The organism is Streptomyces sp. NPDC059668, assembly GCF_042734135.1.
Lineage (GTDB): Bacteria > Actinomycetota > Actinomycetes > Streptomycetales > Streptomycetaceae > Streptomyces.
The window spans coordinates 45,784-90,322 of the sequence record NZ_JBHWEL010000023.1 but is presented as its reverse complement, the minus strand read 5'-3'; the positions used below and the strand labels follow the sequence as shown (position 1 = coordinate 90,322).

Sequence of the window (44,539 nt, the reverse complement as noted above, 5' to 3'; positions counted from 1 at the left end):
TGGCGCGGCTTTCGGGGGAGCGGTGTGTCCGGGGCCGCGGGGGGCGGGGGCCCCTTCCATATTGGGGGGGGGGGGGGGCGGGGGGCGGGGGGGGGGGGGCGCGCCGGGCGGGCCGGGGGGGGGCCCCCCGCGTTCCGGGGGATCTAGCTGCGGCTCGCCTCTCGTACCTTCAGTGCCCTTGCCAGGTCGTCGAGTTGGTCGACGAGCTTGCGGCGCAGCGCGGGGATGGGGTCGGCGTCGCGCAGGCAGGCCTCGCCGAGGGTGAGGGTCTCCTGGGTGACCGCGTGGGCGGGGAAGGCGTAGCGGCCGGCGGCGTCGGCGATGGCGGGGCCGCGGCGGGCGGCGAGTGCCACGGCGTCGGGCCAGTAGCGCTCGACGTACTCCCGTACGAGGTCGGCCTGTTCGGGTTGCCAGAAGCCCTGGGCGGTCGCGGTGAACAGGTAGTTGGAGAGGTGGTCGGAGGCGAACATCTCGTCCCAGGCGCGTCGTTTGGCCTCGGGGTCGGGCAGCGCGGCGCGGCAGCGGGCGGCGCCTTCCTGGCCGGTGGCGCTGGGGTCCTGGACGAGTTCGGCCTCGATGACGGCGTCGTCGATGGCGCCGAGGACGGCGAGGCGGCCGAGGACGCGCCAGCGCAGTTCGGGGTCGAGTTCGGGGCCGCCGGGGACGGTGCCCTCGGAGAACCAGGCGCTGATGGTGTCGGGGTGCGCGGCGACGTCGATGTAGTGGCGTACGGCGGTGAGGCGCAGTCCCGGGTTGTCGCCGTCCTCGGTGCGGCGCAGGAGGTCGCGGCAGAGGTCGGTGAGGGTGGCGAGGGCGGCCGGACGGTCCTCGGCGGGCAGGAGGCGGCCGGCGACCTGGGTGGCGGCGAAGGTCAGGACGCCTTGGACGAGGGCGAGGTCGGTCTCGTGCGGGAGGTGGGTGCGGGCGGCGTCCACGTAGTCCATGGCGGGCAGTTCGCCGTCGCGGACGGCGTCGCGCAGGGCGTTCCAGACGACGGCGCGGGTGAGGGGTTCGGGCAGGCCGGAGAGGGCGTCGCGGACGGTCCGGAAGGAGTCGGTGTCGAAGCGGATCTTGGCGTAGGTGAGGTCGCCGTCGTTGAGGAGGAGCAGGGCGGGGCGGCGGCCGGGGCCGAGTTCGGCGGGGGCGTTCTGCGGTACGTCGGTCTCGAAGCGGTCGCGGGGTACGAGTCGCCTGTCCTCGCCGGGGACGGTGTCGTAGGCGCCGACGGCGATGCGGTGGGGGCGGCTGCCGTGGTGTTCGACGGTGAGGTGCCAGGTGCCCTGGGTCTCGGTGAGCGCGGGGCGGAGGAGGTCGACGCCGGTGGTGCGCAGCCAGGCGGCGGCCCAGGCGTGGACGTCGCGTTCGGTGGCGGCGGCGAGGGAGTCGATGAAGTCGGCGAGGGTGGCGTTGGCGAACTTGTGGCGGGCGAAGTGGGTGTTGATGCCGGCCAGGAAGTCCTTCTCGCCGAGCCAGGTGACGAGTTGGCGCAGGGCGGAGGCGCCCTTGGCGTAGGAGATGCCGTCGAAGTTGAGCATGGCGGACGCGGTGTCGGGGACGGCGTCCGGGTCGGGGGCGACGGGGTGGGTGGAGGGGCGCTGGTCGGCGTCGTAGCCCCAGGGTTTGCGGGTGACGCCGAATTCGGTCCAGGTGTCGGTGAAGCGGGTGGCTTCGGTGAGGGTCTGGTAGCCCATGTACTCGGCGAAGGACTCGTTGAGCCAGATGTCGTCCCACCAGCGCAGGGTGACGAGGTCGCCGAACCACATGTGGGCCATTTCGTGGGCGATGACCATGGCGCGGGTCTGGCGTTCGGTGTCGGTGACGGCGGAGCGGTAGACGAACTCGTCGCGGAAGGTGACGAGGCCGGGGTTCTCCATGGCGCCGGCGTTGAATTCGGGGACGAACGCCTGGTCGTAGGAGTCGAAGGGGTAGGGCTCGTCGAACTTCTCGTGGTAGCGGTCGAAGCAGGCGCGGGTGACGTCGAGGATCTCGTCGGCGTCGGTGTCCAGGTGGGGGGCGAGCGAGCGGCGGCAGTGGATGGCGAAGGGGAGGCCGCGGTGTTCGGTGCGGACGGAGTGCCAGGGGCCCGCGGCGACGGCGACGAGGTAGGTGGAGATCGGTGGGGTGGTGGCGGCTTTCCAGCGGCCCTCTCCGAGGTGTTCGGTGATGCCGTTGGCGAGGACGGTCCAGCCTTCGGGTGCGGTGACGGAGAGGTCGAAGACGGCCTTCAGGTCGGGTTGGTCGAAGGCGGCGAAGACGCGCTGGACGTCGTCCATGAACAGCTGGGTGTAGAGGTAGGTCTCGCCGTCGGTGGGGTCGGTGAAGCGGTGCATGCCCTCGCCGGTGCGGGAGTAGTGCATGACGGTGTCGAGGCGCAGTTCGTGTTCGCCCTCGGTCAGGCCTTTGAGGGGCAGCCTGTTCTCGTCGAGGGTCTCGGGGTCGAGGGGCTGTCCGTCGAGGGTGGCGGAGCGCAGCTCGGCGGGCTTCAGCTCGACGAAGGTGTCCGCGTCGGCGCGGGCGGTGAACCGGATGACGGTCCGGGAGTCGAAGGTCTCGTTCCCGCCGGTCAGGTCGAGTTCGATCCCGTAGTGGTGGACGTCGAGGAGCTTGGCACGGGTCTGCGCTTCGTCGCGCGTCAGTACGGACATGGGGACATGCTGCCTGATGGCTCCGGCAGGGCACAGGGGCAGCCCGGCATGCGGCTTATGTCCGGCCTGGTCAGGGGGTGCGGTCCTGTTCCAGGGTGTGGTGGGGGTTGCGTTCCCGGGGGTGGTGGGCGGCGTCGACCTCGGCGCGCAGTGTGCGCAGTTCCTGTTCGAGGGCCTGGCGGCGGCGGTGGCTGTCGTAGAGGTAGCGGACCTTGGTGCGCAGGGTCCAGGGGTCGACGGGTTTCATGACGAGGTCGGCGACGCCGAGCGCGTAGGCGGTGGCGGACAGTTCGGTGTCCGGGCCGAAGCCGGTGATCAGGATGACGGGGATGTGCTGGGTCTGCTCCAGGCGCCGCATGTAGCGGACGACGTCGAGGCCGCTGACGCCGGGCATGCGTACGTCGAGGAGGAGCAGTCCGATGTGGCCGCGCAGGACTTCCTTGAGGGCGCCGTCGCCGCTGGTCGCGCGGGTCACGCGGTGGCCGAGTGGGGCCAGGGCGCTTTCCAGCGCGTACAGCGTGTCCTCGTGGTCGTCGACGATGAGGATCTTGGCATCCGACGGCATGGCCCGACACGTCCCCTCGCTCGGGCGTCCGCCGGTCCGGGCGCGCATGGACGGGCGGCATGTGCCCTTGGCCTGACACCTGACAGGAGTGCTTCGCGCAGGATGCCCGCTGGGGGCACCCGGTGTCACTCCCCCGTGGTCCCGGTGGCCTGTCCCGTGCCGTCCGCGATGCTCTCGTGGTGGCGGATGACCTCGGCAATGATGAAATTCAGCAACTTTTCCGCGAAGGCCGGATCCAGCTTGGCGTTCTCGGCGAGCCGGCGCAGCCGGGCGATCTGCTGGGCCTCGCGGGAGGGGTCGGCGGGCGGCAGTTGGTGGGCTGCTTTGAGGTGGCCGACCTGCTGGGTGCATTTGAAGCGTTCGGCGAGCATGTGGACGACGGCGGCGTCGATGTTGTCGATGCTGTCGCGCAGCCGGGCGAGTTCGGCGCGTACCGCCGCGTCGGCGTCCGCACCGGCTCGGCCGGTCGTGTGGCGGGTCCCGTCGCCGGTCGCGTGGCCGGTTCCGTTGCCGGTCGCGTGGCGGCTCCCGTCGCCGGTCGCGTGGCGGCTCCCGTCGCCGGTCGCGTGGCCGGTTCCGTCGCCGGTCGCGTGGCGGGGGGTGGTGGTCGCGTCGCCGCTGTCGTCGGCCGCGTCGCCGGTGGGGCCGGTCGCGTCGCCGGTGTTGCTGGTGGTCATGGTCGACCAGCCTACGTGGCGTGCGGCCGGCCGGCCGGGGGCGGATCGTGGGGGCCGGGGGCGCGGTCGGTGCGGGCGCCGGGCGGGGTGCGGCCCTGTTGTGCGCGGAAGCGGGCCGGAGCCGTGCCGACGCGGCGGGTGAACAGGCGGGAGAAGTAGGCGGGGTCCTCGTAGCCGACGCGTCGGGCCACGGCGGCGACGGGGAGTTCGGTGGCGGCGAGGAGTTCCTTGGCGCGGTCGAGGCGGACGGCGAGGAGGTAGTCCTTGGGGCTGCGGCCGGCGGCGCGGCGGACGGCGCCGCGCAGTTCGGCGGGGGTCATGCCGTGCCGGGCCGCGTGTTCGGCGACGGACAGCGGCTGGAAGGCGTCCCGGGCCAGGGCGTGCAGGACCGGGTCGCCGTCGGGGGCGAGATCGGCGCGGGCGCGGCGCAGCGCGACGAGGAGTTCGTGGACGGCGGCGCCGGTCTCGACCTCCAGGAGGGGGTTGTCGCGGCGGGCGGCGCGGGCGATGCGGGCGACGGTGGCGCGGGCCCCGGCCGTGTCCGAGAGGGGGACGACGGGGCGGTCCGGTTCGATGTAGCCGAGTTCGGTGTAGGCGGTGGTCGCGGGTCCCGTGAAGTCGACGAAGCACTCGTCCCAGCTGGGGTCGGGGCCGTAGTGGTGGGGTACGCCGGGGGTGAGCCAGAGCAGGGCGGGCGCGGTGACGGTGTGGCGGTGTCCGTCGGGGTCCTGGAGCCAGCCGCCGCCCGCGCTGACGACGACGGCGACGTGGTGGTCGAGGGTGCGCGGCCCGACGGGGGGCAGTTCGCCGTGCTGGAGGCCGACTCCGAGGCAGCTGAGGCCGAGCCGGTGGTGGACGGGGGCGGGGGTGAGGTACCGCATCCAGGTGTGGTGCATCCGCTGGCCTCCCGCCGGTGCGGCCGGTGTCGTCCTTCGGTCCAACCAGAGGTGATCTTTGTCCATGGACGTGGTCGCCGCCAGGGGGTGAGGGTGGGCCCATGAGCGAGTTCACGGTGGGGGACACGGATTTTCTGCTGGACGGGCGGCCGGTGCGGCTGCTGTCCGGGGCGCTGCACTACTTCCGGGTGCGTGAGGAGCAGTGGGGTCACCGGCTCGGGATGCTGCGGGCGATGGGGCTCAACTGTGTGGAGACGTACGTCCCGTGGAACCTGCACGAGCCGCGGCCGGGAGTCTTCCGTGACGTGGGGGCGCTGGGGCGGTTCCTGGACGCGGCGCGGGAGGCGGGCCTGTGGGCGATCGTGCGGCCCGGCCCCTACATCTGTGCGGAGTGGGAGAACGGCGGGCTGCCGCACTGGCTGACGGGCCGTCCGCGGACCAGGGACGAGGAGTACGTGCGGGCGGTGGAGCGCTGGTTTTGCCGGCTGCTGCCCGAGATCGTGTCCCGGCAGATCGACCGGGGTGGTCCCGTGCTGATGGTGCAGGTCGAGAACGAGTACGGCAGTTACGGATCCGACCAGGTGTATCTGCGGCGTCTGGCCGACGTGCTGCGTGATCAGGGGGTGGGCGTCCCGCTGTTCACCTCGGACGGTCCCGAGGACCACATGCTCACCGGTGGCTCGGTCCCCGGTGTCCTCGCGACGGTCAATTTCGGCTCCCGCGCGCGTGAGGCGTTCGCGATCCTGCGCCGGCACCGGCCCGGGGGGCCGCTGATGTGCATGGAGTTCTGGTGCGGCTGGTTCGACCACTGGGGCGGTGAGCACGTCGTACGGGATCCGGGGGACGCGGCGGACGCGCTGCGCGAGATCCTGGAGTGCGGGGCGTCGGTCAATCTGTACATGGCGCACGGGGGAACGAACTTCGCGGGCTGGGCGGGTGCGAACCGGGGCGGTGGAGCGCTCCATGAGGGCCCGTTGGAGCCGGATGTCACGTCGTACGACTACGACGCGCCCCTCGACGAACTGGGGCGGCCCACGGAGAAGTTCTGGCGCTTCCGGGAGGTTCTGGCCGATTACGCGGAGGGGCCGCTGCCGGACGTGCCGCCGGCCCCGGCGCCGCTGGGGGCGTCCGCGGTCGTGGATCTGCGGGAGTGGGCGTCGCCGGACGCCGTGCTGGAGGCGTTGGGCGGTCCGGAGGACGAGTACGCGGTGCCTCCGACCTTCGAGGAGCTGGACGTGGACCGGGGGCTGGTCAGGTACGAGCTGACCGTGCCGGGGCCGCGGAGGCCGTATCCGCTGCTGTTGCGCGGGCTGCGGGACCTGGCGGTGGTGTACGTCGACGGAGCGGCGGCCGGGGTGCTGACCGAGGACGACTCCCGGCTCGAGGAGCCCGTCGCGGGGAACGCGCGGGTGGAGATGTGGGTGGAGTCGCTGGGCAGGGTCAACTACGGGCCGCGTTCGGGCGAGCCCAAGGGCATCACCGGGGGTGTGCTGCACGAGCGGCAGTATCTGCACGGGGTGCGGGCCCGCGGGCTGCGTCTCGACGCGTTCGACGACGGTGTCGGCGGGGTGCCGTTCGCCGGGCTGCCCGGGGAGGGCGCCCGGGGTCTGTACCGCGGCACGGTGGAGGTGCGCGGCGCCGGGGACGCCATTCTCGATCTTCCCGGCTGGACGCGGGGGTTCGTGTGGATCAACGGGTTCAATCTCGGCCGCTACTGGTCGGCGGGTCCGCAGCGGTCGCTGTACGTGCCCGGGCCGGTACTGCGCGAGGGGGCCAACGAGGTGTGGGTCCTGGAGTTCCAGGGGGCGGGCGGGGGGTCCGCCGGGCCGGTGCCGCCGGTTCTGCGCGGCCCGGCTCCGACCGGGGCGCACGATGTCTCTCCCGACCGCCAGGGCGTCTGACCAGGGAAGATGGTGAACCGGGGCGGGAGTATCTAGGGTCGGCACGTGGCTTTCATCATGGTGTGCGAGGACGACGCGGCGGTCCGTGGCGTCCTCAAGCGCGCCCTGGAGCACGACGGCCACGACGTCTCCGTCGCCGCCACGGCCGACAGCCTGCTGCGGCAGCTCGCACCGGCGCCGCATCTGGTCGTCCTGGACCTCGGGCTCCCGGACGCCGACGGCCGCGACGTCTGCCTGGCGCTCCGGGCACGCGGCTTCGACGCACCGGTGTTGATGCTCACCGCCCTGGACGGCCTGCATCACAAGGTGGGCGGCTTCGAGGCCGGCGCCGACGACTACATGACCAAGCCCTTCGACATCCCGGAACTGCTGGTCCGTGTCCGGGCGCTGCTGCGCCGGGCCACCGTGACACCCACACCGCGCGAGGTCGTCCTCGACCCGGCGAAGCACGTGGTGACCCACGCCTCGGTGAGCATGAGCCTGACCCCGACCGAGTTCCGGCTGCTGGGCCGCCTGATCGCCTCGCCGGGTGACGCGGTGCGCCGCCACGCCCTCATCGCCGCCGGCTGGCCGCACGGAGCGCAGGTCAGCGACAACACCCTCGACTCCTTCGTGCGCCGGCTGCGGACCAAGCTCGGTCCGCTGGGTGTGGCCGAGCGTCTGGCGACCGTCCGCGGTGTGGGTTACCGATGGCAGTGACGGGATTCCGCAGAAGGGTCGTCGCGCTCACGGTGCTGATCGCCACCGCCGTGGTCGCGATCCTGGTCGTGGTCTCGCACGTGCTGCTGAGCGGGGTGACGGACGCCGACGCGCGCGATCTGGCGCGTGCCCGCGCCGAGGCGGTCGCGGCGAACGTCAGCGTCGTGGGCGGCCGGGTCGTGCTGACGGAGAACGGCAGCGAGGCGCTGGACGACGTCGCCTGGGTGTACGCCGACGGCCGTCTGGTCGACGGGAACGTACCGGCGGGCGTGGTGGGGCGCGTCGAGGCGCTGGCGGGCTCACGGCGGTCGCAGACCGCCGCCGTCGACCACTACCTCCTGTACGCGCGGCAGGTCTCGGCCGACGGCCACCACGTCGTGGTGATCGTCCGGGTGGACCTCACGCCCTACGAGACGTCGGAGCAGCACAGCCTGACCCTGTCGCTGATCCTGGGCGGCCTCGCCGTCCTGCTCGCCGGCGGTGTCGCGCACCTCGTGGTGCGCCGCGCGCTGCGGGTGGTTCACGAGATGGCCGCCCTCGCCGACGACTGGGGCCATCACGAACCCGGGCGCCGTTTCGACCTCGGTGTCCCCCGCGACGAGTTCGGTGAACTGGGGCAGACCCTGGACCGTCTCCTGGAGCGCGTGGACAACGCGCTGGCGGACGAGCGCCGGCTCACCGACGAGATCGCCCACGAGCTGCGGACACCGCTCACGGTCCTGCGGGGCGAGGCGCAGCTGGCGCAGATGTCCGGTGAGCCGGTGCCGCCGGAGGCGGTGCTGAGCGAGGTCGACCGCCTCGACGCGGCGATCACCACGATTCTGGGCGCCGCGCGCGCCCGGACGGACGAGGGGACCCGGTGCGATCTGCGCTCCGCGGCGCGGCAGGCGATCGCCGGCCGCGCGGTGGAGGTCGCCTTTCCCGCGAAGGCCGAGGTCGCCGTGGGAGCCGAGGTCGCCGTGGCGCTGCTGTCGCCCCTGCTGGAGAACGGCCTGCGGCATGCGCGGTCGCGTGTGTGGATCACCGCGCGCGTCCAGGGTGCGGCGATCGTGATCGATGTCCTGGACGACGGCCCCGGGTTCGATCCCGCGGAGGTCGACCGGGTCTTCGAAGCGGGTGTGACCGGCGGCAGCGGATACGGACTGGGGCTGCCGGTGGTGCGGCGCATCGCCGCCTCGGCCGGTGCGGAGGTCCGCGCGATCGCGGACGGCCGCGGTCACGTCGAGGTGACGCTCCCGGCCGCGCGTGCGGTCACGTAGTCAGGTTGCGTGCAGGTTCCCCGCGTAAACCTCCCTGCATGACAACGACAACGGAAGCACGCACGCGCAGCGGGCGGCTCATGCTCAACAAGGTTCCCGAGGTCACCGTCTGGTTCTGGGTGATCAAGGTCCTGTGCACGACGGTCGGTGAGAGCTTCGCCGACTGGATCAACACCCAGCTGGGCGTCGGCCTGGTGAACACGGCTTGGATCTTCACCGCGGTCCTGGTGGTGGTCCTGGTCGTCCAGCTGCGGCTGAAGCGGTACGTCCCGTTCCCGTACTGGCTGACCGTGGTCGTTGTCAGCGTCACGGGCACCTTGTACACCGACATCCTGACCGACCAGCTGAACGTGCCGCTGTGGATCAGTTCCGCGGTCTTCTCGGTGCTGCTCGCCGTGGTCTTCGGCGTGTGGTGGCTGCGTGAGCGCACGCTGTCGATCCACTCGGTCACCACGCCCTCGCGGGAGTCGTTCTACTGGCTGACCGTCCTCGTCACCTTCGCGCTCGGTACCGCGACCGGCGACTGGACCCTGGAACTGACCGGATGGAGCCCGGGCGCGTCCGTGTTGCTGCCGCTCGGCCTCATCGCGGCGATCACGGCGCTGTGGAGGTCCGGCGCGAACCCGGTGCTGTCCTTCTGGCTCGCCTACATCCTGACCCGCCCGCTGGGCGCGAACATCGGCGACTGGCTCGCCTCCCCGAAGGTCGCCCAGGGTCCGGGCGAGCCGACCGGTCTCGCGCTGGGCACGTTCACCACCAGCCTGATCTTCCTCGGTCTGATCCTGGCGACGGTGGTCTACCTGACGGTGACGCGCTCGGACGTGACCGAGACCCACGAGGCGACCCACGCCGCGCAGGTCACCGGCAACCCGCGCAGGGAGCGCGTCGCGCTGGCCGGCTTCGGAGTGCTGGCCGTCGCCACCGCCGCCCTGCTGGTCTGGGCCCACGGTCAGCCGCACGTCGGCCCGGCGCCGGAGACCGACGCCACTTCCGCCGTCCAGCTGCCTCCCGGCCAGGCGGTGAAGCACTTCCCGCCCGCCAAGGTCGACGTGCTGCGGAGCCTCGCGTCCACCTCGCTCAAGGACGCACGCTCGGGGGACGCGGCCGGGGCCCACAAGGCCGCCCAGTCGCTGCGCGACCTGTGGGATGCCGACCAGGCCTCGCTCCAGCCGCTGGACGACACCGGCTGGACCTCCATCGACGCGAAGATGGACCAGGTGCTCAAGACCTTCGGTATCGATCACTCCAACCCGCCGATGTCGCCGGCACAGCAGGAGAGCGGACTGAACGCCCTCCTGTCGGACCTGGGCTGACGGACCACCCGGCGCCGGGCCGGCCCGCCCGGCCGACGGACCCGGCGGGGCGGGCCACGCCGGGAAGCGCACCGTCCGGGCACGCTCAGGCGCGGCGCGGCGCGGGCGGCGGGGGTCGTCTGTGACAGCCAGCCCGCCCGGCCGATGGGCCCGGCAGGTCGGGCCGCGCCGTTACAGGCACGCGCGGGCGGGACGCAGGCGGCGCAGGCGGCGAGGGTCGTCTGTGACAGCCCGCCGGCCCCCCGGCCGACGGGCCCGGCGGACCGGGCCGCGCCGTACAGGCACGCACAGGCGGGACGCAGGCAGTGCAGGCGACCGGGGCCGCCTGTGGTGGCCCGGGCGGGTCCGCAGGCTCCCGTGGGGCGGTCGTAGCCGGTGTCCATGACTTCGGCCGTCCCGCCGTTGCCCCGGGCCGGTCGGTCGCGGTGGCGGCGGACGCGCCGGAGCCGGCTCCGGTGATTCCTCGGTCCCGGGCCCCGCGCGCCAGCCTGCGCCGTCGCAGTGCCAAGGCCCGCCACCCCGGCGTCCTCGCAGCCCGACGGCGCGGACGCGAACGCGAACGTGTCCGCATCCGCGGCGAGAACGGCGTCCGCCGGAGCGGACGCGCTCTCGCCGCGGCAGTCCGACCGGACCGGTCGACCCGTGCGGTCAAGCGCTAGAGGGTGGACGCCGCCCTGGCGATGGCAGCCGCGAAGGTCGAGACCTCGCTGTAGACGCCGGGGTATCCCGGCTCGGCGCAGCCCTGGCCCCAGCTGACGATCCCGACCTGGACGAACGCGCCGGAGTCGTCCTTGCGGAACATGGGTCCGCCGGAGTCGCCCTGGCAGGTGTCGACGCCGCCCTGCTGGACGAACCCGGCGCAGATCTCGTCACCGGGCACGAGGTCGCTGCCGTAGGCCTGTTGACAGGCGGCGTCGCTGACGAAGGGGACCGTGGCCTTGAGGAGGTAGCGCTGCTGGGCGCCGCCCTCGCGGGTGGCACCCCAGCCGGCGACGGTGAAGTTCCCGTTGTTGTAGGCGGTGGTGGTGGCGATCTTCAGGGTGGGCTGCTGGATGGGCGTGGCGAGCTTGATGAGGGCCCAGTCCTTGCCCTTGCCGTTGTAGCCGGGCGCCTGGAGCACCTTCGTCGACTTGACCTTGACGGCGCTGGTGCTCTGCAGGTCGACGACGCCGGCGGTGGCGGTGATGGAGGTGTTGGTGCCGGAGCCGTTCACGCAGTGCGCGGCGGTCAGCACGATCTGCTGGGTGTAGAGGGCGCCGCCGCAGCCCATGGAGAGCCGGACCATGAAGGGGAACTCGCCCTGGGCGGCGCGGGTTCCGCCGACGACGGGCGCGGGCGCGGCCTGTGCGGAGACGGGCTGGAGGGAGACGGCGGCAAGGGCGACGGCGCCGAGGGCGAGGAGTCTTCTGAGGCCCGTGAACTTCTTCGGAGACTTCAACGTGCTTCCTCTCGTGGGGGGTCGAGGCGTGGCGGCGGCACGAACCGCGCACCCCGCGGTGTGTCGAGGCAGCGGGGGCCGTGCGGTGAACGGCACGGCGCGCAGCACGACGAGCCACGGAAATGGCATGTACCCGCCAAGCCTTTGCGAATTATTGAGACGCCGGGGGCGCATCGGCAAGAACCCGTTTTCGGCCAGCCGCTCCCCCGGCGCACGCCGTCGCACCCCCCGCGACCGCGCGCACTCGTCCGGCCGCGCGGTGGAACCCGCCTTAGAGTGGAGTGCGGACGGCGGCGTCTTCAGGGGGTGCGGACGTGGCGAACGGCGGACCGGTCGAACACGGCTACCCGCACCTGGACACGGTGCGGGCCTCGATCACCGCGCTCTACAGACGGCTCTCGTACGACACCGTCCAGACCTTCGCGACCAGCGTGGCCCCCGTCGACGTGGCCTTCGGCGACGGCGACGACCTGCACCTGGGAGCGCAGCGGGTGGCCCGCGAGATGGTGCGCCACTACCGTCTGCCGGACGCCCGGATGATCATCGGCTTCCGCGAGATGACGCACGCCGCGAACGTCGAACTCACCGCGGGCCCCGAGTACTTCATCGAGCTCAACGACCGCTTCCGCACCCATCGCAGGGACATCGGCGCCGCGCTCGCCCACGAGGTGATGCATGTCTGTCTGCACCGCCTCGACCTCTCCTTCCCCGGCACCCGTGACAACGAGATCCTCACGGACACCGCCGCGACGTACCTCGGCGCGGGCTGGCTGCTGCTCGACGCCTACCGCGAGGACGCGGCCTCCTCGCAGAAGCTCGGCTATCTCACCCCCGAGGAGTTCGGCTACGTCCTCGCCAAACGCGCCCTGGTCTTCGGCGAGGACCCCTCCGTCTGGTTCACCAGCCCGCAGGCCTACACCGCGTACACGAAGGGCATGGCGAAGGCCCGCGGCGACGAGCAGCAGCCCCCGCTGACCGCGGCCGGCTGGGCGGGCCGCCGCCGTTACGCGAAGGACCGGCGCCACGCCCAGGACCACCCCGCCTCCGGCACGCACCCCGGCGTCGCCTACGCGTTCACCCCGGACGGCCGCGGCCCGCTGCGCGTCTCCTTCCCCTGTCCGACCTGCCACCAGCGGATCCGGGTGCCGGTACGGGGCCGGGTGCGGGCCCGCTGCACGCTGTGCGGGACGGTGCTGGAGTGCGACACGTAGGGGGATGCCGCGGCGCAAGGGGCGCGCGGGATCGGCGAGGTGAGTCAGAACACCCCAAAAGGCTTTGCCTCGTGCCTCCTTCAGGAGCGAGGGTCGAAGGATGAGCACGAACGACCCCGCGGCGCGTCTCCTCAACGCTGTGTACGAGGGTGACAAGGACGCGGTGGTACGGCTGCTGCGCTCCGGCGCGAGCCCGGAGGCGGCGGACTCGGAGGGCGGGACGGCACTGTATCTGGCCGCGGTCAGCGACCGGCCGGACGTCGTCCGGCTGCTGCTGGCCGCGGGCGCCGACCCGGACCGGCTCAGCCAGGGCACGGACGCACCGCTGTGCGGGGCGGCCTGCGGCGGCCACACGGAGGTCGTACGGGCCCTGTTGGCGGCCGGCGCGAGCCCCGACCGCGTGGAGGGGTTCGGGTTCACGGCGCTGACCTGGGCGGTGCAGCGGGGCCGGGCCGCGGTGGCGACGGAACTGCTCGCGGCCGGTGCGGACCCGGACCGCCCGGGGCCGACGGGTGAGCCCCCGATCGTGGCGGCGGCCCGCCGCGGCTCTCCGGGCTGTGTACGCGCCCTCCTCCAGCGGGGAGCGCGGGAGCGGTCCGCCGCACTCGCCGAGGCGCACCGCTGGCTGGCCGTCGACGTGGAGGCCGCGCTCCGCGCGGGCCTGGAGCAGACCTACGGCCCCGGCCGCCCGTCGGCCGTGCACCGTTACCCGGAGGACGGCGGGATCACCGTCGAGGTCCAACTCCTCGACCCCGCCGGGCACCCCGTGTCCGGCAACGATCAGCAGACCGGTCACGCCGCCATCGCCACCCTCCTGGAGACGTCCCTCGGCATCGCCGCCCCCGCCGCCGAACTGGCCGCCCGCGCCCTGCGCCGCGCCGACCCCGCCGACGACGACTGGACCGAGGCGGCGACGGCTCTGGGCCTGCGCGGCGACGAGGACACGTTCCGTGCGGCGATGCTGTGGTGCCGCGGCGCCGATCCGCTCCGGCAGGCCTTCGGGGCGGACGTACTGGGCCGGTCCCGCGCGCCTCGAAGCCGGCAGGTGCTGCGCGAACTCGCCCGCGAGACCGGGCATCCCGTGGTCGCGCGTGCCGCCGTCGTCGCCCTGGGCCGCCGCGAGGACCCGGCCGCGCTCCCCGAGGTCCTGCGCCACGCGGAACACCAGGAGGCCGCGGTGCGCGCGGCGGTCGCCGACGCACTGGCCGGACTGCTGCCCGCCGGCCACACCGAGGGCATCGAACGGCTGCGCGCCCTGGCCGAGGACCACGACGCCGAGGTCCGCGCACGGGCGGCACGAGCGCTGACGACGCTGCGCGGGGAGAACTGACCGGCGGGGAGAACCGACCGCTGGGGAGAGTCGGCCGGCGGGGAGAGTCGGCCCGGCGGGCGGAACAGACCCCAGGACGGCACCCGCGGGCGGGAAGCTCCGGCCAGGGATTCGGCGCGCCTTCAGGCGGAGGCGGCCGTGCCGTGGCCGGCCGGTCCTCCCTCCCGCGCGGACGGTCCTCGCACACGGCTGCGCGGGACGGCTGCGCGAGACGGCAGCGCGGGACGGCGGGCTCAAGCCCCGGCCGGTATCGCTCCGGTGGCGGTGACCCGGCGCGCCCTGACCCGCACCACGGCAAGCCGGCACACGACCTGGGCCAGGGCCATCAGCAGGAGTGCGGCGGTCCAGGCGTCGGCCCCGGTGATCAGGTTGTCGCGGCTGAACCGCGTGAGGCTGTCCGCACCGCCGTGGGTGGCCCAGAACTCGAATCCGGCGCGGGCGGCCATGCCGGCGATCCATATGAGCGCGGCGACCGCCCCGGCCCTGGCGACCGCGACACCGTCGGCCGCCCGGCCGAGCCGGGTGGCCGCGCCGCAGGCGACGCCCCGGGGCCGCGCCCGCGGCGACGGTGACGGCGTCCAGGCGGATGTCGTGCCCCTGGGTCGGGAACGACTTGAGGTAGTACGCGGCCGCGGCGGCGACGGCGGCCAGCGGCAACAGCGTGTGCAGCAGGGTCTGGCGGGTGCCGCGGATCTGCGGGACCACGAGCAGGATGAGAGCCGCGGAGATGATGTAGTCGGTCGTCGTCATGTCCTCGAGCCTGCCGTTCGCGGCGCCGCGCGTCCTCAACCAACGGGTTGAGCACGGGTTGGTTTCCGGACTCCACCCAGGGGTTGAGACCCGCGAACGCGCGGGCGTCGGACACGGCCCCCGCGAGCCGGCGGCACGGGCCCGTCAGCGGCCCGCCGCCGCATCCCCCGCCGTACCATCCGCTCCGTCGCCCGCTCCGTACACCGCGCCGGGAGCCTCCGCGCGCGCCAGCAGTTCCAGGGCCGTGTCACCGGCCTCGGAGGGGCTCCGGCGGGCTCCGCTGTCCGCGCCCGGTCCCGGCCGCCAGCCCTCCATGACGGTGATGCGGCCCCCCTCGGTCTCGAAGACACGCCCGGTGACGCCGGCGCTCGCGTCCGCCCCCAGCCACACCACCAACGGTGACACGTTCTCGGGCGCCATCGCGTCGAAGGAGCCGGCGTCCGGTGCCGCCATCACCTGGGCGAAAGCACGTTCCGTCATCCGGGTACGGGCCGCGGGCGCGATCGCGTTGACCTGGACGCCGTAACGCCCCAACTCGGCGGCGGCGACCAGGGTCAGCCCGATGATCCCGGCCTTGGCGGCGCTGTAGTTGCCCTGCCCCACGGAGCCCAGCAGCCCGGCCCCGCTGCTCGTGTGGACGACCCGGGCCCTCGGCCTCCGCCCCGCCTTCGCCTCCGCCCGCCAGTGCGCCGCCGCGTGCTTCAGGGGCAGGAAGTGCCCTTTGAGGTGGACGCGCAGGACGGCGTCCCAGTCCTCCTCGTCGAGGTTGACGAGCATCCGGTCGCGCAGGAAACCCGCGTTGTTGACGAGGGTGTCGAGGCGTCCGTACGTCTCCAGGGCGGTCCGCACCAGGGACGCGGCCCCCTCGGCGGTGGCGACGTCGCCTCCGTGGGCCACCGCCTCCCCGCCCGCCGCGCGGATCTCCGCCACGACCCGCGCGGCCGGTCCGTCCGCGCCCGGCGAGCCGTCCAGCCCGACCCCGACGTCGTTCACGACGATCCGCGCGCCCTCGGCGGCGTACGCGAGCGCGTGGGCGCGGCCGAGTCCGCGCCCCGCACCGGTGACGATCACGACCCGTTCCCGGCACAGCAGTGGTCCGCTCATCTCAGTCCTCCTGGTAGGTCGGATCGGCCCTGTTGACGGTCGCGGCGTCGAGGAAGGCGGGCCGCTCCCCTCCCCCGTGGACGAGGAGCGAGGCCCCGCTGATGTAGGCGGCGGCGCCCGAGGCGAGGAACACGGCGGCCTCGCCGACGTCGGACGGTTCGGCGAGACGGCCGAGCGGGACGGTCCGGGAGACGGCGGCGACGCCGTGCTCCCCGCCGTAGTGGAGGTGGGACAGCTCGGTGCGGACCATGCCGACGACAAGGGTGTTGACCCTGATGTCGGGGGCCCATTCGACGGCCATCGAACGCGCCAGATTCTCCAGGCCCGCCTTGGCCGCCCCGTACGCCGCCGAACCGGGGGACGGGCGCGACCCGCTCACGCTGCCGATCATCACGATCGAGCCGCCGGCCCGTCTGAGGTGCGCGTACGCGGCGAGCGAGGCGGTCAGCGGCGCGAGGAGGTTGAGCTCGATCACGCGCGCGTGCCGCTCGGCGCCGGCCTCGGCCAGGGGGCGGTACGGGGCTCCGCCGGCGTTGTTGACCAGCACGTCGAGCCGGGGCAGCGCGTCGAAGAAGGCGTGCACGGCGGGCGGGTCGCGCAGGTCGACCGGGGCGAACTCCACCCCCTCGACGGGCACTTCGGCGGGTCTGCGGGCGCAGACCAGCACCGTCGCGCCCGCCCGGACGAAGGCCCGCGCGATCCCGGCGCCGACCCCCCGGGTCCCGCCGGTGACCACGACGGTCCGCCCCCCGAGATCGGTGCCGCCAGGTCCGCCGTCGCCGCCGGATCGACGGGTGCCGTCCGTGCCGTCCGTGCCTTCCACGTTGTCCACAGGGCCTCCCGCGCGGATGCATTCGCTGCTAGCTTCGAGACTGCACCTAACAAACGTTTGGTGGGAAGGTAGCTGATGCGTCCATGGGTGTCTCCACCGCGTCCCCGGAAAAACGGATCTCCGTCGTCACGGTCGACTTCCCGCCGGTGAACGCGCTGCCGGTGCGCGGTTGGTTCGAGCTCGCCGACGCCGTGCGCGCCGCGGGCCGCGACCCCGGAACGGGGTGTGTCGTGCTGACGGCCGCCGGGCGCGGTTTCAACGCGGGCGTGGACATCAAGGAGATGCAGCGGGAAGCCCGCCGGACCGCGGGTCACCACGTGCTGGTCGGGGCGAACCGCGGCTGTTTCGAGGCGTTCGCCGCGGTCTACGAGTGCGAGGTGCCGGTCGTCGCGGCGGTCCACGGATTCTGCCTGGGCGGCGGGATCGGACTGGTGGGGAACGCGGACGCGATCGTGGCGAGCGAGGACGCCACCTTCGGCCTGCCCGAGCTGGACCGCGGCGCCCTCGGCGCGGCCACCCATCTGGCCCGTCTGGTGCCCGGGCACCTGATGCGCGCGCTGTACTACACCGCGCGGACGGTGACCGCGGCCGAGCTGCACGCGCACGGCTCGGTGTGGAAGGTCGTACCGCGCGAGGAGCTCCGGGCCGCCGCTCTGGAGCTGGCCCGCGAGATAGCGGCCAAGGACGGTGAGCTGATCAGACTCGCCAAGGCCGCCCTCAACGGCATCGACCCCGTCGACGTGCGCCGTAGCTACCGCTTCGAACAGGGCTTCACCTTCGAGGCGAACCTCAGCGGAGTGGCCGACCGTGTCCGTGCCACGTTCGGCCGAGAGGCCACGGAGACCGCCACGGAGACCCCCGCGGGGGCCCCCGGGACCCCACGGCGCGAGCCGCACGGCGCATCCGAGGAGGAGGAGAGGTACGGACAGCACGGGGAGCACGGCGGCCATCAGGAGCACGGGATACACAGCGAGCACGGCGAGCACGAGGAGCACCGCGAGCAGGAGGCCGGCCAGTGAGTGACAAGACCATGTCGGCGGACGAGGCCGTCGCCCGTCTCCGGAGCGGGATGACGCTGGGCATCGGCGGCTGGGGTTCGCGCCGCAAGCCGATGGCCCTGGTGAGAGCGCTGCTCCGGACCGGGATCACCGATCTCACCGTCGTGTCGTACGGCGGCCCGGACGTCGGCCTGCTCGCCGCAGCCGGGCGGATCCGCAGGCTGGTGACCGCCTTCACCACCCTCGACTCCATCCCGCTCGAACCGCACTACCGCGCGGCGCGCGAGAGCGGCGCCTTCGAACTGACGGAGGTCGACGAGGCGATGTTCATGTGGGGCCTGCACGCCGCCGCGAACCGGCTCCCGTTCCTGCCGGTGCGCGCCGGGATCGGCTCGGACGTGATGCGGGTCAACCCCGGCCTGCGGACCGTCACTTCCCCGTACGAGGACGGGGAGACGCTCGTCGCCATGCCCGCCCTGCGCCTGGACGCGGCCCTGGTCCACATGAACCGCGCGGACCGCGCGGGCAACGGCCAGTACCTGGGTCCGGACCCGTACTTCGACGACCTGTTCTGCGAGGCGGCCGACACGGCGTACGTCTCCTGCGAGCAGCTAGTCGACCACCTCGGCAGCACCGCGCTCGGCAAGGAGGCGGCGCCGCAGACGCTGCTGCTGAACCGGTCGAGTGTGACGGGCGTCGTCGAGACGCCGAACGGCGCGCACTTCACGTCCTGCGCCCCGGACTACACGCGCGACGAACCCTTCCAGAAGCTGTACGCCACCACACCGTACGAGCGGTTCGCCGAGCGATTCCTCTCAGGGGACGAACAGGCGTACCAGTCCGCCGTGCGGACCTGGCACGAGGAGCGGCGATGAGCCCGGACCCCGCGGTCACCCGCGCCGAGTACTGCGTGATCGCCTGCGCCGAGGCCTGGCGCGACGACGGCGAGGTGCTGGCCAGCCCCATGGGCACGATCCCGTCCATCGGCGCCCGCCTCGCCCGGCGCACCTTCTCCCCCGACCTGCTGATGACCGACGGCGAAGCCCTGCTCGTCGGTCTCGACGGGACCCCGGAGGGCTGGCTGCCGTACCGCCGGCATCTCACCGCGGTGACCGGCGGACGCCGGCACGTGATGATGGGCGCGAGTCAGATCGACCGGTTCGGCAACCAGAACATCTCCTGCGTCGGGGACTGGGCCCGGCCGCGGCGCCAGCTGCTCGGCGTGCGCGGGGCACCCGTCAACACGCTGAACAACCCGACCAGTTACTGGATCCCGAAGCACTCCCGGCGGGTCTTCGTCGCGCAGGTCGACATGGTGTGCGGGGTGGGGTACGACCGAGCTGCCGCCGCGGGCCCGAGCGCCACCCGCTTCCACCGCATCCCGCGCGTGGTGAGCGACCTCTGCGTCCTCGACTTCGCCACGCCCGACCGCTCGATGCGCCTGGCCTCACTGCACCCGGGCGTCACCGTGGAGGAGGTGCGGGAGGCCACGGGCTTCGAGCTGTCCGTGCCCGCCGATGTGCCGTACACCCGCGAACCGACCCCGCTGGAGCTGGAGTTGATCCGTACGGTGATCGATCCGGGCGGTGCCCGGGAGCGCGAGGTCGCCGGGCCCGTCCCGCGCGCCGGGGAGGGCGGGCGCTGATGGAGACCGCGCTCACCCGTCTGACCGGTGTCCGTCACCCGGTCGTGCAGACCGGCATGGGCTGGGTCGCGGGGCCCCGGCTGGTCTCCGCCACGGCGAACGCGGGGGCGCTGGGCATCCTGGCCTCCGCCACGATGAGCCTCGACCACCTGCGGGACGCGGTGCGGGAGGTCAGGTCCCGTACGGACGCGCCGTTCGGGGTGAATCTGCGGGCCGACGCGGGGGACGCGGGCGAGCGCGTGCGGATCATCGTCGAGGAAGGGGTGCGGGTCGCGTCGTTCGCCCTCGCCCCCTCCCGTGAGCTGATCGCCGAGCTGAAGGAGGCGGGGGTGGTCGTCGTGCCCTCCGTCGGGGCGCGCCGGCACGCGGAGAAGGTGGCCGCCTGGGGTGCGGACGCGGTGATCGTGCAGGGTGGCGAGGGCGGCGGACACACCGGCGAGGTGGCGACGACGGTGCTGCTGCCGCAGGTGGTGGACGCCGTGGACATCCCGGTGGTGGCGGCGGGCGGTTTCCACGACGGACGGGGGCTGGTCGCGGCGCTGGCGTACGGGGCGGCGGGCATCGCGATGGGGACGCGTTTCCTGCTCACCTCCGACTCCACCGTCCCGGCCGCGGTGAAGGCGGCGTATCTGGCGGCGGCGGTCGGGGACGTCACGGTCACCAGGGCCGTCGACGGGCTGCCGCACCGCATGCTGCGTACGGAGTTCGTCGGCTCCCTGGAGCGGGCCGGCCGTGCGCGGGCACTCGTCCGGGCGGTGCGGCGGGCGGCCGCGTTCCGGCGGGTGTCCGGTCTCTCCTGGCCCCGGATGGTCCGTGACGGCCTCGCCATGAGGCACGGCAGGGACCTGACGTGGAGCCAGGTGCTGCTCGCCGCGAACACGCCGATGCTGCTCAAGGCGGCGATGGTGGACGGGCGTACGGATCTGGGGGTGATGGCGTCGGGGCAGGTCGCCGGGGTGATCGAGGACCTACCGTCGTGCGCGGAGCTGGTCGAGGGTCTGATGGCGCAGGCGGAAGCGGTTCTCCGGGACCTTTCGGCGCACCCCGCGCGCACACGCTCGGGCGCGCACACGCTCCGGCGTGCCCACGGGGCATGACCCGGGACGGTGAGCATCGGCGAGGCCCGGCGCCGGTGCGCCGGTGCGCCGTTCTCCGCGGGGCGCCGGTTCCCGGGCGGGCGAGGCTCCGGGGGGCGTCCGGGCGGACCGTGGTCAGAGCCGTTCGATGATCGTCACGTTCGCCTGGCCGCCGCCCTCGCACATGGTCTGCAGGCCGAACCGGCCGCCCGTGCGCTCCAGTTCGTGCAGGAGGGTCGTCATCAGCTTCACGCCGGTCGCGCCGAGCGGGTGGCCGAGGGCGATCGCGCCGCCGTTGACGTTGACCTTCCCGGGGTCGGCGCCGGTCTCCTTCAGCCAGGCGAGGACGACCGGTGCGAAGGCCTCGTTGATCTCGACGAGGTCGATGTCGTCCATGGACATGCCGGTCTTCTTCAGGGCGTACGCGGTGGCCGGGATGGGCGCCGACAGCATACGGATCGGGTCCTCGCCCCGCGCGGAGAGATGGTGGACGCGGGCCCGCGGGGTCAGACCGTGCTCGCGTACCGCCCGCTCGGAGGCGAGCAGCATCGCGGCGGCGCCGTCGGAGACCTGGGAGGAGCAGGCGGCGGTGATGGTGCCGCCCTCGACGACCGGTGCGAGGGCGGCCATCCTCTCCAGCGAGGTGTCACGGCGGGGGCCCTCGTCGGCCGTGACCTCACGGCAGGAGACGGTCTCGCGCGTGAAGCGGCCCTCGTCGAGGGCGCGCAGGGCCCGCTCGTGGGAGCGGAGCGCGAACTCCTCCTGGTCGCGGCGGGTGATGCCCCACTTGGCGGCGATCAGTTCGGCGCCGTGGAACTGGTTGACGGGCCGGTCGCCGTACCGCGCCCGCCAGCCCTCGCTGCCGGCGAAGGGGCCGTCGGTGAGGCCGAGGGGCTCGGCGGCCCGGCGGGAGGCGAAGGCGATGGGGATCAGGCTCATGTTCTGGACGCCGCCCGCCACCACAAGGTCCTGGGTGCCGGACAGGACCGCCTGGGCCGCGAAGTGCACGGCCTGCTGGGAGGAGCCGCACTGCCGGTCGACGGTGACGCCCGGTACCTCCTCGGGGAGACCGGCCGCCAGCCAGCTGGTGCGGGCGATGTCCCCGGCCTGTGGTCCCACGGTGTCCAGGCAGCCGAGGACGACGTCCTCGACGGCGGCCGGGTCCACGCCGGACCGCTCGACGAGCGCCCTGAGGACGTGCGCGCCGAGGTCGGCGGGGTGGACGGCGCTCAGGCCTCCCCCGCGGCGCCCCACGGGCGTACGGACCGCTTCGACGATGTAGGCCTCGGCCATGACGACTCCTCCGCTGACGGGGCTGACGGGGCTGACGGGGCTGACGGGGCTAGGGGCGTACGGAGATCCCGTCCAGCACCATCGACAGGTACTGCCGGGCGATCTCCTCCGGGCTGTGCTGTCCGCCGGGCCGGTACCAGGACGCGGCGACCCAGACGGTGTCGCGCACGAACCGGTAGGTGAGCCGGATGTCGAGGTCGGACCGGAACACCTCGGCCGCGACACCACGCTCCAGCGTGCTCAGCCACGCCTTCTCGAAGTTGCGCTGCGACTCCGTGAGGAACGCGAAACGCTGCTGGGCGGCGAGGTGCCGGGACTCCTTCTGGTAGATCGCGACGGCGGCCCGGTGCCGGTCGATCTCCCGGAAGGACTCGGTGACCAGGGCCTCCAGGGTCTCCCGGGGGCCGAGTCCGGCGGCGAGGACGGTGTCGTAGCCGTCCCACAGCTCGTCGAGGAAGGTCCGCAGGATCTCCTCCAGCATCGATTCCTTGGAGTCGAAGTGGTAGTAGAGACTGCCCGCGAGCATCCCGGCCTGGTCCGCGATCTTGCGTACGGTGGTGGCGTTGTAGCCCTGCTCGGCGAAGACCTCGGCGGCGAGGCCGAGGAGTTCACGGCGCCGCTCCGGGACGGCGGTCACCTGGGGCTTCTTCTTGGTAGGCACCGTTCCATTGTGGTGCCAGGGCGTGTTGCGGAAGTCCCGTCGTCCGCCCGGAGGCAGGCGGGACTCTCGCGACGCGCCCTAGGCATGCTGGCTGCTGACGGCGACGACCTCACCGGTCATGTACGAGGAGTAGCCGGACGCCAGGAACACGATCACGTTGGCCACCTCCCAGGGTTGGGCGTACCGGCCGAAGGCCTCACGGCCCGTCAGTTCCTCCAGCAGTTCGGGGGTGGTCACCTTCGCCAGGTGCGGGTGCATGGCGAGGCTGGGGGACACCGCGTTGACCCTGACCCCGTAGGCGGCGGCCTCGATCGCGGCGCAGCGGGTGAGCGCCATGACCCCGGCCTTGGCGGCGGCGTAGTGCGCCTGGCCCGCCTGGGCGCGCCAGCCGACGACGGAGGCGTTGTTCACGATCACGCCGCCGCCGGTCCGCTCCCTGAAGCGCCGCAGTGCGGCGCGGGTGCACCGGAAGGTGCCGCCCAGGGTCACGTCCAGGACCTTCGACCACTGTGCGTCGGTCATGTCGGCCAGGGCCGAGGTGCCGCCGAGACCGGCGTTGTTGACGACGACGTCCAGTCCGCCGTGGAGGTCGTCCGCCCGCGCGAACAGGGCTTCGACCTGTTCTTCGTTCGTGACGTCGCAGGGGAGCGCGGCGACGTTCGCGGCGCCGAACTCCGCGGCGAGGGCCTCCTCGCTCTCCTTGAGGCGGCGGAGGTGCGCGTCGCTGATGACCACGCGGGCGCCCTCCTCCAGGAACCTGCGTGCCGTGGCTCCGCCGATGCCCGCGCCCGCGGCGGCCGTGACGACGGCGGTGCGTCCTTTCAGCAGCCCGTGCCCGGGTTCGTAGACGGGAGTCTCGACGTCGCTCATGCTCCCAAGCTAACCTACCAAACACTTGTTAGGGAAGCTCGACGCCGAGAGGTGCCGTCGATGGATCTCACGCACTCCCCCGCCGACGAGGCGTTCCGCGCCGAGGTCCGGGCCTGGCTCGGCGCGCATGTGCCGGGCGTCCCGCTCCCCTCCCTGGAGACCGAGGAGGGTTTCGCCGCCCACCGCGCGTGGGAGGCCGAACTGGCGGCGGACCGCTGGTCGGTGGTGTCCTGGCCGGCGGCGTACGGCGGCCGGGACGCGGACATCGTGCGCTGGCTGGTGTTCGAGGAGGAGTACTACGCGGCGGGCGCGCCGGGCCGGGTCACCCAGAACGGCATCAACCTGCTGGCGCCCACCCTCTTCGAGCACGGCACACCGCGGCAGCGCGCCCGGGTGCTGCCCTCCATGGCCACGGGTGAGGTCGTCTGGGCGCAGGCCTGGTCCGAGCCGGAGGCCGGGTCCGACCTGGCGTCCCTCACCTCCCGCGCGGTGCGGGCCGACGGGGGCTGGCTGCTGAGCGGCCAGAAGACCTGGTCGTCGCGTGCCGCCTTCGCGGATCGCGCGTTCGGGCTGTTCCGCAGCGACCCGGACACGCCGAGACCCCATCAGGGGCTGACCTATCTGATGTTCGGCCTGCGGGACCCGGGTGTCACGGTCCGGCCGATCGGCCGTCTCGACGGCAAGCCGGCCTTCGCCGAGATCTTCCTGGACGAGGTCTTCGTCCCGGACGAGGACGTGATCGGGGAGCCCGGCCAGGGCTGGCGGATCGCGATGTCGACGGCCGGAGACGAACGTGGGCTCAGGCTCCGCTCCCCGGGACGCTTCCTGGCCGCCGCGGAGCGGCTGTTCGCCCTGTGGCGAAGCCGGGACAGCCCGGCGTGGGCCGCGGACCGGGTGGCGGACGCGCTGATCGGCGCCCGCGCCTACCAGCTCTTCGCCTACGCCCACGCCTCCCGTCTCCTCGACGGCGAGACCCTCGGTCCGGAGGCCAGCCTGAACAAGGTCTTCTGGTCCGAGTACGACATCGCGCTGCACGAGACGGCGCTCGATCTCCTGGGCCAGGAGGGCGAGGCGGCGGACACGGACTGGTCGGAGGGGTACGTGTTCTCCCTCGCCGGCCCGATCTACGCCGGCACCAACGAGATCCAGCGCGACATCGTCGCCGAGCGCCTGCTCGGCCTCCCGAAGGGCCGCCGCTGATGCGCTTCGTCCTCGACACCGAGCAGCGCGCGTTCGCCGGCTCCCTCGACGCGATGCTGACGGCCGCGGACACGCCGTCGGTCGTACGGGACTGGAGCCGGGGCGAGCACGCCGGCGGCCGTGCGCTGTGGTCCCGGCTCGCCGAGGCGGGCGTGTTCGCGCTCGCGGTGCCGGCCGCCTACACGGGAGTGGGTCCGCTCCCGCTGGAACTGGCGGTGGCCTTCGTCGAGTTGGGACGGCACGCGGTGCCGGGCCCGTTGGCGGAGACCGTCGCGGCGGCCGCACTGCTGGCGGAGCTGGCGGACCCCGGCCCCGCCGAGCGGCTGCTTCCGCGACTGGTCTCGGGCGAGGTGTCGGCGACCGTGGCCCTCGACGGCGCGTACGCGCTGGACGGCGACACGGCGGCGGTCCGCCTCGCCCTGTCGGCCGGCGAACTGCGTCTGGCCCCCGGCCACGGCCCGGTACGCGGCTGTCTGGACCCTGCCCGCCGCCTCACCCCGCTGACGGAGGGCGGCGAGCTCCTGTCCGCCGCGCCTCCCATGGAGCACGCCCTCACCTGGGCCCGGCTCGCCACCGCCGCCCAGGCCCTCGGTGTCGGTCTCGCGCTCCTCGACCGGACCGTCGCCCATGTCGGGCGCCGCACCCAGTTCGGTGTCCCCGTCGGTTCCTTCCAGGCCGTCAAGCACCGGCTCGCCGACGCGAGGACCGCCCTGGACTTCGCGCGCCCGCTGGTCCTCGGAGCCGCCCTGACCCTGGCGCCCGCCGATGTCGCCGCCGCCAAGGTCACCGCCTGCGAGGCGGCGTACACCACCGCGCGCGCCGCGCTGCAACTGCACGGCGCGATCGGCTACACCGCCGAGTACGACCTGTCGCTGTGGCTGGCCAGGGCCCGTGCCCTGCGCACCGCCTGGGGCAGTCCGGCCGAGTGCCGCGCGGCCGTCCTCGGCGGTCGTGCCGCCCGCTCCTGAACTCCCGGTGCTCCTCGGCCCGCCGGGGCGGCGTCGGCCTCCCGAAGGCGACAAGTCGTCAGGGGCGGGGCGGTGTGCCGTGCGGGGCCCGGAGCCGGACGACGGCGGTGCGGCTGGTCGCCCGCAGCACGGCGTCCTCGTCGTTCAGCAGCGCGGCGTCGTGACGGCCGAGGCGCAGCCCGGCCACCTCGGCGGTCCCGTCGAGGGCGACGATCAGCACCTCCGGAGCCGCCGGCAGCGCGACTGAGGCACCACCGCGCACGACCGTGACGACGGGGTCCGCGCCCTCGCCCCTGCGCCACATGACGTTGAGGTTCACGACCGGGCCCCCGAGCAGACGGCAGTCGGTGGGCAGGTCCCCGGGGAAGGACCGGGGGACGAAGGGCGTGTCGACCCGCCGGTGTTCACCGCCGACGGTCAGGTCCATGCCCGTGCCCTCGACCATCGTGAGGGTGCGGTCCACCTCGGCGAACGACGAGAACGGGCCGTCGGCACGGACGTCGGCGAGGCTCACCCGCCACCGGAAGTCGTCCATGCCGGCACCCTCGGGCCCCGCGGCGATCTCCCGCGTCACCCCGCCGCCGTTCTTCCAGGGCGCCGCGACGCGCTCGGCGGCGGCCAGCAGCCGTACGGTCATCGCACGATCCCCCGGGCCCGCGCCGCCGCCAGCCACCGCGGGAACTCGCCGACGATCCGGTCGTACAGCTCCTCGTCGCCCAGTTCCCGGGGATCCGAACCGGCGTGGAAGAAGCCGGCGTTGTCGACCGCCCGCTTCCGCGGGACGGCCAACTCGTCGAGCCTGCGCAGGAAGTCGAACTGCTTGCTGTCCGGGTCGCCGAACCCTATGAACTGCCAGAACAGCGGGAGCCTCGCCGCCTTGCACAAGTACCGTTCGGCGGCGAGCTTGTTGACCGGTCCGCCGTCGGTCTGGAAGACCACGAGCGCGGGGTCCGCCGAGCCGCTGTCGAGATAGTGGTCGATGACCTCGTCCATGGCCAGGTGGTAACTGGTCCTGCCCATGTGCCCGAGCCCGGCGACGATCCGCTCCACCCGCCCCTGGTGGTCGTCGAGCGCGATGTCGGTGACCGCGTCGATGTCGGTGGAGAAGAAGACCACCGGAACGGTGCCGTCGTCGTCGAGATGCGCGGACAGTCCGAGCACCCGGTCGGCGAGCGCCTGGACGCTGCCGTCGAGGTAGTACGGCTTCATCGACCCGGAGTGGTCGACCACCAGGTACACCGCGGCCCGCTGCCCGTCCAGCCCGTGCCGGGCGAGGGAGACACCGGCGGTCTTGTACAGACTGACCAGCGCGGGCGCGGTCTCCTCCACCTCGCTGAGGCCGATCCCGGGCATACGGGGTCCTTCCGTCGGGCTTCGGTGCGGTGAGCTGGGCGGGAGTGCCGAGATTACGACACCACGACGGCCCCCTGCCGCCCCACCCGTACACCCGTGTTCGCTATTTTGTTCGCCGCCGACCCCACCGGCTCACCGTTCCCCTCCCACATGTTCGTACCGCCAAGGAGCCGGCCGTGGAATCCGAGTCCACCGAGTCCACCGAACCCGTCGGGAGAGCCGGCCGCGCCGAGCCCGCCGTCACCACCTGTTACCGCCATCCCAAGGTGGAGTCGTATGTGCGCTGCACCCGGTGCGACCGCTACATCTGCCCCGCGTGCATGCGCGAGGCGGCCGTCGGCCACCAGTGCGTGGAGTGTGTGAAGGAGGGCGCCCGGTCCGTCCGGCAGGCCCGCACGGCGTTCGGCGGCCGCATCGCCACGGCGCCCGTGGTGACGTACGTCCTGATCGCGCTGAACGTGCTGGCCTACCTGGGCGAGTTGGCGCGCCCCGCGATCGTGGACCGGTTCGAGATGCTGGGCGCGGGGCTGAAGGGGCCGGACGGCGGACACTACCTCTGGCAGGTCCCGCTCCCCTTCGACCACGCCTTCCGCCCGGAGGGCGTGGTCGGCGGGGAGTGGTACCGGATGCTGACCGGCGCGTTCCTCCATCTGCCCCCCACCGAGGGCACGTTCGGGATCCTGCACATCGTGATGAACATGGTCTCGCTGTGGAACGTGGGCCGGATGGTGGAGGCCCAGCTCGGCAGGGTCCGCTACGTCGCCCTGTACCTGCTGTCGGCGCTCGGCGGTTCCGTCCTGGTGCTGCTGATCGCGCCGGACGAGACCACGCTCGGCGCGTCGGGCGCGATCTTCGGACTGGGCGCCGCGTACTACGTCATGGGCCGCCGCCTGGGCGCGGACATGAACACCGTCAACCGGTTCGTGGCGGGCCTGCTGCTGTGGCTGCTGATCTCGGCGGGGCTCACCTCCTGGGAGAGCCACCTCGGCGGTCTCCTGGCGGGCGGCGTGGTCACCGTCGCCTACGCCTACGCACCCCGGGACGGCCGGCGCGCCCTCGTCCAGGGCGCCGTGTGCGCGGGCCTGGCGGTGCTCCTGGTGGTGCTGGCCGTCGCGAAGGTCTCCGCGCTGAGGAACGGGGCCGGCTGAGGACCGTCCCGTGATCCCCGGCGGGCGGCGAACGGTCCGCTCCCGGCACCCGGCGGGATCCGACCCGGCCCGTCCCTAGGCTGAGGGCATGAAACGCGTACGCCTCCTCCTGCTCGCGGTCCTCCCCCTGGTCGCGGCGGCGCTCTACTTCGTCGTCCCCGGGCTCCCGGGCTCGGGCGAGGCGGCCGGGTCCGCGGGCCGGCAGGGCGCCGCACGGCCGGACGGCGCCGGCCTCGCCGCGCCGGACAAGAAGGAGCTGGCCCAGAAGATCGTGGCGAGCGCCGAGAACTCCACGCTGGACTGGCGCAGCGCGTACGGCTACGTCGAGGACATCGGCGACGGCCAGGGCTACACGGCGGGCCTCATCGGCTTCTGCACCGGCACCCACGACCTGCTCGTCCTGGTCGAGCGCTACACGAAGGACCACCCGGACAACGGCCTCGCCCGCTATCTGCCCGCGCTGCGCCGGGTCGACGGAACCGACTCCCACGCGGGTCTCGACCCGGGTTTCCCCGCGGCCTGGCGTGCGGAGGCCGCGGTGGCCGCCTTCCGGAAGGCCCAGGACGCCGAGCGCGACCGCGTCTACTTCGACCCCGCGGTCCGCCGCGCCAAGCTCGACGGCCTGGGCACGCTGGGGCAGTTCGTCTATTACGACGCCATGGTCATGCACGGCCCCGGCACCGGCCCCGACGGCTTCTACGGGCTGCGCCGACGCGCCATGGCCCAGGCCGACACCCCGGCCGAGGGCGGCTCCGAGAAGGCCTACCTCGACATCTTCCTGGACATCCGGCGTACCGCCATGAAGGCCGAGCGCGCCCATCACGACACGTCCCGTATCGACACGGCCCAGCGGAGGTTCCTGTACGACGGCAACCTCGGTCTGGACACACCGCTGGAGTGGAAGGTGTACGGGGAGACGTACCGGGTGGCGCGGTAGTCGCGACCGGGCCGGGACGCACCACGGCGCCCACCACCGTCCGGTCGGGGACAAGGCGGGCGCCGCGTTCAGTTCCGTACGCCTTTGTACGGGACGTCTGTTGGGGTGGAGCGTCAGACCATCAGGGAACGGTCCGTGGGGCGGATCGGGGCCGGCAGCTCGCTGGCGCCCGTCAGGAAACGGTCGACCCCGCGGGCGGCCGAACGGCCCTCCGCGATGGCCCACACGATGAGGGACTGGCCGCGGCCCGCGTCACCGGCAACGTACACGCCGGGCACGTTGGTCGCGAAGTCGGCGTCGCGGGCGATGTTGCCGCGCGCGTCGAGCTCCAGGCCGAACTGGGCGACCACGCCGTTCTCGACGTCGGTGCCGGTGAAGCCCATCGCCAGGGTGACCAGCTGGGCGGGGATCTTCCGCTCCGTGCCCGGCTTCTGGTTCAGCCTGCCGTCGACGAACTCGACCTCGGCGAGGTGCAGCCACTGGACGTTGCCGTCCTCGTCGCCCTCGAAGTGGGTGGTGGAGACCGAGTAGACGCGGTCGCCGCCCTCCTCGTGCGCGGAGGTGACCTTGTAGAGCATGGGGAACGTCGGCCACGGCTGGCCGGGGCTGCGCTCCTCGCCCGGACGGGGCATGATCTCCAGCTGCGTGACCGAGGCCGCGCCCTGGCGGTGGGCGGTGCCCACGCAGTCCGCGCCCGTGTCGCCGCCGCCGATGACCACGACGTGCTTGCCCTCGGCGCTGATCGGGGGCGCCACGTAGTCGCCCTCCTGGACCTTGTTGGCCAGCGGCAGGTACTCCATGGCCTGGTGGATGCCCTTGAGTTCGCGGCCGGGCACCGGCAGGTCGCGCGCCGTCGTGGCACCCGCGGCGATGACCACCGCGTCGTACCGCTTGCGCAGGTCGGTCGCCTTGAGGTCGCGGCCGATCTCGACGCCCGTGCGGAAGCGGGTGCCCTCCGCGCGCATCTGCTCGATACGGCGGTTGATGTGCCGCTTCTCCATCTTGAACTCGGGGATGCCGTAGCGCAGCAGGCCGCCGACGCGGTCGGCGCGCTCGTAGACGGCGACCGTGTGGCCGGCCCGGGTCAGCTGCTGGGCGGCGGCGAGGCCCGCGGGGCCCGAGCCGATGACCGCGACGGTCTTGCCCGACAGGCGCTGGGGGATCTGCGGGGCGACGTCCCCGCTGTCCCACGCCTTGTCGATGATCGAGACCTCGACGTTCTTGATGGTCACGGCGGGCTGGTTGATGCCGAGCACACACGCCGACTCGCACGGGGCGGGGCACAGCCGGCCCGTGAACTCCGGGAAGTTGTTCGTGGCGTGCAGACGCTCGGACGCGGCGCCCCAGTCCCCGCGGTAGGCGTAGTCGTTCCACTCGGGGATCAGGTTCCCCAGCGGACAGCCGTTGTGGCAGAACGGGATGCCGCAGTCCATGCAGCGGCCGGCCTGCTTGGAGATGATCGGGAGCAGCGCGCCCGGGACGTAGACCTCGTTCCAGTCCCTGACGCGTTCCTCGACGGGGCGGGTCCTGGCGACCTCGCGGCCGTGGTTCAGAAAGCCCTTGGGATCAGCCATTGGTCGCCGCCTCCATCATCTTCTCGGTGATCTCGGACTCGGTGAGTCCGGCTCGCTCGGCGGCGTCCTTGGCGGCGAGCACTGCCTTGTACGTGCTGGGGATGATCTTGCTGAAGCGGTCGACGGCGGTGTCCCACTCGGCGAGGAGCTTCCCGGCGACCGTCGAGCCGGTCTCCTCCTGGTGGCGGCGCACCACGGCGCGCAGCCACTGCTTGTCGGTGTCGTCGAGCTCCTCGACGGCGCCCGCGTTGCCGGCGTTGACGTTGTCGCGGTCGAGGTCGACGACGTACGCGATGCCGCCGGACATGCCGGCCGCGAAGTTGCGTCCCGTCTCGCCGAGGACGACGGCGTGGCCGCCTGTCATGTACTCGCAGCCGTGGTCGCCCACGCCCTCGGAGACCACCGTCGCGCCGGAGTTGCGGACGCAGAAGCGCTCGCCGGTGCGGCCGCGCAGGAACAGTTCGCCGCCCGTCGCGCCGTACGCGATGGTGTTGCCCGCGATCGTCGAGTACTCGGCGAGGTGGTCGGCGCCCCGGTCGGGGCGGACGACGACCCGGCCGCCGGAGAGGCCCTTGCCGACGTAGTCGTTGGCGTCGCCCTCCAGGCGCAGCGTGACACCGCGCGGCAGGAACGCGCCGAAGGACTGGCCCGCCGACCCCGTGAAGGTGATGTCGATGGTGTCGTCGGGCAGACCCGCGCCGCCGAACTTCTTCGTCACCTCGTGGCCGAGCATGGTGCCGACCGTGCGGTTGATGTTGCGGATCGGGACCTGGGCGCGGACCGGCTGGGCGTCGGCCTGGGAGTTCGCGGCCAGCGCGTCGGCGGCGAGCTTGATCAGTTCGTTGTCCAGGGCCTTCTCCAGGCCGTGGTCCTGCGCGACGACCCGGTGGCGCACCGCGCCCTCGGGCAGCTCGGGCACGTGGAAGAGCGGAGTCAGGTCCAGGCCCTGCGCCTTCCAGTGGTCGACGGCCCGGGTGACGTCGAGGTGCTCGGCGTGGCCGACGGCCTCCTCGATGGTGCGGAAGCCCAGCTCGGCGAGGATCTCGCGGACCTCTTCGGCGATGAACTTGAAGAAGTTCACGATGTACTCGGCCTTGCCGGCGAACCGGTCGCGCAGCACCGGGTTCTGGGTGGCGATGCCGACCGGGCAGGTGTCCAGGTGGCAGACGCGCATCATGACGCAGCCGGAGACGACGAGCGGAGCGGTAGCGAAACCGAACTCCTCGGCGCCGAGCAGCGCGGCGATGACGACGTCGCGGCCGGTCTTCAGCTGGCCGTCGGTCTGGACGACGATCCGGTCGCGCAGGCCGTTGAGCAGCAGGGTCTGCTGGGTCTCGGCGAGACCGAGCTCCCAGGGGCCGCCCGCGTGCTTGAGCGAGGTGAGCGGGGAGGCGCCGGTGCCGCCGTCGTGGCCGGAGATGAGGACCACGTCCGCGTGTGCCTTGGAGACGCCCGCGGCGACCGTGCCGACGCCGACCTCGGAGACCAGCTTCACGTGGATGCGGGCCTGCGGGTTGGCGTTCTTGAGGTCGTGGATCAGCTGGGCCAGGTCCTCGATGGAGTAGATGTCGTGGTGCGGGGGCGGGGAGATCAGGCCCACGCCGGGGGTGCTGTGCCGGGTCCTGGCGACCCAGGGGTACACCTTGTGGCCGGGCAGCTGGCCACCCTCGCCGGGCTTGGCGCCCTGCGCCATCTTGATCTGGATGTCGTCGGCGTTGACCAGGTACTCCGAGGTCACACCGAAGCGGCCGGAGGCGACCTGCTTGATGGACGAGCGGCGCGCCGGGTCGTACAGGCGGTCCGCGTCCTCGCCGCCCTCGCCGGTGTTGGACTTGCCGCCGAGCTGGTTCATGGCGATGGCGAGGGTCTCGTGCGCCTCCTTGGAGATGGAGCCGTACGACATGGCACCGGTGGAGAAGCGCTTGACGATCTCGCTGACCGGCTCGACCTCGTCGATCGGGATCGACGGGCGGTCGGAGGCGAAGCCGAACAGGCCGCGGAGCGTCATCAGGCGCTCGGACTGCTCGTTCACCCGCTCCGTGTACTTCTTGAAGATGTCGTAGCTGCCGGAGCGCGTCGAGTGCTGGAGGCGGAAGACCGTCTCCGGGTCGAACAGGTGGGGTTCGCCCTCGCGGCGCCACTGGTACTCGCCGCCTATGTCGAGGGCGCGGTGCGCGGGCGCGATGCCGGAGGCCGGGTAGGCCTTGGCGTGCCGGGCGGCGACCTCCTTGGCGATGACGTCGAGACCGGCGCCGCCGATCTTCGTCGCGGTGCCGCTGAAGTACCTGCCGACGAACTCGGCGTCCAGGCCGACGGCCTCGAAGACCTGCGCGCCGCGGTAGGAGGCGACGGTGGAGATGCCCATCTTGGACATGACCTTGAGGACGCCCTTGCCGAGCGCGTAGATCAGGTTGCGGATGGCCTGCTCGGCCTCGATGTCCTGGAGGAAGGTGCCGGCGCGGACCAGGTCCTCGACCGACTCCATCGCCAGGTAGGGGTTGACCGCCGCGGCGCCGAAGCCGATGAGGAGGGCCACGTGGTGGACCTCGCGGACGTCGCCGGCCTCGACCAGCAGGCCCACCTGGGTGCGCTGCTTGGTGCGGATGAGGTGGTGGTGGACGGCCGCGGTCAGCAGCAGCGAGGGGATCGGGGCGTGCTCGGCGTCCGAGTGCCGGTCGGAGAGCACGATCAGGCGGGCGCCGTTGTCTATGGCGGCGTCGGCCTCGGTGCAGATCTCCTCGATGCGCGCGGCCAGCGAGTCGCCGCCGCCGGAGACGCGGTAGAGACCGGAGAGGGTGGCGGCCTTCATGCCGGGCATGTCGCCGTCGGCGTTGATGTGGATGAGCTTGGCCAGCTCGTCGTTGTCGATCACCGGGAAGGGCAGGGTGACGCTGCGACAGGAGGCAGCGGTCGGCTCCAGGAGGTTGCCCTGCGGGCCCAGCGAGGAGCGCAGCGAGGTGACGAGCTCCTCACGGATCGCGTCCAGCGGCGGGTTGGTGACCTGCGCGAAGAGCTGGGTGAAGTAGTCGAAGAGCAGACGCGGGCGCTGCGACAGGGCGGCGATCGGCGTGTCCGTGCCCATCGAGCCGATCGGCTCGGCGCCGGCCGAGGCCATCGGCGCGAGGATGATCCGCAGCTCCTCCTCCGTGTAGCCGAAGGTCTGCTGGCGGCGGGTGACCGAGGCGTGGGTGTGCACGATGTGCTCGCGCTCGGGCAGGTCGGAGAGCTCGATCTCGCCGGCCTCCAGCCACTCCGCGTAGGGCAGGTCGTCGGCGAGGCCGGCCTTGATCTCGTCGTCCTCGATGATGCGGTGCTCGGCGGTGTCCACGAGGAACATGCGGCCGGGCTGGAGGCGGCCCTTGCGGACGACCTTGGCGGGGTCGATGTCGAGGACGCCGACCTCGGAGCCGAGGACGACGAGGCCGTCGTCGGTGACCCAGTAGCGGCCCGGGCGCAGACCGTTGCGGTCGAGGACCGCGCCGACCTGGGTGCCGTCGGTGAAGGTGACGCAGGCGGGGCCGTCCCAGGGCTCCATCATCGTGGAGTGGAACTGGTAGAAGGCGCGCCGGGCCGGGTCCATGGAGGCGTGGTTCTCCCACGCCTCCGGGATCATCATGAGCACGGAGTGCGGGAGCGAGCGGCCGCCGAGGTGGAGGAGTTCGAGCACCTCGTCGAAGGAGGCCGAGTCGGACGCGTCCGGTGTGCAGACGGGGAAGACCCGCTCCAGGCCCTTGTCGCCGAACAGGTCGGAGACCAGCTGGGACTCGCGGGCCTTCATCCAGTTGCGGTTGCCCTTGACCGTGTTGATCTCGCCGTTGTGCGCGACGAAGCGGTACGGGTGGGCGAGCGGCCAGCTCGGGAAGGTGTTGGTGGAGAACCGGGAGTGCACGAGCGCGATCGCGGAGGCGAAGCGGCGGTCGGACAGGTCCGGGAAGAAGGGTTCGAGCTGGCCGGTGGTCAGCATGCCCTTGTAGACGATGGTGCGCGCGGAGAGCGACGGGAAGTAGACGCCGGCCTCGCGTTCGGCGCGCTTGCGCAGCACGAACGCCTTGCGGTCGAGGTCGATGCCCTTGCTGGCGCCGTCGGTCACGAAGATCTGACGGAAGACGGGCATCGTGGAGCGGGCGGTGGCGCCGAGGAGTTCGGGGGCGACAGGCACCTGGCGCCAGCCGAGGACGGTCAGGTCCTCGTCGGCGGCGATCGTCTCGATCCGTGAGACGGCGTCCTCGGTGCCGTCGCCGGGCAGGAAGGCGATGCCGACCGCGTAGGCACCGGCCTCGGGCAGCTCGAATCCGGCCACCTCGCGGAGGAACGCGTCCGGGACCTGGGACAGGATGCCCGCGCCGTCGCCCGAGTCGGGCTCGGCGCCGGTGGCACCGCGGTGTTCCAGGTTGCGCAGCACGGTGAGCGCCTGCTCGACCAGCGCGTAGCTCGCCTCGCCGGTGAGGGTGGCCACGAAGCCGACGCCACAGGCGTCGTGCTCGTTGCGGGGGTCGTACATACCCTGAGCAGCAGGGCGAGCATCCATGAAGGACCAGTTCTGGCCATTCGTGGAGTGCTGGGACGGCTGGCGCGGCGAACGCATCGGCTCTCCCGTCGTCGTCGTGGCTGGGGGCACCTCCCAGCGCTTCGAAAGGCGTCTGGGGGAGCGTGTGCCGAGGGACGACGTTGGCCCTCTGCTGGGGGGATGCAAAATTTCGTGCAGGTTACATGATGGAGCGGTTCCCGGGAACCGGATACTGCGTTCCAACATGCGGACACCGGGGGTCGCGGCGGGGGGTACCGCGCACGGCACTGGAGTTAAGGGGACCCAGGGGGACAGATCGGTGTCCGTGGGGCCGGAGCGCGGAAGGCAGCGTCGCCTGCCGCGGTGGTGCGGAGCAGGCTTCATTGCCCGCAGCGCTTACGGCTCATGCCCAGTGGTTAAGTATTCGAAACCAGCGAGTAACGGCTACTTATGCAGTCCCTTGCATAGCTCCGCCATACATCATCCTACGGCGGTACCGAACAGACTGCCCAGGACGTACGTCACACCCGCCGCGGCACCACCGAGCGCGAGCTGCCGCAGTCCGCTGTACCACCAGGAGCGCGCCGTCACCCGGGCCACGACGGCGCCGCACGCGAAGAGCCCGATCAGCGCGAGCAGCAGCGCGGGCCACAGGACGGTCGCGCCGAGCAGGTACGGGAGCAGCGGGAGCAGCGCGCCCAGGGCGAAGGAGCCGAAGCTCGACACGGCGGCGACCGCGGGCGAGGGCAGGTCGCCGGGGTCTATGCCCAGCTCCTCGCGCGCGTGTATCTCCAGGGCCTGCTCGGGGTCGCGGGACAGCTGCCGGGCGACCTCGCGGGCCAGTTCGGGCTCGACCCCGCGGGTCTCGTAGAGCGCGGCGAGCTCACGCTCCTCGTCCTTCGGGTGCTTCCTCAGCTCCCGGCGCTCCACGTCGAGTTCGGCCTCGACGAGCTCGCGCTGCGAGGCGACGGAGGTGTACTCGCCGGCGGCCATGGAGAAGGCTCCGGCGGCCAGGCCCACGAGTCCGGTGATGACGATCGTCCGGTGGGAGACGGACCCGCCGGCGACACCGGTCATCAGGGCGAGGTTGGACACGAGCCCGTCCATCGCGCCGAACACCGCCGGGCGCAGCCAGCCGCCGTTCACATCGCGGTGGGTGTGGTTGTCCCGGTGCGCCTCGTGCAGTGCGGCTTCGGTCTCGATGATGGACATACCGGTCCCCCAGAACACGTGATTGGACTTCTTCTACTTTTCGACAACCCTAAAAGTACGCTCGGAATTTCCTGCCCGCCAGCAAGGAAAGGCTCGGCTAACCTGCACCTTTACCCTCCTTCGCTCATCCGTGGAGAACCCCGCACAGATGTCGACCGGGTGAATACGGTGCCGCGCCAGGCTCTGCGCGCCCCCTCCCGTGGGACACATCCCCAAAGGGCTCTGGGCCCTGAGAGGAGTGGCACCGAATGGCTTCCATCGCCTGCATCCCCTCCGTCCCGGCGCCCGGGGACGCCACCGGTCTGCGCGAACGGGCCCGCGGCGCGCTGCTCGGTCTCGCCGTCGGGGACGCGCTCGGCGCGCCCGCCGAGAACATGCGGCCGTCGGAGATCCGCGCGAAGTGGGGCCGGATCACGGGCTACGTCGCCGAGCATCCGGCCGGGACGGACGACACGGAGTACGCGATCTTCTCCGGACTGCTGCTGGCCCGGCACGGCTCGGCGCTCACCGTCGCGCACGTCGAGTCGGCCTGGCACCAGTGGATCGCGGACCGTGACGAGGGACCCTTCCGCGGCGCCGGCTTCAGCGAGCGCGGCACCCTGGAGAACCTCCGCCGGGGACTGGCGGCTCCCATCTCGGCCCAGCACCGGCACGCCTGGAGCGACGGCCTGGCGATGCGCGCGGCGCCTTTCGGCGTGTTCGCGGCGGGGCGCCCCGCGGAGGCCGCTCGACTGGTGGCGATCGACGGTTCGGTGAGCCACGACGGCGAGGGCATCTACGGCGGCCAGGCGGTCGCGGCGGGAGTCGCGGCGGCGATGGCGGGCGCCTCGACGATCGCCGTGGCCGCCTCCGCGCTCGCGGTGATCCCGGACGACTCCTGGACCGCCCGCTCGCTGCGCCGCGCGATCGCGGTGGCGCACCGCGGCGAACGGGCGGTGCGCTCGGCGGTCGTCATCGGCGGCTACCCCTGGACGGACCTGGCCCCCGAGGCCGTCGCGCTGGCCTTCGGCGCGTACGCGGCCGCCGACGGCGACTTCACCGAGTCCGTCCTCACCGCCGTCAACATGGGCCGCGACGCCGACACCACGGCGGCGGTGGCGGGCGCGCTGGCCGGGGCGACCCGGGGCGCCGGCGCGATCCCGGCCGCCTGGGCGGCGGCCATCGGTCCGGCGCGCGGCAGCTGCCTCCCCTCGATGGAGGGCCACCACGTGCTGGACGTGGCGGAACTGCTGACCCCGGGGGACGACGCGAAGTGGCGTTCGAGGGCCGCGTGGGAGCCGGGCCCGGACAGCGGTGTGCCCGTACGGGATCGCAGACGGCCCGCACGCGATCCGGACCGCACGAGAGCGGCCCCGCACCCGCAACCGGACGCCGCTCCGGGACCCCACGCCCTCCCCGCCGACCACACCCTCACCGCGGACCGGGCCCGCACCACCGGCCCCGTTCCCACCCCGGACCACGCCCTCACCTCGGACCGCACCCTCACCCCCGATCACACCCCAGTCACCGACCGCACCCTCACCCCGGATCACACCCCCGTCACCGACCGCACCCTCACCCTGGATCACACCCCCCTCACCGACCGCATCCGCACCACCGACCACACCCATGCCACCGCCGACGAGGAGGTACGCCCATGAGACCCGGCCTCGTGGGAGACGAAGCCGGTGCCGGAGCGGCCTCGGCGCCGGACGTCCTCGTCACGGAGATCGCCGATCCGCCGCCCGGCCCACGCCTCCGCCGCATCGAGGGCCTCCTGCTCGGCCTCGCCGCCGGCGACGCCGCCGGCTGGCCCGCGGCCCGGCACCGCGCCGCCCGGATGCCCGAGTGGACACGACGGCTGACCAGGGAACTCGACACGTTCGCCGAACAGAACGCGACGACGACCCTGCCGGTGCCCATCGCCCTGAACCAGCCGCCGGAGCCCCTGCGGCTCGGCCCCTCGGACGACGCCGAGTGGGCGGCGTTCGCCGCCGAGGCCGTGCTGCGCGCCGGGGACGCCGGCGCGCTCGGCGATCTCAGCCGGGCGCGGCGGATGCGGGCGTCCATCGACCTGTCCTGGAACGCCGTCGCCAGCGAGGTCGCCGCGGCCGCCGAACGCGCCCCCGAGGTCGAGTCCGCGCTGCTGCCGCTGCGCGCCCGGATCTCCGTACGGGCCGGGCTCGGCAACCTCGCCACCGGTCTGCGCCCGCCCGCCACCGGCCACGACAATCCGCACTACTTCGACGACGCGGCCTGCGTCCGGGCGTGCGTGCTCGCCATCGCCCACCCGGGCGATGCCACGCTCGCCGCGGAACTGGCGGAGTTCGACGCCCGCTACACCCAGGACGGCGACGGCGTGCACGGCGCCCGCGCCATGGCCGCCGCCCTCGCGCTCGCCCTCGCCGGGGCCGACGTCGAGGCCTGCGCGGACGCCGCCCTCGCCGAACTGCCCAAGGAGACGGAGATCGGCCGCAACGCGCGCCACGCGCTGCGGCTCGCCCGCGACAGCGAGAGCACCTTCGCCCTGGTCCCCCTTCTGGAACACCAGATCGTCGACCACGTCTACAGCTACGGCGTCGCCGCGGCGGAGACCGTTCCGGTCGCCCTGGCCCTGGCGAGCGCGGCGCGCGGCCGGATCGCGGAGGCGGTGCCCGCCGCCGCCTGCCTCTCCCGCGTCGCCGACTCCGCCCCGGCTCTGGCCGGCGCGCTGACCGGCGCGCTCGGCGGCGGCGCGTCGATCCCGGACACCTGGCGCGACGCCTGCCGGATCCTCTCGGGCTGCGCGCTCCCCCGCCTCACCGGCACGGACCTCATCGGACTCGCCGATCTGCTCGAAGCGACGGAACTGGCCCTCCCAGAGGGATGATTCGGGCATGACGCCCAAAAGAGTAGAAATGGGAACCCTCGACGAACGGATCACGGGAGCCCTCGTCGGAGCCGCGGTCGGCGACGCGCTCGGCGGTCCCGTCGAGGGCTACACCCCCGAGCAGATCACCGAACGCCACGGCGGCCGCGTGCACGGCGTCGTCGGCCCCTGGAACGGCGACGCCTGGCGCACCGCCCGCCCCATCGCCCCGTACCACAAGGGCGACGGGCACGTCACCGACGACACCCTGATGACCCATGCGCTGATCCGCGTGTACGGCACGGTCCGTGACCACCTCGACGCGTACGCCGTCGCCGGACACTTGGTCCCGGACCTGATGACGGCCCCCCGCTGGATCCCGGAACTGGAGACGGAGGCGCTCCCGCTCCAACGGATCTTCCTCGCCGAGAAGTGGCTGGTCGCCCGGCTCCACTACGGCCATGTGGACCCCCGCGAGGCGGGCGCGGGCAACATCGTCAACTGCGGCGCCGCGATGTACATGGCACCGGTCGGACTGGTGAACGCGGCCAACCCGGCGGGCGCGTACGCCGAGGCGCTGGACGTCGCGGGCGCGCACCAGTCCTCCTACGGCAGGGAGGCCGCGGGCGTGCTGGCGGCGGGCGTGGCGGCGGCGTGCACACCGGGCGCGACCCCGGACTCGGTCGTCACGGCCTGTCTGGCCCTGGCGAAGGACGGCACCCGGGACGCGATCGAGGCGGTCTGCGAAGTCGCCGCCCGCCACTCCGACTTCGAGTCGGCGCTGCGCCCGCTGCGGGAGGCGGTGGCCCCCTACGACACGGTGGGCCCGGACTACCGCTCCCCGTCGCTCGGCGCCCGCCGCCCCTCCCGTCTGCACTCCATCGAGGAACTCCCCGTCGCGCTCGGCATGCTGGTGGTCGCCGGCGGCGACTTCCGGCACGCGGTCCTCGGTTCGGTGAACTACGGCCGCGACTGCGACTCCATCGCCACGATGGCCGGGGCCCTCGCCGGCGCGCTCGGCTCCGAGGTCCCGCACGACTGGGCCAAGACGGTCGAGGAAGCGAGCCGCCTCGACCTGCACGCCCCGGCAGCGACCCTCGCGCAGGTGACCCGCGAGATCTTCGACCGGGACGTACACCGCCGGCGCGCGCACGAGGCGGCGTACGCCGCGCTTGCGGGGACCCCATGCTCCGACTGACCTGGGTCCAGCCCGAGGACCTCCTCGGGCACGAGCTCCACCAGGCGGCCCAGGACGGCCGCGAGGCCGGTCCGATCGCGGCACGCTGGCACGCGGCCGGCGGCCCGCCGGCCCCCCTCCGGGCCGGCGCCTCCGCCACTCCCGCCGCACCGCACCTGCGCGCCCTGGCGACCGACCTGCTGGACGAACTCTCCTGCCTGCCGAGCGGGTTGGCCGACCACGAGCCCACGGACCTGGCCACCGTCATGACCCGCTGCCCCGACTGGCCCGCACGGCAGCCGGACCCGGCCGCCGTCGGCGACGACGACGGCGCACCCGTCGCCCCCGGAGTCCCGGGCCCCTCCCCGGCCGTCGCCGTACCCCGTCTGGAGGCCGCCTGGCTGGGCCGGGCCGCGGGCTGTCTACTGGGCAAACCCGTCGAGAAACTCCCCCTCCGGGGCATCCGCGCACTGGCGAAGGCCACCGGGAACTGGCCCCTCCACACCTGGTTCACGGCCCGCGGCCTGTCCGCGGAGCTGACCGAGGCGTACCCCTGGAACAGGCGCTCGGCGTCCACCTCGCTCGCCGAGAACATCGACGGAATGCCCGAGGACGACGACCTCAACTACCCCCTCGTCAACCTCCTGTTGCTGCAACGCCACGGCAAGGGGTTCACCACCGCGGACGTGGCCCGCCTCTGGCTGGACGAACTCCCCGCCGGCCGCACCTTCACCGCGGAACGCGTCGCCTACCGCAACCTCCTCGCCGGCGTCGAGCCCCCGCACACGGCCCACCACCGCAACCCCTTCCGCGAATGGATCGGCGCCCTCATCCGCGCGGACGTCCACGGCTGGACGAACCCGGGCGACCCGGCCGCCGCCGCGGCACAGGCCCACCGCGACGCCACCCTCACCCACACCGCGAACGGTGTGTACGCGGCCATGTTCACCGCCGCCACCATCGCCGAGGCCGCCACCGGCCGCAGCGACATCCACGCCTGCCTGCGCACCGGCCTGACCGTCGTACCCCCCGCCTCCCGGCTGGCGAAGGCGGTCCACCACGCCGTCCGGCTCGCCCACTCGACGGTGGACTTCGAGAAGGTCGTCGACGTCCTGCACACCACCTACGGCGACCACCACTGGGTGCACGCCCTGCCCAACACCGCCCTGATCGCCGCCGCCCTCACCCACGCGGACGGCGACTTCACCGGTTCCGTCTGCCGCGCGGTGTCCGGCGGCTGGGACACCGACTCCAACGGCGCCACGGCGGGCAGCGTCGCGGGCCTGCTCGCCGGTGCCCCCGACGCCCTGCCGGAGCGCTGGACCACCCCGCTCAAGAACCGTCTGGCCACCTCCCTCGCCGACTTCAACGGCATCGGCTTCGACACCCTCGCCCAGCTCACGCACCGGGAGACCCGTCACCCATGACCCATATCGCCGTGCTCGGCAGCACGAACATGGACCTCGTCACGTACGTCGCCAAGGCCCCCCAGCGCGGAGAGACCGTGACCGGACGGGAGTTCCGCACGATCCCCGGCGGCAAGGGCGCCAACCAGGCGGTCGCCGCGGCCCACGCGGGCGCCGACGTCACACTGATCGGCGCGGTCGGCGTCGACTCCTTCGGCTCCCAGCTCCGCTCCGCCCTGGAGCACTCCGGCGTGGACACCGACCATCTGCGCACCACCGAGGGCCCGTCGGGCACCGCGCACATCGTGGTGGACGACGAGGGCGGCAACGCGATCGTCGTCATCCCCGGCGCCAACGGCACCGTCGACCACCTCGCCCCCGGCGACGAGGGCCTCATCACCACCGCCGACGCGCTCCTGCTCCAGCTGGAGATCCCGCTCGCCGCCGTCGTCGCGGGCGCCGAGGCGGCCCGCAGGCACGGCGTCCGCACCATCCTGACCCCGTCCCCCGCCCAACCGCTGCCGGACCGGCTCCTCGCCTCCATCGACCTGCTCGTGCCCAACGAGTACGAGGCCGCCGCGCTGACCGGCACCCCCGATCCCCGCGAGGCGGCCACCGCGCTGCTCGACCACGTGCCGGAGGTCGTCGTCACCCTGGGCGCCGCCGGCAGCCTGTACGCGGCCCGGGGCGCCGCCCCCCTCATGGTCACCGCGCCCCGTGTCAGCGCCGTGGACTCGACCGGCGCGGGCGACACCTTCGTCGGTACCCTCGCGGTCGCCCTCGCCGAGGGCCGGCCGATGCCCGAGGCGCTCGTCTGGGCGTCGGCCGCCGCCGGGCTGTCGGTCCAGCGGATCGGGGCCACCTCCTCGATGCCGTACCGCTCCGAGATCGACGCCGAGGCCTCGTCGCACGCGCAGCACGCGCAGTCCACGTCATGAGCGCGCGCCCCGGGCCCGGCCCGCTCACCGGCCTGCGCGTCCTCGACCTCGCCACCCTCTTCGCCGGTCCGCTCGCCGCCACCCTGCTCGGCGACTTCGGCGCCGAGGTCGTCAAGGTCGAGCACCCGGCGAAGCCCGATCCGTCCCGGGGCCACGGCCCCTCGAAGGACGGCGTCGGCCTGTGGTGGAAACTCCTCGGCCGCAACAAACGCACCATCACCCTCGACCTGTCGAAACCGGGTGGCCGCGCCACCCTCCTGCGGCTCGCCGCGGACGCCGACGTGATCATCGAGAACTTCCGCCCCGGCACGCTGGAGAAGTGGGACCTCGGGTGGGAGGAGCTGTCCGCCGCCAACCCCCGGCTCGTACTCGCCCGCGTCACCGCCTTCGGCCAGTTCGGCCCCTACGCGCACCGCCCCGGCTTCGGCACGCTCGCGGAGGCCATGAGCGGCTTCGCGGCGATCACCGGTGAACCGGACACACCCCCGGTCCTGCCCCCTTTCGGCCTGGCCGACTCGATCGCGGGCCTGACGACGGCGTACGCCGTGATGACGGCCCTGCGCGCCCGCGAGACCTCGGGCCTCGGCCAGGTGGTCGACATGGCGATCATCGAACCGATCCTCACCGTGCTGGGCCCCCAGCCGCTCTGGTACGACCAGCTCGGCCACGTCCAGCCCCGCACCGGCAACCGCTCCGCGAACAACGCGCCCCGCAACACCTACCGCACGGCGGACGGATCGTGGGTCGCCGTCTCGACCTCCGCGCAGTCGATCGCCGAGCGGGTGATGCGGCTGGTCGGACGCCCGGACCTGATCGACGAGCCGTGGTTCGCGACCGGCGCGGACCGGGCACGGCACACGGACGTCCTCGACGAGGCGGTGGGCGCCTGGATCGCCCGCCGTGACCGCGCGGAGGTGCTGGAGGCCTTCGAGAAGGCCGAGGCGGCGGTGGCCCCGATCCAGGACGTCACCGACGTGATGGAGGACGCCCAGTACGAGGCCCTGGACACCATCACCACCGTCGCCGACCCGGAACTCGGTCCCCTGCGCATGCAGAACGTCCTGTTCCGGCTCTCCTCCACCCCCGGCTCGATCCGCTGGGCGGGCCGCCCGCACGGCGCCGACACGGACGCGGTCCTCACCGAACTCGGACTGTCCGGCACCGAGATCACCGCCCTCAGATCGGAAGGCGCCCTGTGACGGTCCCGGCCTTCCCGCTCACCTGGCTGTACGCCCCCGGAGACCGCCCGGACGTGGTGGTCAAGGCCCTCGCCTCGGGCGCGGACATCGTCCTGATCGACCTGGAGGACGCGGTCGCACCCGGCCGCAAGGAGTACGCCCGCGACGCCACCGCCGAGCTGCTCTCGGACCCTCCCCCGGTCCCGGTCCACGTCCGGGTGAACACGCTGGACGGCCCCCTGGCCGAGGCCGACCTCAAGACGCTCTCCCCGCTCCCGGGCCTGTCCGGCCTGCGGCTGCCCAAGGTGGCCTCGCCCACGGACGTCGCCCACGTCGCGGAGCACGCCGCGCCCGCCCGGGGCGACGGGATCCCGCTGTACGCCCTGCTGGAGACGGCCCTCGGCGTCGAACACGCCTTCGCCATCGCCTCGGCCCACCCCGCCGTACGCGGCATCGGCCTCGGCGAGGCGGATCTCCGGGCCGACCTGGGCGTACGTGAGGACGCGGGCCTCGACTGGGCCCGTGCCCGGATCGTGCTCGCCGCCCGGGCCGCCGGGCTCTCACCCCCCGCGCAGTCCATCCACCCCGACATCCGGGACCTGGAGGGACTGGCGGCCTCCTGCGCGCACGGGCGCACCCTCGGCTTCCTCGGCCGCGCGGCCATCCACCCCCGCCAGCTCCCCGTGATCGAACGCGCCTACCTTCCGACACCGGCCGAGGTGGAGAGCGCCGAGGCCGTCGTCGAGGCGGCCGGCATCGAGCCGGGGGCCCAGGCCCTGCCCGACGGCCGTTTCGTGGACGCGGCGGTCGTGGCGTGCGCCCGCCGCACCCTGGCACTGGCCCGGCGCGACGCGGTGACGGCATGAACGAGGGGGGGGGGCGGGGGGGGGGGCGGGGGCCCCCCCCCCCGGCCCGCCCAGCACCCCACAGCGAGCGCCGCCACCCCCGCGC

At 73.1% G+C, this 44,539-nt stretch carries 35 protein-coding genes and 2 pseudogenes; 21 read left to right on the top strand and 16 right to left on the bottom strand.

Going from position 1 to position 44,539, the window contains the following annotated elements; all coding sequences use genetic code 11:
- Positions 1-143: 143 nt before the first annotated feature.
- From pepN to ACFV2J_RS18960, 4 genes and pseudogenes are all read right to left on the bottom strand, one after another.
- The gene (gene pepN / locus ACFV2J_RS18975) at positions 144-2,645 is read right to left on the bottom strand and encodes an aminopeptidase N (RefSeq protein ID WP_385084236.1); all 2,502 of its coding nucleotides are present in this window, start codon (positions 2,643-2,645) and stop codon (positions 144-146) included.
- A 70-nt stretch (positions 2,646-2,715) separates the two neighbouring features.
- Entirely contained in the window at positions 2,716-3,210 is a 495-nt protein-coding gene (locus ACFV2J_RS18970; RefSeq protein WP_385084234.1) for a two-component system response regulator, read from the bottom strand.
- Positions 3,211-3,335: 125 nt separating this feature from the next.
- Positions 3,336-3,662, bottom strand: a pseudogene (locus ACFV2J_RS18965) (chorismate mutase); the annotation flags it as partial.
- A gap of 236 nt (positions 3,663-3,898) precedes the next feature.
- Positions 3,899-4,783 carry an AraC family transcriptional regulator gene (locus ACFV2J_RS18960; RefSeq protein WP_385439631.1) on the bottom strand — a complete coding sequence of 295 codons (885 nt, stop codon included), beginning with the start codon at positions 4,781-4,783 and terminating at the stop codon, positions 3,899-3,901.
- 101 nt (positions 4,784-4,884) lie between these two features.
- Between ACFV2J_RS18960 and ACFV2J_RS18955 the strand changes: the two genes are divergently transcribed.
- The 4 genes from ACFV2J_RS18955 to ACFV2J_RS18940 are packed head-to-tail and all read left to right on the top strand — an operon-like array spanning position 4,885 to position 9,955.
- Positions 4,885-6,684 carry a beta-galactosidase family protein gene (locus tag ACFV2J_RS18955; RefSeq protein WP_385095343.1) on the top strand — a complete coding sequence of 600 codons (1,800 nt, stop codon included), beginning with the start codon at positions 4,885-4,887 and terminating at the stop codon, positions 6,682-6,684.
- Positions 6,685-6,729: 45 nt separating this feature from the next.
- Positions 6,730-7,383, top strand: coding sequence for a response regulator transcription factor (locus ACFV2J_RS18950; RefSeq protein WP_385095340.1), 654 nt, complete (start codon positions 6,730-6,732; stop codon positions 7,381-7,383).
- The gene (locus ACFV2J_RS18945) at positions 7,374-8,642 is read left to right on the top strand and encodes a sensor histidine kinase (RefSeq protein ID WP_385095337.1); all 1,269 of its coding nucleotides are present in this window, start codon (positions 7,374-7,376) and stop codon (positions 8,640-8,642) included. Before ACFV2J_RS18950 ends, ACFV2J_RS18945 begins: the two co-directional genes overlap by 10 nt.
- Before the next feature lie 38 nt (positions 8,643-8,680).
- Complete coding sequence (locus tag ACFV2J_RS18940) at positions 8,681-9,955, top strand: hypothetical protein (protein ID WP_385439627.1); 1,275 nt, start codon at positions 8,681-8,683, stop codon at positions 9,953-9,955.
- Between the two features lie 655 nt (positions 9,956-10,610).
- Here the strand turns inward: ACFV2J_RS18940 and ACFV2J_RS18935 are convergent.
- Complete coding sequence (locus ACFV2J_RS18935; RefSeq protein ID WP_385095253.1) at positions 10,611-11,393, bottom strand: serine protease; 783 nt, start codon at positions 11,391-11,393, stop codon at positions 10,611-10,613.
- 314 nt (positions 11,394-11,707) lie between these two features.
- On the opposite strand from ACFV2J_RS18935, the gene ACFV2J_RS18930 reads away from it, so the two are divergent.
- Entirely contained in the window at positions 11,708-12,604 is an 897-nt protein-coding gene (locus tag ACFV2J_RS18930; RefSeq protein WP_385095256.1) for a hypothetical protein, read from the top strand.
- 100 nt (positions 12,605-12,704) lie between these two features.
- Entirely contained in the window at positions 12,705-13,934 is a 1,230-nt protein-coding gene (locus ACFV2J_RS18925; RefSeq protein ID WP_385095259.1) for an ankyrin repeat domain-containing protein, read from the top strand.
- A 233-nt stretch (positions 13,935-14,167) separates the two neighbouring features.
- Here ACFV2J_RS18925 and ACFV2J_RS18920 read toward each other — a convergent pair whose 3' ends face one another.
- The 3 genes from ACFV2J_RS18920 to ACFV2J_RS18910 form a co-directional block, all read right to left on the bottom strand.
- Entirely contained in the window at positions 14,168-14,380 is a 213-nt protein-coding gene (locus tag ACFV2J_RS18920; protein ID WP_385439623.1) for a hypothetical protein, read from the bottom strand.
- A gap of 448 nt (positions 14,381-14,828) precedes the next feature.
- The gene (locus ACFV2J_RS18915) at positions 14,829-15,788 is read right to left on the bottom strand and encodes an SDR family oxidoreductase (protein WP_385439620.1); all 960 of its coding nucleotides are present in this window, start codon (positions 15,786-15,788) and stop codon (positions 14,829-14,831) included.
- A gap of 1 nt (position 15,789) precedes the next feature.
- Entirely contained in the window at positions 15,790-16,620 is an 831-nt protein-coding gene (locus ACFV2J_RS18910; RefSeq protein WP_385083825.1) for an SDR family oxidoreductase, read from the bottom strand.
- An 83-nt stretch (positions 16,621-16,703) separates the two neighbouring features.
- Here ACFV2J_RS18910 and ACFV2J_RS18905 point away from each other — a divergent pair, with 83 nt between their 5' ends.
- From ACFV2J_RS18905 to ACFV2J_RS18890, 4 genes are read left to right on the top strand one after another with little or no spacing between them, the layout of a single operon-like run.
- Positions 16,704-17,639 carry an enoyl-CoA hydratase family protein gene (locus tag ACFV2J_RS18905; RefSeq protein ID WP_385083824.1) on the top strand — a complete coding sequence of 312 codons (936 nt, stop codon included), beginning with the start codon at positions 16,704-16,706 and terminating at the stop codon, positions 17,637-17,639.
- Positions 17,636-18,493: a CoA transferase subunit A gene (locus ACFV2J_RS18900; RefSeq protein WP_385083823.1), complete on the top strand. Its 858-nt coding sequence runs from the start codon at positions 17,636-17,638 to the stop codon at positions 18,491-18,493. The genes ACFV2J_RS18905 and ACFV2J_RS18900 overlap by 4 nt, the downstream gene beginning before the upstream one ends.
- The gene (locus tag ACFV2J_RS18895) at positions 18,490-19,263 is read left to right on the top strand and encodes a CoA-transferase subunit beta (protein ID WP_385083822.1); all 774 of its coding nucleotides are present in this window, start codon (positions 18,490-18,492) and stop codon (positions 19,261-19,263) included. The genes ACFV2J_RS18900 and ACFV2J_RS18895 overlap by 4 nt, the downstream gene beginning before the upstream one ends.
- Positions 19,263-20,360: an NAD(P)H-dependent flavin oxidoreductase gene (locus ACFV2J_RS18890; RefSeq protein ID WP_385083821.1), complete on the top strand. Its 1,098-nt coding sequence runs from the start codon at positions 19,263-19,265 to the stop codon at positions 20,358-20,360. The genes ACFV2J_RS18895 and ACFV2J_RS18890 overlap by 1 nt, the downstream gene beginning before the upstream one ends.
- Positions 20,361-20,474: 114 nt before the next feature.
- On the opposite strand, the gene ACFV2J_RS18885 is transcribed toward ACFV2J_RS18890, so the two are convergent.
- The 3 genes from ACFV2J_RS18885 to ACFV2J_RS18875 form a co-directional block, all read right to left on the bottom strand.
- Positions 20,475-21,632: an acetyl-CoA C-acetyltransferase gene (locus ACFV2J_RS18885; protein ID WP_385083820.1), complete on the bottom strand. Its 1,158-nt coding sequence runs from the start codon at positions 21,630-21,632 to the stop codon at positions 20,475-20,477.
- Positions 21,633-21,681: 49 nt separating this feature from the next.
- On the bottom strand, positions 21,682-22,293 hold the full coding sequence (locus ACFV2J_RS18880; protein ID WP_385083819.1) for a TetR/AcrR family transcriptional regulator: 612 nt from the start codon (positions 22,291-22,293) through the stop codon (positions 21,682-21,684).
- A gap of 78 nt (positions 22,294-22,371) precedes the next feature.
- Positions 22,372-23,163 (bottom strand): SDR family oxidoreductase, encoded by a 792-nt coding sequence (locus ACFV2J_RS18875; protein ID WP_385083818.1) that lies wholly within the window; start codon positions 23,161-23,163, stop codon positions 22,372-22,374.
- A 60-nt stretch (positions 23,164-23,223) separates the two neighbouring features.
- Here ACFV2J_RS18875 and ACFV2J_RS18870 point away from each other — a divergent pair, with 60 nt between their 5' ends.
- Entirely contained in the window at positions 23,224-24,363 is a 1,140-nt protein-coding gene (locus ACFV2J_RS18870; RefSeq protein WP_385083817.1) for an acyl-CoA dehydrogenase family protein, read from the top strand.
- Positions 24,363-25,331 carry an acyl-CoA dehydrogenase family protein gene (locus ACFV2J_RS18865; protein ID WP_385083816.1) on the top strand — a complete coding sequence of 323 codons (969 nt, stop codon included), beginning with the start codon at positions 24,363-24,365 and terminating at the stop codon, positions 25,329-25,331. Before ACFV2J_RS18870 ends, ACFV2J_RS18865 begins: the two co-directional genes overlap by 1 nt.
- A 58-nt stretch (positions 25,332-25,389) precedes the next feature.
- Here the strand turns inward: ACFV2J_RS18865 and ACFV2J_RS18860 are convergent, their stop codons facing one another.
- The gene (locus ACFV2J_RS18860; RefSeq protein WP_385083815.1) at positions 25,390-25,968 is read right to left on the bottom strand and encodes a HutD family protein; all 579 of its coding nucleotides are present in this window, start codon (positions 25,966-25,968) and stop codon (positions 25,390-25,392) included.
- On the bottom strand, positions 25,965-26,684 hold the full coding sequence (locus ACFV2J_RS18855; protein WP_385083814.1) for a vWA domain-containing protein: 720 nt from the start codon (positions 26,682-26,684) through the stop codon (positions 25,965-25,967). Before ACFV2J_RS18855 ends, ACFV2J_RS18860 begins: the two co-directional genes overlap by 4 nt.
- Positions 26,685-26,860: 176 nt before the next feature.
- On the opposite strand from ACFV2J_RS18855, the gene ACFV2J_RS18850 reads away from it, so the two are divergent.
- Complete coding sequence (locus ACFV2J_RS18850; protein ID WP_385083813.1) at positions 26,861-27,832, top strand: rhomboid family intramembrane serine protease; 972 nt, start codon at positions 26,861-26,863, stop codon at positions 27,830-27,832.
- An 88-nt stretch (positions 27,833-27,920) separates the two neighbouring features.
- Positions 27,921-28,769, top strand: coding sequence for a chitosanase (locus tag ACFV2J_RS18845; protein ID WP_385083812.1), 849 nt, complete (start codon positions 27,921-27,923; stop codon positions 28,767-28,769).
- 113 nt (positions 28,770-28,882) lie between these two features.
- Here the strand turns inward: ACFV2J_RS18845 and ACFV2J_RS18840 are convergent, their stop codons facing one another.
- The 3 genes from ACFV2J_RS18840 to ACFV2J_RS18830 all read right to left on the bottom strand — a co-directional run bounded on the left by ACFV2J_RS18840 (position 28,883) and on the right by ACFV2J_RS18830 (position 36,062).
- Positions 28,883-30,343, bottom strand: a complete 1,461-nt coding sequence (locus ACFV2J_RS18840) for a glutamate synthase subunit beta (RefSeq protein ID WP_385083811.1) — start codon at positions 30,341-30,343, stop codon at positions 28,883-28,885.
- Entirely contained in the window at positions 30,336-34,844 is a 4,509-nt protein-coding gene (gene gltB, locus ACFV2J_RS18835) for a glutamate synthase large subunit (protein ID WP_385083826.1), read from the bottom strand. Before gltB ends, ACFV2J_RS18840 begins: the two co-directional genes overlap by 8 nt.
- A 486-nt stretch (positions 34,845-35,330) precedes the next feature.
- Positions 35,331-36,062: a VIT1/CCC1 transporter family protein gene (locus tag ACFV2J_RS18830; RefSeq protein ID WP_385083810.1), complete on the bottom strand. Its 732-nt coding sequence runs from the start codon at positions 36,060-36,062 to the stop codon at positions 35,331-35,333.
- 248 nt (positions 36,063-36,310) lie between these two features.
- Between ACFV2J_RS18830 and ACFV2J_RS18825 the strand changes: the two are divergent.
- From ACFV2J_RS18825 to ACFV2J_RS18795, 7 genes and pseudogenes are all read left to right on the top strand, one after another.
- A pseudogene (locus ACFV2J_RS18825) lies at positions 36,311-37,319 on the top strand (ADP-ribosylglycohydrolase family protein); the annotation flags it as partial.
- A 379-nt stretch (positions 37,320-37,698) separates the two neighbouring features.
- A complete protein-coding gene (locus ACFV2J_RS18820) occupies positions 37,699-38,910 on the top strand; it encodes an ADP-ribosylglycohydrolase family protein (RefSeq protein WP_385439610.1) in 1,212 nt (403 codons plus the stop codon).
- A gap of 7 nt (positions 38,911-38,917) precedes the next feature.
- A complete protein-coding gene (locus ACFV2J_RS18815; protein ID WP_385083808.1) occupies positions 38,918-40,087 on the top strand; it encodes an ADP-ribosylglycohydrolase family protein in 1,170 nt (389 codons plus the stop codon).
- On the top strand, positions 40,075-41,493 hold the full coding sequence (locus ACFV2J_RS18810; protein ID WP_385083807.1) for an ADP-ribosylglycohydrolase family protein: 1,419 nt from the start codon (positions 40,075-40,077) through the stop codon (positions 41,491-41,493). The genes ACFV2J_RS18815 and ACFV2J_RS18810 overlap by 13 nt, the downstream gene beginning before the upstream one ends.
- Entirely contained in the window at positions 41,490-42,410 is a 921-nt protein-coding gene (gene rbsK, locus ACFV2J_RS18805) for a ribokinase (protein WP_385083806.1), read from the top strand. Before ACFV2J_RS18810 ends, rbsK begins: the two co-directional genes overlap by 4 nt.
- Positions 42,407-43,609 carry a CaiB/BaiF CoA transferase family protein gene (locus tag ACFV2J_RS18800; RefSeq protein WP_385439606.1) on the top strand — a complete coding sequence of 401 codons (1,203 nt, stop codon included), beginning with the start codon at positions 42,407-42,409 and terminating at the stop codon, positions 43,607-43,609. Before rbsK ends, ACFV2J_RS18800 begins: the two co-directional genes overlap by 4 nt.
- On the top strand, positions 43,606-44,454 hold the full coding sequence (locus ACFV2J_RS18795; RefSeq protein ID WP_385439604.1) for an HpcH/HpaI aldolase/citrate lyase family protein: 849 nt from the start codon (positions 43,606-43,608) through the stop codon (positions 44,452-44,454). The genes ACFV2J_RS18800 and ACFV2J_RS18795 overlap by 4 nt, the downstream gene beginning before the upstream one ends.
- Positions 44,455-44,539 lie beyond the last annotated feature (85 nt).

What these genes read in the sequence shown, in the direction of transcription:
- ACFV2J_RS18840 (WP_385083811.1), bottom strand. Translation starts at nt 30,343, where the DNA reads ATGGCTGATCCCAAGGGCTTTCTGAACCACGGCCGCGAGGTCGCCAGG.
- ACFV2J_RS18925 (WP_385095259.1), top strand. Translation starts at nt 12,705, where the DNA reads ATGAGCACGAACGACCCCGCGGCGCGTCTCCTCAACGCTGTGTACGAG.
- ACFV2J_RS18865 (WP_385083816.1), top strand. Translation starts at nt 24,363, where the DNA reads ATGCGCTTCGTCCTCGACACCGAGCAGCGCGCGTTCGCCGGCTCCCTC.
- ACFV2J_RS18955 (WP_385095343.1), top strand. Translation starts at nt 4,885, where the DNA reads ATGAGCGAGTTCACGGTGGGGGACACGGATTTTCTGCTGGACGGGCGG.
- ACFV2J_RS18920 (WP_385439623.1), bottom strand. Translation starts at nt 14,380, where the DNA reads ATGGCCGCCCGCGCCGGATTCGAGTTCTGGGCCACCCACGGCGGTGCG.
- ACFV2J_RS18970 (WP_385084234.1), bottom strand. Translation starts at nt 3,210, where the DNA reads ATGCCGTCGGATGCCAAGATCCTCATCGTCGACGACCACGAGGACACG.
- ACFV2J_RS18890 (WP_385083821.1), top strand. Translation starts at nt 19,263, where the DNA reads ATGGAGACCGCGCTCACCCGTCTGACCGGTGTCCGTCACCCGGTCGTG.
- ACFV2J_RS18815 (WP_385083808.1), top strand. Translation starts at nt 38,918, where the DNA reads ATGACGCCCAAAAGAGTAGAAATGGGAACCCTCGACGAACGGATCACG.
- ACFV2J_RS18895 (WP_385083822.1), top strand. Translation starts at nt 18,490, where the DNA reads ATGAGCCCGGACCCCGCGGTCACCCGCGCCGAGTACTGCGTGATCGCC.
- ACFV2J_RS18855 (WP_385083814.1), bottom strand. Translation starts at nt 26,684, where the DNA reads ATGCCCGGGATCGGCCTCAGCGAGGTGGAGGAGACCGCGCCCGCGCTG.
- pepN (WP_385084236.1), bottom strand. Translation starts at nt 2,645, where the DNA reads ATGTCCGTACTGACGCGCGACGAAGCGCAGACCCGTGCCAAGCTCCTC.
- ACFV2J_RS18885 (WP_385083820.1), bottom strand. Translation starts at nt 21,632, where the DNA reads ATGGCCGAGGCCTACATCGTCGAAGCGGTCCGTACGCCCGTGGGGCGC.
- ACFV2J_RS18860 (WP_385083815.1), bottom strand. Translation starts at nt 25,968, where the DNA reads ATGACCGTACGGCTGCTGGCCGCCGCCGAGCGCGTCGCGGCGCCCTGG.
- ACFV2J_RS18870 (WP_385083817.1), top strand. Translation starts at nt 23,224, where the DNA reads ATGGATCTCACGCACTCCCCCGCCGACGAGGCGTTCCGCGCCGAGGTC.
- ACFV2J_RS18800 (WP_385439606.1), top strand. Translation starts at nt 42,407, where the DNA reads ATGAGCGCGCGCCCCGGGCCCGGCCCGCTCACCGGCCTGCGCGTCCTC.
- ACFV2J_RS18810 (WP_385083807.1), top strand. Translation starts at nt 40,075, where the DNA reads ATGCTCCGACTGACCTGGGTCCAGCCCGAGGACCTCCTCGGGCACGAG.
- ACFV2J_RS18915 (WP_385439620.1), bottom strand. Translation starts at nt 15,788, where the DNA reads ATGAGCGGACCACTGCTGTGCCGGGAACGGGTCGTGATCGTCACCGGT.
- ACFV2J_RS18830 (WP_385083810.1), bottom strand. Translation starts at nt 36,062, where the DNA reads ATGTCCATCATCGAGACCGAAGCCGCACTGCACGAGGCGCACCGGGAC.
- ACFV2J_RS18960 (WP_385439631.1), bottom strand. Translation starts at nt 4,783, where the DNA reads ATGCACCACACCTGGATGCGGTACCTCACCCCCGCCCCCGTCCACCAC.
- ACFV2J_RS18845 (WP_385083812.1), top strand. Translation starts at nt 27,921, where the DNA reads ATGAAACGCGTACGCCTCCTCCTGCTCGCGGTCCTCCCCCTGGTCGCG.
- rbsK (WP_385083806.1), top strand. Translation starts at nt 41,490, where the DNA reads ATGACCCATATCGCCGTGCTCGGCAGCACGAACATGGACCTCGTCACG.
- ACFV2J_RS18820 (WP_385439610.1), top strand. Translation starts at nt 37,699, where the DNA reads ATGAGACCCGGCCTCGTGGGAGACGAAGCCGGTGCCGGAGCGGCCTCG.
- ACFV2J_RS18875 (WP_385083818.1), bottom strand. Translation starts at nt 23,163, where the DNA reads ATGAGCGACGTCGAGACTCCCGTCTACGAACCCGGGCACGGGCTGCTG.
- ACFV2J_RS18940 (WP_385439627.1), top strand. Translation starts at nt 8,681, where the DNA reads ATGACAACGACAACGGAAGCACGCACGCGCAGCGGGCGGCTCATGCTC.
- ACFV2J_RS18905 (WP_385083824.1), top strand. Translation starts at nt 16,704, where the DNA reads ATGGGTGTCTCCACCGCGTCCCCGGAAAAACGGATCTCCGTCGTCACG.
- ACFV2J_RS18945 (WP_385095337.1), top strand. Translation starts at nt 7,374, where the DNA reads ATGGCAGTGACGGGATTCCGCAGAAGGGTCGTCGCGCTCACGGTGCTG.
- gltB (WP_385083826.1), bottom strand. Translation starts at nt 34,844, where the DNA reads ATGTACGACCCCCGCAACGAGCACGACGCCTGTGGCGTCGGCTTCGTG.